Source organism: Streptomyces sp. NPDC015661, assembly GCF_043077765.1.
In the GTDB taxonomy this organism is placed as follows: domain Bacteria; phylum Actinomycetota; class Actinomycetes; order Streptomycetales; family Streptomycetaceae; genus Streptomyces.
In genome coordinates this window covers 8441-65720 of record NZ_JBIBST010000023.1, presented here as the reverse complement: position 1 = coordinate 65720, position 57280 = coordinate 8441, and the positions used below count along the sequence as shown (strand labels likewise).

The 57280-nt window shown below is 72.5% G+C and carries 49 protein-coding genes and 1 pseudogene; 29 read left to right on the top strand and 21 right to left on the bottom strand.

Annotated elements, in window-relative coordinates:
- Positions 1-4: 4 nt before the first annotated feature.
- The gene (locus tag ACF07V_RS37995) at positions 5-2857 is read right to left on the bottom strand and encodes a glycoside hydrolase family 3 C-terminal domain-containing protein (RefSeq protein WP_392160636.1); all 2853 of its coding nucleotides are present in this window, start codon (positions 2855-2857) and stop codon (positions 5-7) included.
- Between the two features lie 248 nt (positions 2858-3105).
- On the opposite strand from ACF07V_RS37995, the gene ACF07V_RS37990 reads away from it, so the two are divergent.
- From ACF07V_RS37990 to ACF07V_RS37965, 6 genes are all read left to right on the top strand, one after another.
- Positions 3106-4785 (top strand): ABC transporter substrate-binding protein, encoded by a 1680-nt coding sequence (locus ACF07V_RS37990; protein WP_392160627.1) that lies wholly within the window; start codon positions 3106-3108, stop codon positions 4783-4785.
- Positions 4782-5729: an ABC transporter permease gene (locus ACF07V_RS37985; RefSeq protein ID WP_392160625.1), complete on the top strand. Its 948-nt coding sequence runs from the start codon at positions 4782-4784 to the stop codon at positions 5727-5729. The genes ACF07V_RS37990 and ACF07V_RS37985 overlap by 4 nt, the downstream gene beginning before the upstream one ends.
- The gene (locus ACF07V_RS37980) at positions 5726-6697 is read left to right on the top strand and encodes a carbohydrate ABC transporter permease (protein WP_392160623.1); all 972 of its coding nucleotides are present in this window, start codon (positions 5726-5728) and stop codon (positions 6695-6697) included. The genes ACF07V_RS37985 and ACF07V_RS37980 overlap by 4 nt, the downstream gene beginning before the upstream one ends.
- On the top strand, positions 6694-7788 hold the full coding sequence (locus ACF07V_RS37975) for a LacI family DNA-binding transcriptional regulator (protein WP_392160621.1): 1095 nt from the start codon (positions 6694-6696) through the stop codon (positions 7786-7788). Before ACF07V_RS37980 ends, ACF07V_RS37975 begins: the two co-directional genes overlap by 4 nt.
- Positions 7789-7814: 26 nt before the next feature.
- Positions 7815-9800, top strand: coding sequence for a beta-galactosidase (locus tag ACF07V_RS37970; protein ID WP_392160619.1), 1986 nt, complete (start codon positions 7815-7817; stop codon positions 9798-9800).
- A gap of 368 nt (positions 9801-10168) precedes the next feature.
- Positions 10169-11662, top strand: coding sequence for a glycoside hydrolase family 43 protein (locus tag ACF07V_RS37965; RefSeq protein WP_392160617.1), 1494 nt, complete (start codon positions 10169-10171; stop codon positions 11660-11662).
- 80 nt (positions 11663-11742) lie between these two features.
- On the opposite strand, the gene ACF07V_RS37960 is transcribed toward ACF07V_RS37965, so the two are convergent.
- The 3 genes from ACF07V_RS37960 to ACF07V_RS37950 form a co-directional block, all read right to left on the bottom strand.
- A complete protein-coding gene (locus ACF07V_RS37960; protein ID WP_392160634.1) occupies positions 11743-12726 on the bottom strand; it encodes a LacI family DNA-binding transcriptional regulator in 984 nt (327 codons plus the stop codon).
- A 142-nt stretch (positions 12727-12868) separates the two neighbouring features.
- A complete protein-coding gene (locus tag ACF07V_RS37955) occupies positions 12869-13357 on the bottom strand; it encodes a universal stress protein (protein WP_392160616.1) in 489 nt (162 codons plus the stop codon).
- Positions 13358-13360: 3 nt separating this feature from the next.
- The gene (locus tag ACF07V_RS37950; RefSeq protein ID WP_392160632.1) at positions 13361-14620 is read right to left on the bottom strand and encodes an SLC13 family permease; all 1260 of its coding nucleotides are present in this window, start codon (positions 14618-14620) and stop codon (positions 13361-13363) included.
- A 246-nt stretch (positions 14621-14866) separates the two neighbouring features.
- Between ACF07V_RS37950 and ACF07V_RS37945 the strand changes: the two genes are divergently transcribed.
- Positions 14867-17329, top strand: a complete 2463-nt coding sequence (locus ACF07V_RS37945) for a glycoside hydrolase family 9 protein (protein ID WP_392160614.1) — start codon at positions 14867-14869, stop codon at positions 17327-17329.
- A gap of 60 nt (positions 17330-17389) precedes the next feature.
- Here the strand turns inward: ACF07V_RS37945 and ACF07V_RS37940 are convergent, their stop codons facing one another.
- Both ACF07V_RS37940 and ACF07V_RS37935 read right to left on the bottom strand, forming a co-directional pair.
- Entirely contained in the window at positions 17390-17665 is a 276-nt protein-coding gene (locus ACF07V_RS37940) for a hypothetical protein (RefSeq protein ID WP_392160630.1), read from the bottom strand.
- Between the two features lie 59 nt (positions 17666-17724).
- Entirely contained in the window at positions 17725-18540 is an 816-nt protein-coding gene (locus tag ACF07V_RS37935) for a phytanoyl-CoA dioxygenase family protein (protein WP_392160612.1), read from the bottom strand.
- A 92-nt stretch (positions 18541-18632) separates the two neighbouring features.
- On the opposite strand from ACF07V_RS37935, the gene ACF07V_RS37930 reads away from it, so the two are divergent.
- From ACF07V_RS37930 to ACF07V_RS37900, 7 genes are all read left to right on the top strand, one after another.
- Positions 18633-19454: a helix-turn-helix domain-containing protein gene (locus ACF07V_RS37930; RefSeq protein ID WP_392160628.1), complete on the top strand. Its 822-nt coding sequence runs from the start codon at positions 18633-18635 to the stop codon at positions 19452-19454.
- Positions 19455-19470: 16 nt separating this feature from the next.
- Entirely contained in the window at positions 19471-20055 is a 585-nt protein-coding gene (locus ACF07V_RS37925; protein WP_392160610.1) for a hypothetical protein, read from the top strand.
- 23 nt (positions 20056-20078) lie between these two features.
- Positions 20079-20909: a DUF5995 family protein gene (locus tag ACF07V_RS37920; RefSeq protein ID WP_392160609.1), complete on the top strand. Its 831-nt coding sequence runs from the start codon at positions 20079-20081 to the stop codon at positions 20907-20909.
- 370 nt (positions 20910-21279) lie between these two features.
- Entirely contained in the window at positions 21280-22452 is a 1173-nt protein-coding gene (locus ACF07V_RS37915; protein ID WP_392160608.1) for an agmatine/peptidylarginine deiminase, read from the top strand.
- A gap of 21 nt (positions 22453-22473) precedes the next feature.
- Positions 22474-23058: a DUF4436 family protein gene (locus tag ACF07V_RS37910; RefSeq protein ID WP_392160606.1), complete on the top strand. Its 585-nt coding sequence runs from the start codon at positions 22474-22476 to the stop codon at positions 23056-23058.
- 159 nt (positions 23059-23217) lie between these two features.
- Positions 23218-23562: an ArsR/SmtB family transcription factor gene (locus ACF07V_RS37905; RefSeq protein ID WP_392160604.1), complete on the top strand. Its 345-nt coding sequence runs from the start codon at positions 23218-23220 to the stop codon at positions 23560-23562.
- A 101-nt stretch (positions 23563-23663) separates the two neighbouring features.
- Complete coding sequence (locus ACF07V_RS37900; RefSeq protein WP_392160602.1) at positions 23664-25016, top strand: MFS transporter; 1353 nt, start codon at positions 23664-23666, stop codon at positions 25014-25016.
- Positions 25017-25066: 50 nt separating this feature from the next.
- On the opposite strand, the gene ACF07V_RS37895 is transcribed toward ACF07V_RS37900, so the two are convergent.
- Positions 25067-25846 carry a methyltransferase domain-containing protein gene (locus ACF07V_RS37895; RefSeq protein ID WP_392160600.1) on the bottom strand — a complete coding sequence of 260 codons (780 nt, stop codon included), beginning with the start codon at positions 25844-25846 and terminating at the stop codon, positions 25067-25069.
- A 646-nt stretch (positions 25847-26492) separates the two neighbouring features.
- Between ACF07V_RS37895 and ACF07V_RS37890 the strand changes: the two genes are divergently transcribed.
- A complete protein-coding gene (locus ACF07V_RS37890) occupies positions 26493-27221 on the top strand; it encodes a DUF1775 domain-containing protein (protein WP_392160598.1) in 729 nt (242 codons plus the stop codon).
- Between the two features lie 239 nt (positions 27222-27460).
- Positions 27461-27937, top strand: a complete 477-nt coding sequence (locus ACF07V_RS37885) for a RidA family protein (RefSeq protein ID WP_392160596.1) — start codon at positions 27461-27463, stop codon at positions 27935-27937.
- Between the two features lie 39 nt (positions 27938-27976).
- Here ACF07V_RS37885 and ACF07V_RS37880 read toward each other — a convergent pair whose 3' ends face one another.
- The 5 genes from ACF07V_RS37880 to ACF07V_RS37860 all read right to left on the bottom strand — a co-directional run bounded on the left by ACF07V_RS37880 (position 27977) and on the right by ACF07V_RS37860 (position 34448).
- On the bottom strand, positions 27977-28816 hold the full coding sequence (locus tag ACF07V_RS37880) for a PhzF family phenazine biosynthesis protein (protein ID WP_392160594.1): 840 nt from the start codon (positions 28814-28816) through the stop codon (positions 27977-27979).
- A 99-nt stretch (positions 28817-28915) separates the two neighbouring features.
- Positions 28916-29746, bottom strand: coding sequence for a proline hydroxylase (locus ACF07V_RS37875; RefSeq protein WP_392160592.1), 831 nt, complete (start codon positions 29744-29746; stop codon positions 28916-28918).
- Between the two features lie 46 nt (positions 29747-29792).
- Positions 29793-29984: a hypothetical protein gene (locus tag ACF07V_RS37870; RefSeq protein WP_392160590.1), complete on the bottom strand. Its 192-nt coding sequence runs from the start codon at positions 29982-29984 to the stop codon at positions 29793-29795.
- A 119-nt stretch (positions 29985-30103) separates the two neighbouring features.
- Complete coding sequence (locus ACF07V_RS37865) at positions 30104-33148, bottom strand: alpha/beta fold hydrolase (RefSeq protein ID WP_392160588.1); 3045 nt, start codon at positions 33146-33148, stop codon at positions 30104-30106.
- A gap of 211 nt (positions 33149-33359) precedes the next feature.
- On the bottom strand, positions 33360-34448 hold the full coding sequence (locus tag ACF07V_RS37860) for a LacI family DNA-binding transcriptional regulator (protein ID WP_392160586.1): 1089 nt from the start codon (positions 34446-34448) through the stop codon (positions 33360-33362).
- Positions 34449-34541: 93 nt separating this feature from the next.
- Here ACF07V_RS37860 and ACF07V_RS37855 point away from each other — a divergent pair, with 93 nt between their 5' ends.
- From ACF07V_RS37855 to ACF07V_RS37835, 5 genes are all read left to right on the top strand, one after another.
- Positions 34542-35447: an ABC transporter substrate-binding protein gene (locus ACF07V_RS37855; protein ID WP_392160584.1), complete on the top strand. Its 906-nt coding sequence runs from the start codon at positions 34542-34544 to the stop codon at positions 35445-35447.
- Positions 35447-36556 (top strand): amino acid ABC transporter permease, encoded by a 1110-nt coding sequence (locus ACF07V_RS37850; protein ID WP_392160582.1) that lies wholly within the window; start codon positions 35447-35449, stop codon positions 36554-36556. The genes ACF07V_RS37855 and ACF07V_RS37850 overlap by 1 nt, the downstream gene beginning before the upstream one ends.
- A gap of 5 nt (positions 36557-36561) precedes the next feature.
- Positions 36562-37305 carry an amino acid ABC transporter ATP-binding protein gene (locus ACF07V_RS37845; RefSeq protein WP_392160580.1) on the top strand — a complete coding sequence of 248 codons (744 nt, stop codon included), beginning with the start codon at positions 36562-36564 and terminating at the stop codon, positions 37303-37305.
- 26 nt (positions 37306-37331) lie between these two features.
- Entirely contained in the window at positions 37332-38081 is a 750-nt protein-coding gene (locus ACF07V_RS37840; protein WP_392160578.1) for a type 1 glutamine amidotransferase, read from the top strand.
- Between the two features lie 325 nt (positions 38082-38406).
- Positions 38407-38778: a hypothetical protein gene (locus tag ACF07V_RS37835; RefSeq protein ID WP_392160576.1), complete on the top strand. Its 372-nt coding sequence runs from the start codon at positions 38407-38409 to the stop codon at positions 38776-38778.
- Positions 38779-38788: 10 nt separating this feature from the next.
- On the opposite strand, the gene ACF07V_RS37830 is transcribed toward ACF07V_RS37835, so the two are convergent.
- Together ACF07V_RS37830 and ACF07V_RS37825 are read right to left on the bottom strand one after the other, a co-directional pair.
- Positions 38789-40960, bottom strand: a complete 2172-nt coding sequence (locus ACF07V_RS37830) for a CHAT domain-containing protein (protein ID WP_392160574.1) — start codon at positions 40958-40960, stop codon at positions 38789-38791.
- A 98-nt stretch (positions 40961-41058) separates the two neighbouring features.
- Entirely contained in the window at positions 41059-41340 is a 282-nt protein-coding gene (locus ACF07V_RS37825) for a hypothetical protein (protein ID WP_392160572.1), read from the bottom strand.
- A 243-nt stretch (positions 41341-41583) separates the two neighbouring features.
- On the opposite strand from ACF07V_RS37825, the gene ACF07V_RS37820 reads away from it, so the two are divergent.
- Positions 41584-42561, top strand: coding sequence for an acetylxylan esterase (locus ACF07V_RS37820; protein ID WP_392160570.1), 978 nt, complete (start codon positions 41584-41586; stop codon positions 42559-42561).
- A gap of 123 nt (positions 42562-42684) precedes the next feature.
- On the opposite strand, the gene ACF07V_RS37815 is transcribed toward ACF07V_RS37820, so the two are convergent.
- The gene (locus ACF07V_RS37815) at positions 42685-43857 is read right to left on the bottom strand and encodes a cytochrome P450 (protein ID WP_392160568.1); all 1173 of its coding nucleotides are present in this window, start codon (positions 43855-43857) and stop codon (positions 42685-42687) included.
- A 396-nt stretch (positions 43858-44253) separates the two neighbouring features.
- Here ACF07V_RS37815 and ACF07V_RS37810 point away from each other — a divergent pair, with 396 nt between their 5' ends.
- On the top strand, positions 44254-45339 hold the full coding sequence (locus ACF07V_RS37810) for a cytochrome P450 (RefSeq protein WP_392160566.1): 1086 nt from the start codon (positions 44254-44256) through the stop codon (positions 45337-45339).
- A gap of 11 nt (positions 45340-45350) precedes the next feature.
- Positions 45351-46127: a class I SAM-dependent methyltransferase gene (locus tag ACF07V_RS37805; RefSeq protein ID WP_392160564.1), complete on the top strand. Its 777-nt coding sequence runs from the start codon at positions 45351-45353 to the stop codon at positions 46125-46127.
- Positions 46128-46177: 50 nt separating this feature from the next.
- Here the strand turns inward: ACF07V_RS37805 and opcA are convergent, their stop codons facing one another.
- On the bottom strand, positions 46178-47089 hold the full coding sequence (gene opcA, locus ACF07V_RS37800; protein ID WP_392160563.1) for a glucose-6-phosphate dehydrogenase assembly protein OpcA: 912 nt from the start codon (positions 47087-47089) through the stop codon (positions 46178-46180).
- Between the two features lie 82 nt (positions 47090-47171).
- Positions 47172-47711 (bottom strand): DoxX family protein, encoded by a 540-nt coding sequence (locus ACF07V_RS37795; protein WP_392160561.1) that lies wholly within the window; start codon positions 47709-47711, stop codon positions 47172-47174.
- A gap of 171 nt (positions 47712-47882) precedes the next feature.
- Between ACF07V_RS37795 and ACF07V_RS37790 the strand changes: the two genes are divergently transcribed.
- From ACF07V_RS37790 to ACF07V_RS37780, 3 genes are all read left to right on the top strand, one after another.
- Positions 47883-49259, top strand: a complete 1377-nt coding sequence (locus ACF07V_RS37790; protein WP_392160559.1) for a dipeptidase — start codon at positions 47883-47885, stop codon at positions 49257-49259.
- Positions 49260-49297: 38 nt separating this feature from the next.
- Positions 49298-49912 carry an HdeD family acid-resistance protein gene (locus ACF07V_RS37785; protein WP_392160557.1) on the top strand — a complete coding sequence of 205 codons (615 nt, stop codon included), beginning with the start codon at positions 49298-49300 and terminating at the stop codon, positions 49910-49912.
- Between the two features lie 156 nt (positions 49913-50068).
- Positions 50069-50491: a DUF350 domain-containing protein gene (locus ACF07V_RS37780; protein ID WP_383860019.1), complete on the top strand. Its 423-nt coding sequence runs from the start codon at positions 50069-50071 to the stop codon at positions 50489-50491.
- 10 nt (positions 50492-50501) lie between these two features.
- On the opposite strand, the gene ACF07V_RS37775 is transcribed toward ACF07V_RS37780, so the two are convergent.
- Positions 50502-50954, bottom strand: coding sequence for a hypothetical protein (locus tag ACF07V_RS37775; protein WP_392160556.1), 453 nt, complete (start codon positions 50952-50954; stop codon positions 50502-50504).
- A gap of 26 nt (positions 50955-50980) precedes the next feature.
- The gene (locus tag ACF07V_RS37770; RefSeq protein WP_392160554.1) at positions 50981-52417 is read right to left on the bottom strand and encodes a WGR domain-containing protein; all 1437 of its coding nucleotides are present in this window, start codon (positions 52415-52417) and stop codon (positions 50981-50983) included.
- Between the two features lie 176 nt (positions 52418-52593).
- On the opposite strand from ACF07V_RS37770, the gene ACF07V_RS37765 reads away from it, so the two are divergent.
- Entirely contained in the window at positions 52594-53685 is a 1092-nt protein-coding gene (locus tag ACF07V_RS37765) for an SPFH domain-containing protein (RefSeq protein WP_392160552.1), read from the top strand.
- A gap of 8 nt (positions 53686-53693) precedes the next feature.
- Positions 53694-54626, top strand: coding sequence for a M23 family metallopeptidase (locus ACF07V_RS37760; protein WP_392160551.1), 933 nt, complete (start codon positions 53694-53696; stop codon positions 54624-54626).
- Between the two features lie 173 nt (positions 54627-54799).
- Here ACF07V_RS37760 and ACF07V_RS37755 read toward each other — a convergent pair.
- A pseudogene (locus tag ACF07V_RS37755) lies at positions 54800-55471 on the bottom strand (ABC transporter ATP-binding protein); the annotation flags it as partial.
- Between the two features lie 42 nt (positions 55472-55513).
- Positions 55514-56998, bottom strand: coding sequence for an ABC transporter permease (locus tag ACF07V_RS37750; RefSeq protein WP_392160549.1), 1485 nt, complete (start codon positions 56996-56998; stop codon positions 55514-55516).
- Positions 56999-57280 lie beyond the last annotated feature (282 nt).

The window sequence follows — 57280 nt, the reverse complement described above, 5'->3', positions numbered from 1 at the left end:
GGTCTCAGTCGGTCCTGGCGGACGTCCCGAGGCGGAAGGCGACGAGACGGAAGTCCCCGTGCAGCGTCAGCCGTAGGTCATGGACTCCGGCCGGCGGAGTGGCGAGCTCGGCCGCGATCGTCGTCCACGTGTGGCGGTGGCCGGTGACCGGCACTCCGATCTCCGCGAGGAGCAGCTCACCGGCGTGCAGTTCGAGCCGCGCCTCCTGGGGCCCCTCGTCCTCGCGTGCGGCCTCGACCTCCACGCGTACGGCTCCGGAGAGGTCGACGTCGCGGAAGAGGAGCGTCGCCGGCCGCGCCGGGTCGGCCGGTGTCACGGCGTCGCCGCTGGTGCGGGTGGCGTCGACGAGGGTGAGGTCCGCGTGGTCGTCGAAGTCGACGGTCAGGGTTCGACGTCCGACGACCACGCGGGGTGCGGGGGCCGCCCCGGTCACGGTGAGCGGTGCGGTGAGGAGCTGGTCCTCTGCGGAGCGGGCGACGGTGATCTCGTACGTTCCGGGGTCGACGGTGAAGGCACGGGTGGCGACGTCCCAGTGGGCGAGCTGTTCGGCCGGCAGCCGGAAGGTCAGCTCCTGGCTCTCCCCCGGTTCCAGGCGGACCTTGCGGAAGTCGGCGAGGCGCCGCCGGGGGGCCTCGTAGCGGGCGTCGAGGGCCCGGACGTACAGCTGCACGACCTCGCTGCCGGGCCGGGCGCCGCTGTTGGCCAGTGTCACCGAGATGTCGACCGTGCCGTCCTGGGCGATCGACCGCCGCGACAGGCGCAGGTCGCGGTGGACGAATTCGGTGTAGGAGAGCCCGTGGCCGAAGGGGTAGAGGGGCACCGACCGGTGGTACTGGTAGGTCCAGCCGGCCTTGATGATGTCGTAGTCGAGAGGGTCGGGCAGGGGGTCGTCTCCCCGGTACCAGGTCTGCGGCAGCCGGCCGGCGGGCTCGGCCTCCCCCAGCAGCACGGCGGCCAGCGCGTGGCCGGTCTCCTGCCCGCCATGGGACGTCCACACCACGGCGGGCAGGTGCTCGTCGGCCCAGTCGACGGCGTACGGGTAGCTGCTCATCACGACCAGCGCCGTCTCCGGGCGCACGGCCGCGACGGTGCGCAGCAGCTCCTCCTGCGCCTCGGGCAGTTCGATGCCCGCCCGGTCCTCGGTCTCCCGGCCGTTGATCATCGGATGGTTGCCGAGGACGACGACCGCCGCGTCGGCGGCTTCGGCGGCGGCCCGTGCCTCGGCCGCGCCGTCGCGCAGCAGCTCCCGCCGCCAGCGTTCGGCGGCGTCCGGGTTCTCGGCGGTGACGGTCACCCGGCCGTCCGTCGGGTCGACGGCGGCGTACCGTCCGGTGAGTACGGAGCGCAGGCGTATGTCACCGTCTCCCGCCTGCTCCAGGCGGAAGGTCTCGTGGATCTCCCAGCTCTTGAGGACGTCCTGGTCCGCCGCCAGTGCGGCGTCGTCCTTGAGGCTCAGGTAGCGGCGGGTGTCGGCGGCGCGCAGCGTCACGACGCCGCGGCCCCAGTCGACGACGTCGAACGAGGTCTTGCAGAGGAGTTCGCCTGTGGTGCGGGAGCGCAGGGCGATCCGGTCGGAGCCGTCGGCATGGACCACCTCGCCGCCGTGGGCGCCGAGCTCCGCGGCGAGTCCGGCGGCGACGGTGACCTGGTACGGCAGGGTGCCGCTGTACCAGTCCTCGCACAGCATGTCGGCGAGCGGGCCGATGACGGCGATCCGGGGTGCGTGGTCCGGGTCGAGCGGCAGCAGGCCTTCGTTCTTGAGCAGGACGACCGACTCGGTCGCGGCGTGCCAGGCGAGGGCGCGGTGCTCGGGACAGTCGATCACCTCGGGGCCGATTCCGGCGTACGGGTCGAGTTCCGGGTCGAACTCTCCGAGCCGGAAGCGGAGTTCGAGCTGGCGGCGTACCGCGCGGTTCACGTCGGTCTCGTCGATGAGGCCGCGCTCCAGGGCCTCGCGGAGTCGACCGACGGGCGTCGCGCTGTCCTCGCCGTGGTCGGTGAAGCTGTCGATGCCGGCCTTGAGCGCGGCCGCGTGGGACTCGGCGTGGTCGTCGAAGTAGCGCTCCGGGTCGACCAGGTTGGACGGCGCCTCGGCGTCGCTCACCACGAACAGCTCGTGTCCGGTGGGCTCCGCCCAGCGGCGCAGTTCGTCGTTGATGAGCGGGGTCACATGGCAGGGACGGCCGTTGACCAGGTTGTACGCGGCCATGGCGCCGGTCGCGACTCCCGCGGCGACGACGGGGCGGAAGGCCGCCAGGTCGTACTCGTGCAGGACGCGCGGGCGTACCCCCGAGGAGGTCGTGCAGCGGTCGTCCTCGTTGTTGTAGGCGAGGAAGTGCTTGAGCACCGGGGCCGCGCGCAGATACGTCGGGTGGTCGCCGGACAGGCCGCGGCAGAAGGCCTCGCCGAGTCGGGCGGTGTGCGCCGGGTCCTCGGAGTAGCCCTCCTCGTTGCGCCCCCAGCGCGGGTCGCGCAGCAGGTTCAGTACGGGGGCCCAGGCCTGGAGGCTGTTGGGGGCGCGGTCGGGGGCGATCACCGGCGCGCGGTGGCGGTGGAAGGCGCGCAGTTCGAGCGAGACCGCCTCGCCGACCCGGCGCACCAGGTCCTCGTCCCAGGTGGCGCCGAGGCCCACGGCCTGCGGGAAGACCGTGGCCTCCCCCAGCCAGGAGACGCCGTGCAGGGCCTCGCTTCCGGTACGGAAGGAGTCGACGCCGAGGCGCGGGACGGCCGGCGCGTACTGGTGGAGCATCGCGAGCCGCTCGTCGAGCGTGAGCCGTTCGAGCAGGTCGTCGACGCGCTGGGGCAGTGGGAGCGCGGGATCGCGGAAGGGCGGCAGTTCGGCCGCGGAGGCGGACAGGGAACTCACGTGGACAACCCCTTGGCAGCTTGGGCGGTGTGGCGTTCGTCGAAGCGCTTCGACAGTGCCATCGACCTGCAGGGCTGTCAATGAAGCCGTCAAGAGAAACTTTCGCAGCGTCAAGGGGGTTGTTTCGCGCGAAACTTGTCCGTTACTTTCACCGCCAGCCAGGCAAGCGCTTCGACTGCCAAGGCAAGCGCTTCGACGCTGCGACGCTTCGATGCTTCGACGAGAAGGGTTCCTCCCGCATGAGAACCGAGTTGAACCGCAGGACCTTCGTGAACGCCGCCGCCTCGATCGCGGGGACCGCCGCGCTGGCGCCGCTGCTGAGCGCCTGCGGCGGAGGCGGCGACCACAAGAGCGGCGCGAACACCGCGCAGGGTCTCAAGGCGGCGCTGCCGGCCCATGTGCCCAGCACCTCCGTCAAGCCGGACATCCCGTCCGTGGCCGGCGGGCCCGACGCCGCGACCGACCCGGGCTTCCTCTCCTACCCGTCCTCCCCCGCCACGACCGTTTCCGGCGTCCCCGGCAAGGGCGGCTCGTACACGGCGGTCACACCCCTGTGGGGCACCGTCCCGCCGGCCGGCAACTCCTTCTACCAGGCCATGAACAAGGCCCTGGGCGTCGAGCTCACGATGAAGCCGGCGGACGGGAACAACTACCACACCATCGTCCCGACCATGACCGTCGCCCAGAAGCTGCCGGACTGGATCCAGCTGCCCACCTGGTGGAACGCGAACTTCAACGTCGGCGCGCTGGCCGGGACCCAGCTCGCGGACCTCACCCCCCACCTGTCCGGCGACAAGATCAAGAAGTACCCCAACCTGGCAGCCATACCCTCGGGCGCCTGGCAGACCGGTGTGTGGGGCGACAAGCTGTACGGCATCCCCTGCTTCTCCACCAGCTTCGCCATCCCCGGCGTGACCTTCTTCCGCCGGGACATCCTCGAATCGCGCGGCATCACCGCCGGCCAGGTGAAGTCCGCCGACGACCTGATGAGCCTCGGCAAGGAGCTGACCGACGCCAAGCGGGGGGTGTGGGCCTTCGACGACCTGTGGACCTTCCTGTACACCTCCTGGGGCGGGCCCCTGAAGTGGCGGGTCGACAACGGAAAGCTGGTCCACCTGTTCGAGACCCAGGAGTTCCTGGAGGCGCTCGACTGGCACCACCGCCTGGCCAAGTCCGGCTACATGCACCCGGACGCGCTCGCGGGAGACGTCGCCAACGGCAACACCCGCTTCTACAGCGGAAAGGTACTGATCCAGGGCGGCGGCACGAGCGGCTTCAACATGGCCGACCACCAGGCAGGCACCGCAGCCGACAAGAACTACCGGCGCGGCGCCTTCGACATCTTCGCCGCCGACGGCAGGAGCAAGCCCGTCGTCTACATGGGCGGCTCCACCTCCATGATGAGCTACCTCAACGCCCGTCTGAAGCCGGCCCAGATCGAGGAGCTGCTCTCGGTCGCGAACTACCTGGCCGCCCCCTTCGGCAGCGCCGAGTACACGATGGCCAACTTCGGCGTCGAAGGCGTCCACCACACCCGCGTGAACGGCGAGCCGACCTACACGGACGACGGCAAGAAGTTCGTCCAGACGCAGACCTTCCCGTTCCTCTCCGCCCCGTCAGCCGTCATCAGCAGCCCGGGCGACGCGGAGGTCACCAAGTACGCCGCGGCCTGGCAGGCCGCCAACGTCAAGGCCCTCACCAAGCCGCTCTTCTGGGGCATGAACTACACCATGCCCCAGCCCATCGCCACCGCCGAGGCCGCACAGGCGGTGGCGGACATCATCAAGGACTGCTACCACGGGAAGAAGAAGGTCTCCGACGTGCAGGCCGCGGTCTCGGCCTGGAAGTCCGGCAGCGGCGACCGGCTCAAGCAGTGGATGACCGAGAACGTCCTCGAGAAGTACGGCACGGGCCAGTGAGCACCGCGCGGGCGGAGCGTCCGGCGGGACCGGTGCGGTCGAACTGGCGGATCAGACTGCGGCGCGACCGGTCGCTGCTCCTGATGACCGCGCCCGCGGTCGTCCTGCTCCTCGTGTTCGGCTACGTCCCGCTGTTCGGCGTGGTCACCGCCTTCCAGGAGTACGACCCGCTGGTCGGGGTCATGCAGAGCCAGTGGGTCGGCCTCGACCAGTTCGACCGGCTCCTCGGCGACCCGTTGTTCTGGGACGCGATGCAGAACACCGTGTACCTGAGCTTCGTCCAGCTGATCCTCTTCTTCCCGGTGCCGATCGCGCTCGCCCTGATGCTCAACTCGGTGCTCAGCGAGCGGCTGCGCAACTTCGTCCAGTCCGTCGTCTACCTGCCGCACTTCTTCTCGTGGGTGCTCGCCCTCACGATCTTCCAGCAGATGCTGGGCGGCGCGGGCGCGCTCAACCACTTCCTGCGGCAGCACGACATCGGCACCTGGGACATCATGTCCGACCCGGACACCTTCGCCCTGCTCGTCACCTCCCAGGCGATCTGGAAGGAGGCCGGCTGGGGGATCATCGTCTTCCTCGCGGCCCTCAGCGCGATCAACAGCGAGCTGTACGAGGCGGCGGCCGCGGACGGTGCGGGGCGCATGCGGCGGATGTGGCACATCACGCTGCCGGGCCTGCGCGGAGTCATCGTGCTGATGCTGGTGCTGCGCCTGGGCAACGCGCTGTCGGTCGGCTTCGAACAGTTCCTCATCCAGCGCGAGGCGGTCGGCCGCGACGCCGCGGACGTGCTGGACACCTTCTCCTTCTACTACGGCATCGCCACCGGCGACTACAGCTACGGCGCGGCGGCGGGCCTCTTCAAGAGCGTGCTCTCACTGCTGCTCATCTGGGGCGCCAACCGGCTGGCGCACGCCTTCGGCGAGGACGGGTTGTACCGGAAATGACCGAGACGCTCACGATCAGGTCCAGCGGCCGCACACGCGGCGACGCGAAGGTCTCCCGCGGCAGGGCCCGAAGCACCCGCCCGGCGTGGGAGGAGCCGCCGACCGCCGTCGGCCGGGCGGCCAAGGGGCTCACCCTCGGGGGGACGCTCGCCGTCGTCCTGGTGCCCCTGTGGATCGTCGTCCTGACCAGCTTCTCCACCCCCGGGGCGATCAACCGGGCCGGCGGCCTGGTGATCTGGCCGGACGGCCTGACCACGGTGGCGTACCGCCAGATGCTGGAGGACTCGACCGTCCTCACCGCGCTCCTGGTGAGTCTCGGCATCACGGTGGTCGGCACGGCGGTGTCCATGGTCGTCTCGATCCTGTGCGCCTACGGACTGTCGCGGCCGCGGTCACTGGGACACCGCTTCGTCCTGGTCCTGCTGATCATCACCATGTTCGTCAACGGCGGCCTCATCCCGACGTTCCTGGTGGTCACCGGACTGGGCGGCTACGGCGCGTGGTGGGCGCTGATCCTGCCGGGCGCGGTCTCCGTCTTCAACATCCTCGTCCTGCGCGCGTTCTACTCCGAGACCTCGGGCGAACTGATCGACGCGGCACGGATGGACGGTGCGGGCGAGTGGCGCATCCTGTGGTCCATCGTCCTGCCCACCTCCCGTGCGGTGACGGCGGTGATCGCCCTCTTCTACGGCGTCGGGTACTGGAACTCCTTCTTCAACGTCATGCTCTACATGCCCACGGACAGTGAGAAGTGGCCCCTCCAGTACGTCCTGCTCACCTACGTCAACCGGGCCACCGGGATGCCCGGCTCCTTCAACGGAGGCTTCGGCAACGTGGCGACGCAGACCGCGCCGCTGTCGCTGCAGATGGCCGTCGTCGTCCTCACGCTCGTCCCCCTGCTGCTCGTGTACCCGTTCGTGCAGAAGCACCTGCGCACCGGCGTGCTCACCGGCGCGATCAAGGGATGAGCCGCGCGACCGCCCCCGGTGCCGGAGCCGGCACCGGGACAAGGAGAGCGGGGCTCGTGACACTCTCCGACGTGGCCCGTCACGCCGGCGTCTCGCCGAGCACGGTCAGTTACGCGCTCAGCGGCAAGCGTCCCGTCTCCGACGAGACGAGGAACCGCATCGAGCGGGCCGTCGCGACGCTCGGCTACCACCCCCACGCGGGTGCCCGGGCCCTCGCCGGCAGGCGCTCGCACATCATCGCCCTGATGGTGCCGCTGGACACCGACGTGTACGTGCCGACGATGACGGAGATCGCCATCGCGGTCACCGTGCGGGCCCGCGAGCACGGCTACGACGTCCTCCTGCTCACCCATGACGAAGGCCCCGAGGGCGTGCGGCGGGTGGCCGCCAGCGGACTCGCCGACGGCGTGATCCTCATGGACGTCCGACTGGACGACGACCGCGTCGCCGTCCTGCGCGCCCAGGGCACACCGGCCGCGCTCATCGGCCTGCCCGACGACCCGGCCGGAGTCTCCTGCGTCGACGTCGACTTCGCCCTCGCGGGCGCGCTCTGCGCGGACCACCTGGCCGACCTCGGCCACCGCGACGTCGCCTTCGTCGGCTACGGCAGCGGCGTCTACCGGCGGCACGCCGGCTATGCCGAGCGCACCCTGAGCGGCTTCCGCGCCCGTGCCGAACAGCGCGGCCTGCGCTTCCTGCACCGGCCGTGCGAGGGCACGTACGAGAGCACGGCGGGCACCCTGTCCCGCGTCCTCGCCGACCGTCCGGACACGACCGGGTTCGTGGTGCAGAACGAGGGCGCGATCGGCCCGCTCCTCAGCCTGCTCCGTGCCGGCGGGCGGATCGTGCCGGAGGACGCCTCCGTCGTCGCCATCTGCACCGAGCCGCTCGCGGAGCAGCACTCTCCCCGGCTCACCTCCGTCACCGGTCCGAAGCGGGAGCTCGGACAGGCGGCCGTCGACCAGGTCATGGCCAGGATCACCGCGGTCGCCGAGGGCGAGGAGCCCGAGGACGAACTGCGCGTGATGCCCCCGGAACTGGTGATCCGCGAAAGCACCGCACCGGCCCCGCGCCGCAGCCCCCGTACCTGACGACAGCCCAGAGGAGGGTTCCGCGCATGACGACACGCCGGCTCACCGACCGCCTCGGCGGCCTCGCCTTCGGCGGGGACTACAACCCCGAGCAGTGGGACGAGGAGGTCTGGAAGGAGGACGACGAGCTGATGCGCCGGGCGCGGGTCAACCTGGCCACCGTCGGCGTCTTCTCCTGGGCCCTGATGGAGCCCGAGGAGGGCCGCTACGACTTCGCCTGGCTCGACGCGCACCTCGACCGCCTGCACGCGGGCGGCGTCGCCGTCGACCTCGCGACCCCGACCGCCTCTCCGCCGCCCTGGTTCACGCTGGCCCACCCCGACGCCCTGCCGGTCTCCCCCGACGGCACCCGGCTGACCCACGGCAGCCGGGACACCTACTGTCTCGCCGCGCCCGCGTACCGCCGGGCCGCCCGCCGCATCGCGTCCGCGCTCGCCGAACGGTACGGCGACCACCCGGCCCTTGCCCTGTGGCACGTGCACAACGAGTACGCGACGCTCTGCTGGTGCAAGCACACCGCGGCCGCCTTCCGGGTCTGGCTGCGCGCCCGCCACGGCTCCCTCGACGCCCTCAACGAGGCCTGGGGCACCACGTTCTGGAGCCAGCGGTACACGTCGTGGGAGCAGATCCTGCCGCCCCGCGCCACCCAGTGGCACCAGAACCCCGGCCAGGCCGTGGACTTCCGGCGCTTCTGGTCGGACGAGACCCTCGCCGCCTACCGCGAGCAGCGCGACGCGATCCGCGCCCACAGCGACCGCCCGGTGACGACCAACCTCATGCTGCCCGGGTACCAGAACCTGGACCTGTGGGCCTTCGGCCGCGAGGTCGACCTGGTCGCCGTCGACCACTACCCCACCGCTCCCGGGGTGGGCGCCGCCGCCGACACCGCCTTCGGAGCCGACCGGGCCCGCTCCTTCGGGGGCGGCGCCCCCTGGCTGCTGATGGAGCAGGGCACGAACACCGTGTACGCCGGCGACCGCGTCCTCGCCAAGGAACCGGGCGACATCCGCCGCCACAGCCTCGGCCACATCGCCCGCGGCGCGGACGGCACGCTGTTCTTCCAGTGGCGCCAGTCCCGGGCGGGCTCCGAGCAGTGGCACTCGGCGATGGTCCCGCACGCGGGGCCGGACAGCCGTACGTTCCGCGAGGTCACGGCCGTCGGGGAGGAGGTCGCCCGCCTCGGGGAACTGGCCGGATCCACCGTCCGGGCCGAGGTCGCCGTCCTGCACGACTCCGATGCCTGGTGGGCGCTGGAGGTCGACGGACTGCCGTCGGCCGGACTCGACTACCACTCCGCGCTGCGCCGCGCCCACCGGGCGCTGTGGGACGCCGGCGTCACGGTCGACTTCGCCCACCCCGAGCACGAGCTGAGCCGCTATCGGCTCGTCGTCGCCCCGGCCCTCCTCCTGCTCTCCGACGCGGGCGCGGCGAACCTGAGCCGCTACGTCGCCGACGGCGGCACGCTGCTCGTCCAGCCGTTCAGCGGCGCCGTCGACGAGCACCTCCACGCCCGGCTCGGCGGCTATCCGGCCGCGCCGCTCCGGGAGGCGCTGGGCATCCGGATCGAGGAGTACCGCCCACTGCGCCGCGACGAGGAGACCGTCCTCTCCGACGGCTCGCGCGCCACCGAGTGGAGCGAGTCCCTGCGTACGGAGGGCGCCGAGGCCCTCGTCACGTACACCGGAGGCATGCTCGGCGGCCGGCCCGCGCTCACCCGCCACGGGTTCGGCGCCGGGCAGGGCTGGTACCTCTCCACGCGGCTCGACGACACCGGTTACGCGGCCCTGGTCACCCGCCTCCTCGCGGACGCCGGCGTGGCGCCGGACCTGCCCGGCCTCCCGTCCGGCGTCGAAGCCGTCACCCGCCACGCCCCCGGCGGCCGCCGCTGGCACATCCTGATCAATCACCGGGCCGACGTCGTGCCCCTCCCGGAGCCGGCCCACGACCTGCTGACGGACGGCCTCCTGCACGAACTGCCGCCCGGCGGCTGCGCGGTCGTCCGCCCCGGCTGACACCGGTCGCCGAGGGAGGAGACCACCGTGCCCGACGAACCACGGTTGATCCACGGGGGCCATCAGGCCCTCGCGGTGGACATCGCCGTCGACCAGGACGGCACCGCCCGGCTGACGCGCCTCGGCGCGCCCGGCTCCGACCCGCGTGCGGAAGCGCCGCTGCCGCTCGTGGTGGTGATGGTCGCGGCCACGGCCGCCACTGGTCCGCGCCGAGGTGCTGTACCCCTCCGGCGGGCGGTCCACGTCCACCTGGCGGGCGGACACGGCCGAACTCGCCCTGAGCCTGCCCACGGCTCCGTCGGCGGTCCTGCTCCGCCTCGTCCACAGCCCCGTCCCGAACATCCAGATCCCCGAACGGAACTGTCCCCATGTCAGACGGCACCGTCAGCAACCCCGTGATCCCCGGCTTCCACCCGGACCCCAGCATCTGCCGCGTCGGCGACGACTACTACGTCGTCTGCTCCAGCTTCGAGTACTTCCCCGGCATTCCGGTCTTCCACAGCCGGGACCTGGTGCACTGGGCCCAGATCGGCAACGCCCTGGACCGGCCGGGCCAGCTGCGCCTGTACCCCGACACCGCGTCGTCGGGTGGGATCTACGCGCCGACGCTGCGCCACCACGACGGCCGCTTCTGGCTGATCGTCACGAACGTGGCCGAGGGAGAGGGCAACCTGCTCTTCACCGCCACCGACCCCGCCGGGCCCTGGTCCGACCCGGTCAGACTCCCCGGAGTACCCGGCATCGACCCGGATCTCAGCTGGGACGAGGACGGCACCTGCTGGTGCACCGTCGCGGGCGTCTCGCAGATCCGTCTCGACCCGTACACCGGCGAGACGTCCGGCGAGCCGCGGCAGCTGTGGTCCGGCACCGGCGGCGCGGCCCCCGAGGCGCCGCACCTCTACCGGATCGGCGACTACTGGTACCTGATGATCGCCGAAGGCGGCACCGAGCGCGGCCACGGCGTGTCCGTCGCCCGCGGCCGGACGCCCGCCGGCCCCTTCGAGCCGTGCCCGGCCAACCCCGTCCTCACCCACCGGAGCACCGATCACCCCATCCAGAACACCGGCCACGCGGATCTCGTCCAGGGCCCCGACGGCTCGTGGTGGATGGTGCTGCTCGGCGTGCGGCCGCGCGGCGGGACCCCCGGCTGGCACGTACTCGGACGCGAGACCTTCCTCGCCCCGGTGGAATGGGTGGACGGCTGGCCGGTCGTCGGCGAGCTCACCATCCGTATGCCCGCGCCGGCCTGGCCGCTCCACCCCGTCCCCGACGTGCCGGTCCGGGACGACTTCGACCAGGCCGAACTGCAGCCCTGCTGGGTGTCGCTGCGCGAGCGCCCCGCGCGGCTGTGCACGACGAAGGAACGGCCGGACTGGCTGACGCTCCACGCCGCCGGCGACTCCCTCGACGAGCCCGACGTGGTGTTCGTCGGCCGCCGCCAGCAGCACCTGTCCTGCGGGGCACGCACACGGGTCGATCCCGCGGAGGGACGCGGCGGCCTGGCCGTCCGCCTGGACGAACGGCACCACTACGAGATCGAGGCGGCTGCCGGAGAGGTGAAGGTGTTCGCCCGCGTCGGCCCGCTCCGTACGGAGGTGGCGTCCCGTCCGGTGGCCGCCGGACCGGTGGTTCTCGGCGTGGAGGTCGCCCCGCACCCGCCGGCGGACGCCCGGACGGGACCCGACCTCCTCTCCTTCGGGGTCGAGGAGCCGGACGGAACGTTCACCGTGCTCGGCACGCTCGACGGGCGCTATCTGTCGACCGAGGTCGCCGGCGGCTTCACGGGCCGGGTCATCGGCATGTACGCCGCGGCCGGCACCGTCCACTTCGACTGGTTCGACTACGAGCCTCGACCGGCCTGATGACCGCGGCTCGGGCCGCGGCCCTCGGCGGCCTGACGACCGGGGTCAGGAGGGGGCCTTCGGCGACGTGACGACCGGGGTCAGGGGGCGGCCTTCGGCGGAGCCGTGCTCCCCCGGACGGTGAGGGTGGTCGCGATCTCCAGTCCCACCTGAGGAACCTCCTCGCCCCGGCCGAGCGCCAGGGCGAGCTCGGTGGCGGCCGACGCCATCTCGGCGAGCGGCTGATGGACCGTGGTCAGCGGGGGATCCACCCACGCCACGGTCGGCACGTCGTCGAAGCCCACCACGCTGAGGTCGTCGGGGATGCCCAGCCCCAGCTCGCGCGCGGCCTGGTAGACCCCGAGGGCCTGCATGTCGTTCGCGGTGAACACGGCGGTGGGGCGATCGGGGCGGGACAGCAGCTCACGCGCCGCGGCGTAGCCGTGCTCGCGCGTGAGCTGGGTCTTGACCACCAGCTCCGGTTCCATGGGCAGGCCGACCTCGGCGAGGGCGGAGACGTAACCGGAGAGCCGGGCGAGACAGAAGGAATGATCCGGCCCGCTGATCATGGCGATGCGCCGGTGCCCCAGGTCGAGCAGGTGCCGGGTGGCGGCCTGACCGCCGCGCCAGTTCGTGGCGCCCACGAACGGCACGCCGTCGGGCAGTTCGTCGACGGGGTCGAAGACGACGAACGGAATGCCCTTCGCCGTCAGCTGCTCGCGCTCCGCCTCGGACAGCTGCGCCACCGACAGCACGCACTGGGGGCGCCGCTCCACGGTGTCGTCGAAGGTCCTGCCCACCGGTTCACGGAGTCCGAACTCCGAGACCAGCACCCCGACGCGGTTCCTGCGGGCCACGCGCTCCACACCGCGGATGATCTCCACGGCCCACATGCTCTCCAGCTCGCGGAACACGAGCTCGACGAGGTTGCTGCGGCTCTTGGGAGGCTTGCGGTACCCGTACTGGTGGATCAGCCCCTCGACACGGGCACGGGTCTCGTCCGAGACCCCGGTCCGGCCGTTGAGCACCTTCGACACCGTGGGCACCGAGACGCCCGCGGACTCGGCGATGAACGCGATCGTCACCGACACGGGACCGCCGCCGCGCTCCCCCGCGCCCTCCGCCGCAGGCTCTCCCGCTCGCTCGTCCGCCACGGTTCCCCTCCCCTCCCTGCTGCCGGCCGCCATTCTGGCATCTCCTGATCGCGACCGGTGCGTCATACAACGTTCAATCAGTCGGCGGCGGGGGCGGCATCGTGCCCAGTCCGGGTGCGGGTTCCGGCCAGACCAACAGGACGGGGCAGGGCGCGTGGTCGACGACGAACCGGGCGGCCGGACCGAGACTCCGCGGACCGAGGTGCGAACGGTCCCCGTCGCGGGCGAGGACGAGCAGATCGGCGTCCTCGGTGGCGGCGACGACCTCACGTTCGACGCGCCCGGTCCGCTCGACCGGGGTGCTGGGGCGACCCAGTCGCTCGGCGGCGGACCGCAGGAGCGCTTCGGCCGATGCCGCGGCGAGGCCTTCCACCCGGGTGCCGGGGTCGCGTTCCGGGTGGCCCCGCCCGAGCAGTCCGGCGAACGCACCGTGCGCCGCGCCCGGGACGTCGGCCGGTGTGACGTGCAGCAGGACGACCTCCGTACCCGCCGGCGCATGGGCGCGGGCGGCGTCCACACAGGCGGGCCAGGTGCCCTCCACGATCCAGACGACCACGGCCATGGGTCAGCCTCCTCCGATCACGGTCAGCGAGCCCCACAGCGCGATCACCGCGGCGCCGAGGCTCGCCGGGACGGTGTACACACCGAGCCGGGTGAACTCCCTCAGTTCGACCTCGGCGTCGTGGGAGTGCACGATGCGCCGCCACAGCAGGGTGGCGAGCGAGCCGGCGTAGGTGAGGTTGGGCCCGATGTTCACCCCCAGCAGCACCGCGAGGACCGCACCGGGTCCCGACGGCGCGGTCAGCGGCAGCAGTACCAGCACCGCGGGCAGGTTGTTGATCAGGTTCGCCAGGAGCGCGGCGAGCCCGGCGAGGCCGAGCAGCACCGGCAGGGAGTCACCCGCCGGGATCAGGTGGCCCAGCGCCTCGTCCAGCCCGTTGTCCACCACTGCCCTGACCACGATCCCCAGGGAGAGGACGAAGGCGAGGAACGGCACCGACGCCGACCGGAGCAGTGCGCCGGAGGTCGTGCGGCGCTGGACCAGGGCGCGTACCGCCAGCACCAGTGCTCCCGCACACGCCGCCCACGCCGGGTCGACGCCGGCCACGGAGGACAGCGCGAACCCCACCAGGGTGCAGCCCACGGTCACCAGCGCGAACAGCGGCAGCCGCGGCGTCTCGGTGGTGGGCGCGGCCTGCGCCCCGGCGTCCAGGTCGGTGGCGAAGAAGCTGCGGAAGACCGCGTACTCGACGGCGATCGCGGCCAGCCACGGCAACGCCATCAGCGCGGCGAACCGCGTGAAGGTCAGCCCGCTGACCGTGAACGCCAGCAGGTTGGTCAGGTTCGAGACCGGCAGCAACAGGGAGGCGGTGTTGGACAGGTGCGTGCACGCGTACACATGCGGTTTGGGGCGCACGCCGAGCCGCGCGGCGGTGGCGAACACCACGGGGGTGAGCAGCACCACCGTGGCGTCCAGGCTCAGTACGGCGGTGATCGCCGAGGCCGCCAGGAACACCTGCTTGAGCAGCCGTCGTGGCCGGCCCTCCGATGTGCGGGCCATCCACGCACCACAGGCACGGAACAGCCCGTCGTCGTCGCAGAGCTGGGCCAGGACCAGGATGGCCGCCAGGAAGCCGATCACCGGGCCGAGCCGTTCGGCCTCGTCGAGCGCGTCGTCCAGGGGAACCGCTCCCGTGACGATCGCCAGAGCCGCCGCCGGAACGGCGACGACGGCCTCGGACCAGCCGAAGGGCCGGATGACCGCGCAGGCCAGTACCAGTGCGAGCAGGACCGCGGACAGCGCTTCGGCGAGCGGGGTGTTCAGACGCGCATCCTTCCCCGTACGAAGTCGGACATCCCCCAGGGAGTCCGGCAGACCGTATCCCAGCCCCCTGGGCCGGATCCGGCCGACACGCCACCGTGCCCCTGGGGCCAGGATCAACGACCCACTCCGCCACGCATCTTGACGGGACACCTACAACACTGGCTTGATGAAGCGTGGGAGCGCTCCCAAATCACCGTCCCCCCTCCTGGAAGGCCCCCACCCTTGCCTCCTTCCGTCTTCTGCGGCGTGTCACGCCGCGCGGCCGCCGTGCTCGGCGGCCTCGCCCTGGCCGCCGGAACCCTGACCACCACCGCGTTCGCAGCGGACTCCGCCCGCACGGAGAGCGGGGCCGCCCTCGCGGCGCCCGTCGACTTCCCCGTCCGGGTCAACCAGCTCGGCTACCTCCCCGACGGCCCGAAGCGGGCCACCGTGATCAACTCCGCGACCACACCGCTCACCTGGCAGCTGCGCGACGCGTCCGGCACGCAGGTCGCCTCGGGCACCACCACCGTGCACGGCGCCGACCAGGCGTCCGGCCAAACGACGCACCTGGTCGACTTCGGCGGCTACACCGGCACCGGCACGGGGTTCACCCTGGTGGTCGGCGGTCAGACCGGCCACCCGTTCGACATCTCCGCGTCGCTGTACGACGGGCTGCGCGCCGACAGCATGTCGTTCTTCTACCAGCAGCGCAGTGGCATCGCGATCGACGCGGCCCTGGCGGGCAGCGCGTACGCCCGCCCCGCCGGGCACCTCGGCGTGGCGCCGAACAAGGGGGACACCAGCGTGCCCTGCCAGGCCGGGGTGTGCGACTACCGGACGGACGTCCGCGGCGGCTGGTACGACGCCGGTGACCAGGGCAAGTACGTCGTCAACGGCGGCATCGCGACCTGGCAGGTCGTCAACTCCTTCGAACGGGCCCGCCGCTCCGGCGGCGAGGCCGCGCTCGGCGACTCGACGTTGCGGGTGCCCGAGCGCGGCAACGGAATGCCTGACGTGCTGGACGAGGCGCGCTGGGAGTTGGAGTTCCTGCTGCGGATGCAGGTCCCCGAAGGCCGGCCGTCGGCCGGGATGGCCTTTCACAAGATCCATGACGCCGAATGGACCGCTCTGCCGACCCGCCCCGAACTCGACGACAAAAAGCGCGAGTTGCACGGCCCATCAACGGCGGCCACCCTGAACCTGGCGGCGACGGCGGCCCAGTGCGCCCGGGTGTACGCGCCGTACGACGCCGCCTTCGCCACCCGCTGCCTGGACGCGGCGCGGCGCGCCTGGACTGCCGCCCGGGCACATCCCGACGTGCTCGCCCCGGCGACGGACAACACCGGCGGCGGCGCGTACGAGGACGCCGACGTCTCGGACGAGTTCTACTGGGCCGCGGCCGAACTGCTCGCCACCACCGGCGAGGCGCAGTACCGGGACGCCGTGACCTCCTCCCCGCACCACGCGAAGCCCGCCGACGGCTTCTGGTGGGGCGGTACGGCGACCCTCGGCCGGATCACCCTCGCCACCGTCCCCGGCGTGGCCCTGCCCGCCGACGACGTGACCCGGATACGCGGCCTGCTGACCGCCGCCGCCGACGGCCACCTCTCCACCATGGCCGGCCAGGGGTACGGGGTGCCGATCGCCGCCACGGGCTACGTGTGGGGGTCCAACAGCGCCGTGGCGAACAACGCGATGGTGCTGGCCGTCGCGTACGAGCTCACCGGAGCACAGCGTTACCGGGCGGGCGCACTGGAGTCGCTGGACTACCTGCTCGGCCGCAACGCCCTGGACCGCTCGTACGTCACCGGCTACGGCGAGCGCGCCTCCGAGAACCAGCACCACCGCTCCTGGGCGCACCAGAACGACGCTTCGCTGCCGCACCCGCCGCCGGGCTCGTTCGCCGGGGGGCCGAACGCGGGGCTCGAGGACCCGGTGGCGAAGGAGCGGCTGACCGGTTGCGCCCCGGCGGCGTGCTACGTGGACGACATCGGCTCGTACTCCACGAACGAGGTGGCGATCAACTGGAACTCGTCGCTGGCCTGGCTGGCGGCCTTCGCCGCCGAGCGGCGCGCCGCCCCGGCGGTGCCCGCGGTGCAGGTGGCGCCCGCCGCGGTGAGCGTCCCGGAGGGCGGCTCGGCCTCGGTCGGGGTGCGGCTGTCGGCGGCGCCCGCGCAGAGTGTCACGGTGACGGTGGCCCGGTCGTCGGGCGACGAGGACCTGTCCGCCACGGCGGGTGCCACGCTGGTGTTCACACCCGCCGACTGGGCTACGGCGCAGCAGGTCGCGGTGTCCGCCGCGCAGGACGCGGACGCGGCGGCGGGCAGCGCGACGTTCGGCGTCGGCGGGACCGGGGTGCGGGCGGCGACCTTCACGGCGACCGAGGCGGACGACGACGCGGCGCCGCCGGCGGCGTCCTGTGCGGTGACGTACCGGGTGGACAGCTCGTGGGCCAACGGCTTCACGGCGACGGTCACCGTGAAGAACACCGGAGCCTCGGCGGTCTCCGGCTGGACGCTCGGGTGGACCTTCGCGGGTGACCAGAGGATCAGTGGCGCCTGGAACGCGACGGTGAGCCAGTCGGGCAGCGCGGTGACCGCAAGGGACGCCGGGTGGAACGGCACCCTGGCGCCCGGCGGCAGCGCCGATTTCGGGTTCCAGGCGACGTACTCGGGTGCGAACGCGGCACCGACGCGGTTCACGCTGAACGGCGGGGTCTGCTCCTGAGCGTCGTCGGCGCCGGGGCCAGGAGCCGCGGGCGGTGTCCGCGGCTCCTCACCCCGGTGCTCAGCGGTGCCCCACCTCGACGATCCGCTCGAAGAAGAACTCGTGCTTGAGGAAGGAGACGTCGTACTCGTGACCCGGGTACGGCGGGATCAGCTGGGAGGCCTGGAACAGCCGCCAGCCGTCCCGGAGCGCGGCCACCCCCGACTCGTACGGCGGCTCGTCGCTGTCACCCGTGGTGGGCGAGGTGCGGCCGGTGCCGTCGTAGCGCGACCAGCCGACGACGTACGCGTCCAGCGCCGAGCTCGCCAGATAGAGCACGAGCACCTGCTGCCGCAGCAGCGGGCCGGTGGTGGTCTCCTGGCCGTCCGTCGGCGCGGAAAGGATCGCTTCGGTCGTCATGCCACCGTCTCCTTGGGGCGGTTGGAGACCCTGGTCACCCAGTGGTCGAGGTCGTAGCCGTCGTCGCCGGTCAGCTCACGCCAGAGCAGGATGCGGTTGTACCGCTCCAGGCGGCCGGTCGCCATCTCGTACCAGGGCAGCATCGCGTCCAGCTCCGCGGTCACCTGCGGGTCGTCGAGATCCGAGGTGTCCCACAGGCGCTGCTGACGCACCCGCGGATTGAAGCGGATCTTGAACATGTAGCGGAGGATGTCGCTGTCGTTGCGCCGGCCGCCGTGCCAGATGCCGTGGTGCAGAAACACCACGGTGCCGGCGGGGCAGACCAACCGGTCCTGACCGCGCAGGTTCTGGTAGCGACCGGTGTCCGACTCGTTGATCCGCCGCAGATGGCTGCCGGGCACGCTGAGCGTTCCGCCCATCTCCAGCGTCACGGCCTGCGGGTAGTACATCAGCTGGACGTCGAAGGCGTCCGGCCGGACATCGATGATGGCGTCGCCGTGCAGCGGCTGCGCGTCGCCGCCGTGGGGCTCCCGGGTGTGCACGAAGTGGTGGTCCACCCACGGTTCCGGGCCGACGAGGCTGTGCAGGGCCCCGGCCACCTGAGGCAGTTCCAGAAGCCTGCGGACGAAGGAGTCCTTCGGGTACGCCTCGGTGAGCGGTGTCCCGTACGGCACGGGCGGTACGTCGTCCGCCAGTACGGCAAGGCCCTCGGCGTTCATCTCCTCCGGCACCACCCCGTCGAGCCGCAGTGACCCGCGCGCCACGAAGCGCGCCATCTGCACCGAGTTCAGCAGTCCTTCTCTGTTCTCCATGACGGCCACGCTAGGTCCGGCCCGCCGACCGCCGCGTGGGCCACGTTCACTCTCTACTGGTCGATTCTCACCCTGTGGTAGAACACCTGACCATGCAGACGGTCCTCGCCCCTCTCGACGGGCCCCCCGCGCTCGCCGCCGTCGGCATCGGCGTCCATGGACCCGCCGGGCACGTGGACGTGTTCTCGCTGCCGGACCTGTGGCAGCTCCATCTGTACGGCTACGAGGCGGACTTGACGGTCGACGGTACCGCGCACGCGATCCTCCCGGGGCGCGTCAGCCTCGTCCCGCCCGGATGCGAGGTGCGCTACCGCTACCGGGGCCGGTCCGAACACCTCTACGTCCACCTCCGCCTGAGCTCGGCGGGCACGCCCCACAGCATCCCCGTCATCCAGGACGCGGGCGCCGAGCTCGGTCCGCTCACCTCACAGTTGCGGCAGGCACTGGACGCCTGGCCGAACACCCCTGCCCGGGCCGCCGCCGAGGTGTGGGCCGCCCTGTGGCGGATCGCCCAGCTCCCTTCGCCGCGGGAGCAGAACACGCGGGCCATCCATCCGACGGTGGCGGCCGCGACGGCGCTGATCGAGACGCGGCTGGCGGAGTTCCTGACGGTGCCGGAGATCGCGAAGGCCGTCGGCGTCTCCCACAACCACCTGACCCGGCTCTTCCGCGCCGCCACCGGGAAGACCGTCGTCGCCTACATCCGGGCCCGCCGGATGGAACGCGCCCGCCATTTCCTGCGAGCCACCACCCTCTCCATCCCCGCCGTCGCCGCCTCGGTCGGCATTCCCGACCTCCAGGCGTTCAACAAGGCCTGCCGCCGGGAGCTCGGCGCGTCACCGCGCGGCATCCGCACCAGGAACGGACCCACGTCCCCGGCCGGGCGGCCCCGAACCGACAATCACAGAGTGTGATGCCATACTGCGCATTGTGACCATGGAGCCCGAGGGCATCCCTCGACACCGCACGAACGCGCCCCATCACGTCTCTTACTTCGACATCGGGACCGGCACCTGGCAGGGGACGGCCGCCTTCCGCGTCACCTCCTGGCGTCGTCTCATGCGCAGCCGCATCGGGTGGACGAACAAGCTGCTCGTGACCGCCATGCACACCATCGAGCTGCTCACCGGTGCGCCACGCCAGGACTCGAACATCGTGGCGAAGCCGGACGAGGGCGAGTTCGGTCGGGCCGACAACGTGGTCAGGATCTCCAAGTTCGGCGTGACCCTGTACCTCTTGGAAGAGCAGTACGTACTGGCGAGCAACGGCACCGGAGTCACGGTGAACGGGCACGAGAGGCTCGGCCCCGTTCCGGGCCTGCGCACGCGGACCTTCACCCACTCCGCGGAGGTTCGCGACGAGGGAATGGCCGCGACCTACCGCATGCCGCTGCTCGGAACGCCGTGGACCGGGAACCATCAGGTCGCACCCGACCGCCGGAGCATCTTCGCGGAATTGCCGTGCGACTGGGGCAGGGCGACCGAGGACACCCGCCGAGTCGGCGCGCCGGCCTAGCGGGCGGCAGGAACACACTCCCGATGACCACCGAGTACACGCTCCCCGCGGAAAGGGTCACCCGGGTCGCCGAACTGCTCGCCGACCGGGTCAGGCAGTACGACGCCGCACACGACCGCCGGGCGGCGTTCGCCTACACCTACCACCGCCTCACGACGACGCTCGCCACCGGCCTGGACACCGGCAGCCCCGTCTTCGACGACCCGCCGTGGGTCGCCGAACTGTGCGAGACGCTCGCATCGGCCTACTTCAGCGCGATGGACAGCATCGACGCATGGCTGGCAGGACGACCCGATGGCTCGACGGACGAGGTTCAGCCCCGTGACCTGCCGGACTCCATCCCTCCACCATGGCGAGATGTCTTCGCCGCGTCGAGCGTCCGGCGCTCCTACCTGCTGGAAGACGTGCTCTTCTCCATGATGGCGCACATGTCGTACGACCTGCCGGAGGCGTTGCGGCGCATGGCGACGTCCACGGACGACCGCAGCCACATCGCGGACTTCCACCGCATGAACGACGTGCTGGCGTCCTGCATCGACAGGGTCCAGGACGATCTCGCGTCCCGGTACATCCGCGGGATCAGCTCTTTGGACAGGCTGTTCACCCGGAGCGACGAACTGTTGACCAATTACGGGATCCGGGTCGCACGGGGCTTGGCCTGGTTCAACTGCGACAGACTCCTGGACCCGGACGCGGCCGAGGAAGCGTCGCGGTCGATCGGCAGGAGCACCGCCGCGCTCATCTCCGAGATCCGCTCCCCCGGCGACCGGAAGCTGCGCGCCGGCTTGTGGATCCTGCGCAGGCTGATTCCCGACCGCCGCCACTGGCCCGCACCGGGTACACCCCTCGTGTAGAAGCCGAAGGCTGTACCCGAGCACGGTTCAGGGCTCGGCATTCGCAGCCCGGTCGTGGGGCCTCCCGGCGGCTGCCGCCACGGCGGCGACAGGCCGCCGGGGTCGCCTCAGACCGCGGGCCCTCCTCCCGGACCGTCCGGCGCGGCCGAGCGAGCCGCGCGCCGCCGGACCGAGCGGTAAATTGACTGAATCTTCAGTCAATGCCAGAGTGGCGACACGAAGGCGGTGCCCACCTCTGCGGTGCAGGTGATTCGCAGGGCGGCCCGTGCACCCTGTTCAGGCGCACGGGCCACGTGATCCACGCTCCTCGCCTTCCGCGCTCCCCCACCGCCGGATCCCTGATCCCGTCCCCTCACGATCGGAGACCCCCATGTCCGACGTCCCCCCTTCCCGCCGTTCGGCTCTGCGTGTTCTCGCCGGATTCGGCGCGCTCGCCCTCGGCGCCTCGGCATGCGGCCCCAACAACCCCGACCAGGCCGGACCCGCCACCACCGGTCCCGCCGCCACCGGCCGGGCGGCGGAGCCGGGCAAGGAGTTGCGGATGCCCGCCGAGTGGGAGAGCCACGCCCGCACCTTCATGTCGTGGCCCGCGCTGGAGTCCGTCTGGGGGGACGACCTCCCCTATGTACGGCAGGACATCGCACGGGTCGCACGGGCCATCTCGGAGTACGAGTACGTCGTCATGATGGCCCGGCCGGACCAGCGGGGCGCCGCACAGAAGGCCTGTGGCTCCGGGGTCGAGGTCATCGACCTCCCCGTCGACGACCTGTGGGCCCGCGACATCGTCCCGGTGTTCGTCGAGGAGGACGGCAAGGTCACCGGAGTCGACTTCAACTTCAACGGCTGGGGCAACAAGCAGACGCACAACAACGACTCCCAGGTCGGCCGGCGCCTGCTGCGGAAGTACGGGATCCCGCGCGTCCAGGCACCGCTCGTCGCCGAGGGCGGCTCCTTCGAGACGGACGGCGAGGGGACTCTCCTGATCACCGAGAGCTCGATCGTCAACGACAACCGGAACCCGGGCACGTCCCGCGCCCAGATCGAGGCGGAGCTCAAGGAGCTCCTGGGCATGGAGAAGGTGATCTGGCTGAAGGGCGTACGCGGCGAGGACATCACCGACGCCCACGTCGACAGTCTCGTACGGTTCACGGCCCCCGGCGTGATCCTCCTGGACCGGGCCTTCCCGGGGATGCCCGCCGACTCCTGGTCGCGCTCTTCGGACCAGGCCGAGTCCGTACTGAGCGAGGCGACCGACGCCCGGGGCCGCCCGTTCGAGATCGTCGACCTCCCGCAGCCCGACCCCGACCTGATCACCGGCTACACCGACGACTTCCTGTCGACCTACGCCAACTTCTACATCGGCAACGACGCGCTCTACATGCCGAAGTTCGGCGACCGGAAGGCCGATGACCGGGCGCGCGGCATCCTGCAGGAGCACTTTCCCAAGCGGGAGATCGTGCAGCTGAACATCGACACCATCGCCACCGGAGGCGGCGGCATCCACTGCGCCACCCACGACCAGCCCGGCAAGCCGGTCGAGTAACCACGATTCGCAGGAGCCTCCATGTCTTCCCTCCGACGCCAGAAGCCGGGCCGGGGGCGGGTCCTTCCGGCCGTGCTCGCCTGCTGCCTGGTCGTGGCCGCCATCACCCTCGGCACATGGCTCCAGTTCGGCGAACGCCAGGCCCTGGACAGGGTGGACAGCGCGGGCGGTTCGGATCCCGACCGGGTGGACATCGAGGCCTCCGTCCAGCCCGTCGACGCCCTCTACTCGGCCACGGTGGACGCCTCGGGGATCAACGGGGCTGCCGTCTTCGACGTCGGCCTTGCGCGCTCCTCGAGCGTGCTCGTCTTCGCGGTCTTCATGATGGCCGCGACGTGGGCGCTCGCCGTCTCGGTCGTCATCGGAGCGTGGTACCTGGTGACACGCCGCAAGGGGCTCACCTGGCCGGCCCCCGGCTGGATGGCGGCCACGCTCTTCGCCCTGGCGGCCTTCCGCAACGCCGCCCCCGGAACACCGCCCATCGGCTGCCTCCTCGACTGCCTCGCCTTCCTCTGGGCCGAGGCCGTCATCGCCTGCTGTCTCCTCACGGTGGTCGTCTCGGGCTTCAAAACGGAGCGCCACCCGACATCCGCCGCCCCGCTGTAGATGCCGAACCGGCGGCTCATCCCCTCAGGGGCGTGCTGCCGCTCCGGAGCGGCAGCACGCCACGCACGGTGAGCCCCCCACCCGCCCGGGTCCCCGTCGACCGCCAGGGGCGTCATTCGCGAGGAGTGCGCCTACGATCTGTTCATGCCTTCACGCGACATGCCCTCAGCTGCAATCCCTGCGCACGAGCGCACCCCGGGCCCTCGCGAGCTGGTAGCGGCGGCGGGCGTCTTCGCGCTGCTCGCCGACGCCACGCGGCTGCACCTGGTGTGGCTCCTCGCGCGCGAGGAGTCGGACGTGAGCGCCCTCGCCGATGCCGTGGGCGCGGCCCGGCCGGCCGTCAGTCAGCATCTGGCCAAGCTCCGCCTCGGGGGGCTCGTCGAGTCCCGCAAGGAGGGGCGGCGGGTGGTCTACTCACTGCCGGACGGGCATCTGAAACGCCTGGTCGTGGAGGCGATCAGTCATGCCGACCACCAGGTGAGCGGCGAGCCGTGGCATGACTGAGAGCCGACCGCCCCAGCCCTCCCCATAAATCAATAGGTGCGCAATCATGCACACGTCGGTTACGGTGGAATCCTTCCCGTCGCCGACCGAGGGCGTGCCTCATGCTGTCCGTGCTGCGCAACCGCCCCTACCGACACCTCTTCACCGCACAGGCCGTCGCCCTCGTCGGCACGGGCCTCGCGACCGTGGCCCTGAGCCTGCTCGCGTACGACATCGCCGGCGGGAACGCCTCGGCGGTGCTCGGCACGGCGCTGGCCATCAAGATGGTCGCGTACGTGGGGATCGCACCGCTGATCAGCGCGTTCGCCGACCGGATACCCCGGCGGGCACTGCTGGTCACGATGGACCTGACCCGGGCGGGCGTCGCGCTCGCACTTCCCTTCGTCACCCAGGTGTGGCAGGTCTACGTCCTGATCTTCCTGCTCCAGGCCGCGTCCGCCGTCTTCACGCCGACCTTCCAGGCGACCGTTCCCGAGGTCCTGCCCGACGAGGACGACTACACCCACGCACTGTCGCTCTCCCGGCTCGCCTACGACCTGGAGAGCCTGTTCAGCCCCGTACTGGCCGCGGCCCTGCTGTCGGTGATCTCGTACAACTGGCTCTTCACCGGCACCGCCGTCGGCTTCGCCGCCTCGGGCGCCCTGGTGGTCTCGGTCCTGCTGCCGAAGCCGCGGCCGGTCGAGCGCACCGGCGGGGTGTACGCGAAGGCGGCCTTCGGCACGAAGCTCTTCCTCGCGACCCCGCGCCTGAGGGCGCTGCTCGCCCTCGACTTCGTGGTCTCCGCCGTCGGCGCGATGGTCCTCGTCAACACGGTCGTCCTCGTACGCGACACCCTCGGCCGCTCGGCGGGCGACGTGTCCCTCGCCCTCGGCGCGTACGGGGCCGGGTCCATGGTCGTCGCGCTGCTGCTGCCCCGCGTGGTGGGACGCCTGGGCGACCGGACGCTGATGCTGCCCGCCGCCTTCGTCGTGACCGCCGCCCTCGGGCTCTTCGCCACCGGGCTCGGCACGGGCACGCTGTCCTGGCCGGCGCTGCTGGTCGCGTGGCTGGTGATCGGGGCCGCGACCTCGGCGATCCTCACCCCGGGCGGACGGCTGCTGCGCCGCTCGGCGGCGGCGCCGGACCTCCCCGCGGCCTTCGCCGCGCAGTTCTCCCTCACCCACGCCTGCTGGCTGGTGACCTACCCGCTGGCGGGCTGGCTCGCCGCACGGGCAGGGCTCGCCGTCGCGGCCGCCGTCCTCACCGCGCTCGCCCTGGCCGCCGCCATGACGGCCGTACGGCTCTGGCCGCGCCGGGACCCCGCCGAACTGGAGCACGTCCACCCCGAGCTGGAGACCGGGCACCCGCACCTCGCGGGCGTCGCGGGACACAGCCACAGTCACGACTTCCACATCGACGCACTCCACCGGCGGTGGCCCGAGACGGCGGACGCGGGCGCGCGGCGGGCCGCCTGAGGACGCGGCGCGTCCGGCCCGGGCCGGGCCGGACACGTCACATCCGCTCCCTACACCGCTCCGTCCCTCTTCCTGAAGACGAGCACCTCGGTGGAGGCGACACCCATGGGGGCCACGAAACCCGCCTCCAGGTCGCAGCCGAGGGTCCCGAAGAGGTCCACGCAGGTCCGGCGGGGCATGGCGGCCGGGTAGGAGTCGTGGCCGGGGCCGCCCTGGGTCGCCCAGACGCGCATCGCGGCCGGGTCCAGGCAGGTCTCGGTCATGACGTCGAAGACGATCCGGCCGCCGGGTCGCGTCACCCGTGCCATCTCGAAGAAGTAGCGGGCGGCACCGAGGAAGGTCACGGTGTTGAAGACCTTGTGCGCCTGCACGAGGTCGACGCTGCCGTCGGGGGTCGGGCCGAGACTGGATCCCGCGGTCGGCAGGGCGACCACTCCGAAGGTGTCCACGAGGTGGTCGGCCCAGGGCTTCGCGGTCTCGTAGATCTCGTAGCGGCCGGGCGAGCACTCCTGCAGCGTCTTCTCCAGGTACCGTCCGGACCCGGGGCCGATCTCCAGCACCGTCTTCGGGTCGGCCGCGAAGACCTTCAGCTCGCGCAGTCGGTCGATGGTGGACCGGGTGGCGCCGGGCGTGCCGTTCATGACGTCGTCGATGTAGTCACCGACCGACATGCCGGCCGCGCGGGCGGCCCGCATCGTCGCCTCGAAGGGGATGAAGTCGTCCACCCCGCCCCGGTTGTTGGTGCTCCGCACGATGTCGAATCCGGTGCGTGCCAGGAGCCGCTTGACCCCCGCCTTCACCGCCGACATTCCGCGCTCCGCTGTGCTCATCGGTTGTTCCCCCTCTGGTCGTGAGCTCGCTCCGGTCGTGAGCTCGCTCCGGTCGTGCGATCGGTGGTGCAGACCCGCGGCGTGGGAAGAGATCGGTCACCCACCACGCGGGCCGCCGGTTCACACACACCGTGTCCACGATGTGCTGGTGCCTAACTGTCCGACATCTGTTCCCCTCCCTGCCCCGACGGGTCGAGCCGCTCAGCGCATCGTGGCCGCCGACGGCGTGGGAAAGGCGTAAGCGTCCTTCACTCCGGGACCTGCCTACGGAGACGAGGGGTGCAGCGCAGATCCTTCCACGGTTTCCGGACCGGATTGATGTCGATGGCATGCCCGTTGGCGTGTGGGGTGGCCTTCACCGCCCGATGCCGGGGCCCTTTGTCCCCGTCGCCTCGCGTGCCTCATCATGGGGCGGCCATGTCGTGGAGCGCCGGTACCGAGGCCCCGCGCCGTCCCGGTCGCGGACCGGTGGGCGGCGCCCGGCACCGTACCCTCCGCGCCGGGCTGTTCAGCGCGATCGGAACGGGGCCGGCGGTCATCGGCCACCACCTCGCGTCCGGTCACCCCGCCACGTGGCCGACCGCGTCGGCGGGGGCAGGGCTGCTGTTCCTTCTGCCCGCATCCCGCGCACACCCAGGAGCCACTCATGTCCCGCATCCGCAGGGGCCGTCCCACCCTCGTCGCCGCAGCCGCGCTCACCGCGTCGGTCGCGCTCGCGACTCCCGCCTCGGCCCACGTCGAGGTGGAGGCCGAGGGCGCCCGTGCCCTGGCCCAGAACGTCCAACTCTCCTTCACCGCCGAGTCCGAGTCGCCCTCGGCCGGGATCACCAAGCTGGAGGTGATCCTCCCCGCGGGCGTCGCGCCGGCGGACATCACCTTCAAGGAGGGCCCGAAGGGCTGGAAGTTCACCACGACCGACCGCGGCTACGTGGTGGCCGGGCCCGCCGTGAAGGCCGGCGAGGACGCCGCGTACGCGGTCGTCGTCCGCCGGCTCCCGAAGGCCGGGTCCCTGGCCTTCAAGACCCTCCAGTCGTACAGCGACGGCCGCATCGACCGCTGGATCGAGCTGGAGCAGTCCCACGGCGCCGGCCACGGCAACTCCGCACCGGTCCTGGAACTCGCGCCCGCCGCCCCCGGGGCGACCGCCGTCCCGGCCACGACCACGCCTCCCGCGACCCCGGACCCGACGACCGCCGCCCCGACCACGGCGGCGCCGACCACGAGCGCCGCCGGCACCACGACGGATGACAAGGCCGCCGAGAAGGAGGACTCGTCCCCGAACCTGGGCCTGATGCTCGGCGGCCTCGCGGTCCTCGTCGCGGCGGCGGCCGGCGCCTGGTGGTGGAACCGCCGCAAGGGCGACGCGTCCTCCTGACCGACACCCCGCCCGTCCGGTCCACCGGCCCCGCCGGCGGACCGGACGGGTCCCGCCCCGCGCTCCCCGAAGCCAGTGGCGCGGCGCCCCGCTGCTTCAGCATGTCCCGCATCAGCGCGATCTCACAGACCACTCCGCTCTAGCAGAACCGTGCCCCTCCCGTCGTCACAACCGGCGAGGTGCTCCCCCGGGAGAGGCCCGGTGGGACGATGGGTCGTCACCACCCACCAGGAGGGGCCATGGGCAAGGACATCCGCGGGCGGCTCGCCGAGCTCGGTCTGAAGCTGCCGGAGGCGAGCGCCCCCAAGGGGGCCTACGTGCCCGCCGTGCGCAGCGGCGCTCTGGTCTTCGTGGCGGGTCAGATCCCGCTGACCGGCGGGGAGTTGACGGCGACCGGACGCGTCGGCGCGGAGGTGTCGCCGGAGCTGGCGAGGGAGTTGAGCCGGCAGTGCGCGCTGGCCGCGCTGGCGGCCGCCGACACGGTGACGCCGCTGGAGGCGGTGGCGGGTGTGGTGAAGGTGGTCGGATACGTGTCCTCCGCCCCCGGTTTCCTGGGGCAGCCGACGGTGGTCGACGGGGCGAGCGAACTGCTCCTCGACGTGTTCGGCGACGCCGGGCAACACGCGCGCAGTGTGGTCGGCATGGCCGTGCTGCCGCTGGACGCACCCGTGGAGATCGAGATCGTGCTGGAGGTCGCCGAGGACGCCGCCCCCTGATCCTGGGCGGACGCCCTCGCTCCGGCTCCCGCAGCCGGCTCAGCCGATGGGCACCGCGGCGCCCGTCACCTCGATGCCGCTCGACGGATCCGCGGGGACGCCCACCGTGAGGTGGCTCGGACGCCCCATGTCCACGCCCTGGTGGACGGTCAGGACAGCAGGCGGGTCGACGAGGCCGAGGGCGCGCAGATAGCCGCCGAGCGCCGCGGCGGCCGCGCCGGTCGCGGGATCCTCGACGACTCCGCCGGGCGGGAAGGGGTTGCGGGCATGGAAGACGGTGTCCGACTCACGGTGGACGAGGGCGATGGTGACCCAGTCGCGGCGGGCCATGAGGGCCCCCAGCGCCGCCATGTCGTAGTCGAGGTCACCGAGACGGTCGCGGCTGGCGGCGGCGATCACGGGATGCCAGGCGCCGGCATAGGCGGCCCGGGGCGGGAGCGCCGGGTCGAGGTCGGACGCGGACCAGCCGAGGGCGGCCAGGAGCTCGGCCATGTCCGCGTCGTCGATCTCCTCGTTGCGCGGTGCGACGCTGACGAGCGTGGCCGCGACGGAGCCGTCCGGGCGGGTCGAGGTGGTCACCGGGACCGGCCCGGCCTTGGTGTGCAGCAGCAGCTCGCCGACGCCGTGCCGGTGCGCGTGGGCGACGGCGGTGGCGATGGTCGCGTGGCCGCAGAACGGGACCTCGGTCTGCGGGCTGAAGTAGCGGATGTCGAGCGCCCCGTCGGCGCGCGGGACGGCGAACGCCGTCTCCGAGTAGCCGACCTCCGCCGCGGTGGCGGCCATCGTCGCCTCGTCGATGCCCGCGGCGTCCAGCACCACACCCGCCGGGTTCCCGCCGAGCGGGTCGGTGCTGAAGGCCACGTAACGCAGGATGTCCATCGCCCGAACGTATCCGCCCGATCATGGAACCGTCAAAACTCTTGCAGCCGACGGGATGTGACGACCGTCATGGAGAAACAGGCGGTCGCCCGGGGGTGTTCAGGCCCAGGTGAGCAGTTGTCCTGAGGCCGCGACGCCCACCGCGAATCCCAGTGCGATTCTGCGGGCTCCCCGGCTCGGGCGCACCGCGTGGAAGTAGCGGGGGTCGATGAGCAGTGCCTCGCCGACCGTCGGGGTGATGGCCAGCGACTCGGCGTCCCGCACCACCGCTTCGTCGTACCCGTACGAGGCGGGCAGCCGGTACGCCTCGTCCTCGGGCTGCCAGCGGTGCCGCCACAGGACCGTCTCGCCGCCCGAAGGGGGCACGCTGAGATAGAGGTTGAACGCGAACTGGCCGATCAGGGGCACGTCGAGCAGATCGTGCTCGTACTCGCGCAGCGAGTCGTCGAAGTGCACCCGGAAACCCTGGTTCGGCTCCCTGGCCACCCCGGCACCGAGCTCCCGTCCGCCTCTCCGGCCGACCGCCACACCGCCCGGCCAGTGGGTGCCGAGCCGCTCGCGGCAGAGGGCGAAGGGGTCGAAGGAGAGGCCGAGGCCCTGCCATGCCTCGTGATGGCGCGCCAGCGCCTGCCAGTAGCTGTCGGCGACGCCGCCGTCGGCCATGTGGTCGCTGATGCCGACCCCGAACCGCATCACGCGCGGCTGGACGCGGGCGCTGCCGTACGAGTCGAAGGCCCGTTCCTCCAGGGCCGCGAGCACCTCCGCGCACCGCTCGGCGGACAGGAAGCCGGGCACCCGGACGGCCGCGTACCGGCCGGCGGCGAGGCCGGTGAGCAGCTCGCGGGTGAAGGCGGGCGCGGTGGCGGCACGGAAGAACGGATCGTGCGACGCGGTGTACGGCAGGTCCTGCGTGAAGTTCCCTGTGGTCATTCGTCGGCCCCCCGACATTCTGAAAGACAACGGAAAACGACGGCGCCTATCCGGGATGCGCTCCGTCGGTGGTGCGGAACGCGGTCTTCGCGTCGAGTTCGAGTGCCTGACGTCCGGTTTCCAGGGCTTCCATCGCGACCTGCCGGCCGAACTCGGCCTGCATCTCCTCCAGCTCGCTCCCCGGTGCACCCCACGTCAGGGCCTGGTCGTCGTAGGAGTCGGCGGGGCGAGAAGTCATCGGCGGACCTCCGAACGTTTCGGCAAGGGACGCGTCACACAGGGTGAGGCACCGTCAGGCTACGCGCAAGCCCGCCGGGCCCGATGGGGATTCCCGACGTTCGCCGGAGCCCGGAGGTTTCAGGTCGGCATCTCCCGCAGCCGGTCGAGCAGCGCCCTGGCCTGCAGCGACAAGGGGTGATCCGAAGTCACCACGCGGCCGAGGTCGTGCACCAGCGCGCGCAGCGTGTTCACCGCTTCGGGGGTACGCCCGCGCATCCCCAGGAGCACCAGGACGTGCGTGTAGCGCAGCCGCATCACGAGGTTGGAGTCCGGGGACTGGGAGGCGTCTCCCAAGGCCCCCTCGATGACCTCCTCGGCCTCCGCCGCGCGATCCTGGGCGAGCAGCGCGTGTGTCAACGTCTCGCGGACCCGGAGGGTTTCGGGAGTGGCGGGCGGCCAGTGGTTGCGGCGGCTGATGGCGAGGATCTGCCGCGCCTCCGCCTCGGCCTCCCTGTGCGTGCCGAGGGCCAGCATCGTGCGGGCCAGGGTGTGGCGGACCACGAGGGTGTCGTAGTGCTCGGGCCCGCGGACCTGGTTCTCCGCCTCGACGATGGAGCGCAGCAGGACCTCGGCCTCGCCCTCGCGTCCCGCCTGCTCGTTGATCGCGCGGGCCAGTTTGTGCCGGCTGGCGAGGGTGTCGGCGTCGTTCTCGCCCAGGATCGCGGTCCGCGCGTCCACGACCAGGGTGAGCACCTCCTCGGCCCGGCCGAGCTGCTCCCGGTCGAGGTGGATGCGGCCCTGTTCGTGGCGCAGGCCCAGGATCTCGCGGTCGTCGTGGTGGAACCCGTACGAGGAGCATCGCTCGATCAGCGGAAGCACCAGGGCGTACGCCGGACTGAGCAGTCCGGCGGCGATGAGGTAGCGGGCGGTCAGCCGGGCGAGTTCGAGCGCCTCGGTGCGTACGGTGCGGTCGTTCAGTTTGAGGTCGCCGAGCAGGCAGGTGCGCGAGACCTCCAGGGCGTGCGGGGAGAGCGCGGCCCACAGGGGCCAGTTGGCGGGGTGGTCGGGGTTCCTCAGACGCGTGGCCGCCAGCAGCACGCGCAGGGCCAGGCCGTAGTGGTCGGCGGGCCGCTTCCGGACCTCCTCGTCCTCGCGCAGGACGCCGTGGACGACGGGGTGCAGGGTGAGCAGACCCGCCAGGTCGTGGTCGGCGACGTCCTCGCGCTCGTAGGCGTCCACCAGGCCGAGTTCTTCGAGGCCCTTCAGCGCCTGGCTCAGCGAGCCGGCGGTGCCGGGGAAGAGCGGGGATTCGGCGAACGCGGGGCCGGCGAGCAGGAGGCGGTACGGGATGGGGGCGACGCTCAGGCACGCGAACACCTTGAGCAGGGTCGGGGCCTGGGGAAGTCCGTGCTGCGTGAGCAGGTCCATGCCGATGCCGCAGACCTTCTCCACGATCTCCCTGCCCAGGAGTTCGCCGAGCTGGGGCCCGTCCTGGCCCGTGGCGGTGTCGTCTCCCGGCTCGACCACGCGGCGGAAGGTCTCGAAGTCCCTGATGTCGCTGTCCAGGCGGATCCGGCTCTCGTGGACGGCCTTGATCACGTCAGCGGCCTGGCGGAGGGCCAGTGGCAGCCCGCCCAGTTGCCGCGACAGCCGGCGCGCGTCCTCGTTGGTGCCGCCGAGGCCGCCGGTCCGTTCGAGCAGCATGGAGGCGCCGTCGTTCTCGTCCAGCGGCAGGACCTGATGGATGCGGCTCGCGTCGCCCCAGGCGTTGCGGCTGCGCACCCGGCTGGTGACGAGCACGGTCCCCTTGGCGTTCTTCGGCGTGCGCAGCCAGCCGGTACCCCGGGAGACCGGTCCGTCGGGCGGGCCGAGCCGTTCCGGGTCGTCGGCGTTGTCGAAGATCAGCAGCCACGGGTCGGGGCATGCGTCGAGGAGGGTCCAGACCAGGTCCATGGCCGTGCCGACGAGCCAGGCCCGCTCGACGGTGATCGACGGGGCGCCCAGATCGCGGGCGATCATCCGCATCCGCAGGCTGAGCTCGGGCGTCGACACCCACCAGACCCGGTATCCGGCCCGCCGGGCCCGGTCGGCGGCCTCCAGGGCGATCCGGCTCTTCCCGGAACCGCCGAGCCCGGCCACCACGTGCACATGCCGACGCGCCTCCTCGGAGAGCAGCTGGGCGACCAGGCCCAGCCGGTCCTTGCCCTTCAGCTGCCCGTCCGCGAGCTGCCCGAACGGCGGCGGTGGAAAGCCGGCGAGGTCCGGGGACGGCGGTGTCGGGGGGATCGCGAGGGCGGGCAGGGGGTGCTGGGCGCCCTGCGTCCCGGGCTCCGCAACGGTTCCGTCGACCGGGAGGGGCCCGGTCCCGGTGCCGGAATCGATGCCGGAGCCGGGGAGGTCCCGCGCAGCGGCGCCCGGGTCACGGGGACGCTGCTGGGCGGCCCGCGCTTCCCGCGCCCGTTCCTCCCGCGCCTCCTGGGCCACCTTGAGGAGGGCGCGCTGGACGGCCTGGTACGCGGAGGCCTTGCGGTCCGCGGGCTGGACGATGCTGAAGTGGTCGGCGGTGACCACCCCGCCCCTGGGAAAGACGCCCCGGGCCACGATCGGCGGCACGACGTCGTCGGCGGTCCCCCCGTAGGCCAGCACCGGGATGGGGCACTCCTGATCGGAGTACTCGCGGGCGTGCACCACCGAACTGAGCACGGTCCGCTGGGCCTCGGTCACCGCCCGGTCGAACGGCCGCAGCTGCCGCTCCTGCGGATTGCGCCACAGCGGGAGGGCCTTGCGGACGGTGAGGAAGAACCCGGACCCGGTGTTGGGGCAGGCGAACATGGTGAAGTGCTTGATCCGCGCGAGCTCGCGGCCCTCCCCGTTCCACAGCTTCCGTGCCAGGAACCGCTGCACGACCAGCCCGCCCTGGCTGTGGGTGACCAGCACGATCCGTTCGGCGTCGGCCAGCTCGGTCTCCAGGAACGTGCCCAGCTGGTCGGCCACGTCGTCGGTCTCGGCGACCCTGCGGTCGGGCCGCAGCCGGACGAACGGGGAGTCGTACTGGAAGGGGTGGACGCTCACCCAGCCGGCGAGTTCCGGGTCGTCCGCGAGGAGCGTCTCGAAGGCCTGCCAGACCTTCGCGGAGGAGAACAGCCCGTGGACCAGCACGAGGTGGACGCGCGTGGACGCCATCGCGAACCTCCGCAATCAGAAAGGATGCTGAAAGAGAGTCAGTTCGATCGCAGACGAATCAGTTGTCGTGTCAATGATGCACGAGAGGCGACTGGAAGGGCCATAACGAGACAGCCTCACCTGTTCGGCGGACCGGGGGAGCTTCTCCGTCCGGAGCGGGCGCACGGGCACGGGCCGCCCTCCCTCGGACGGCACACGGCACACGTGCCGCTCAGCCCCGCTGCGTCGACTCCCCCGGGACGAGCCGGGACGGCACCGTGACCGGTTCGGGTTCGGCGCCCGTCAGGCGGTCGATGAGGGCCGCCGCACAGACCGCGCCCACCCGCCGGGGGTCGAGACTGAGGGTGGTGAGGGCCGGCCGGGTGCCCGGTTCGGCGTCGTCCATGACGGTGACCATGAGGTCCCCGGGGATCGAGAGGCCCAGCTCCTGGGCCGCGGCCAACACCGCTTCGCCGTAGGTGCGGTTGAGGGCGTGGACGGCGTCGGGGCGGGTCGCGAGGAGGCGGCGCGCGGCGTCGCGGGCGGGCTCGCCGGGGGCGGTGCGCTCGACGGCGGCCGGGAGGTGCCGGGCGGTGCACCACTCCGCGTAGGTCTGCTCGCTGTCGAGGGTGAACGAGTCGAGCTCGGATCCGCTGAGCAGCCCGATCCGCCGGGCGCCCGCGTCGTGCAGATGGTCCATCACCAGTCCGATGCCGGTGACGATGTCGCTCTGGACGTACGGGAGTTCGGCGTGCGCCGGGTCGATCGGGCGGCCGTCCGTGACGACGGCGAGGCCACGGCGCAGCGCCTCGTCGATGACGGGGTCGTCGGCGATGGGGTCGACGACGATCAGGCCGTCCATCGGGATGCGGGTCCACAGGTCCGTACCCGGGCCGACGGGCACGACGACCAGGGCGTAGTCGCGGTCGACGGCCTCGACCATGGCACCGGCGGTGAAGGCCGCGTAGTAGGGCCGGTAGGTGCGCTCCCAGGGCTCGGAGCTCTGGTGTCCGGCCGCGAGGCCGATCACTCCCGTACGGCCGGAGAGCAGGACCTGGGCGGCGGGGTTGGGGCGGTAGCCGAGCTCCTCGGCGACCTGCCGGACCCGCTCACGGGTACGGGTGCTGACCTGGCCCTTGCCGTTGAGGGCGTGCGAGACCGTGGTGATGGAAAGGCCGGCCGCCCGGGCCACGTCCTTGATGCCGACGGTGCGCCCGCCTTCGGCACCGCGCCCCGCTCCGGCCGCCCGGCCGGTGTCCTTGCGCCCGCCCATCGCCGGGTCCTCCTCACCCTTGACTCCCAAAACCTTTTGGGTCAGCATACTCGGCATTCCGCCACCCAAAAGGTTTTGGGAATCTCATCTCCTCCCCCTCCCCCCCTGTTCTTCCTCCCTTCTCCGACCCCGGGAGCCCCCGTGCGCCGTCCCCTTCCCGCCCTTCTCCGGTCCCCCGCCCGCGCCGCCGCCCTGCTCGCTGCCGCCGCCCTCACCCTCACCGCCTGTTCCTCCGGCCCCGGCGGTGACGCCACCAGCGCCGACACCAAGGCGCAGGGCAACCGCTACGGCGACTGCACGGTCAGCGGCAAGCGCGGCGAGCTGAAGCTGAAGACCGTCACCCCCGGCGCCCTCACCGTCGCCGGCGACCTGCCCTCCGCCGGGTGGTGGAACGGCAACACCGTCGCCGACATCAAGAGCGGCTTCGAGTACTGCCTCGCCGCCGAGATCGCCCACCGCGCCGGTCTCGACACCCTCACCATCCGCAACGTCTCCTTCGACGCGATGGTCGCCGGCAAGGCGCAGGGCTACGACCTCGCGCTCGCCGAGGTGTCCATCACCGACGCACGGCGCAAGGTGGTCGACTTCTCCACCCCGTACTTCGACTCCGACATCGGCGTCCTCGCCAAGCCGGGCTCCGTCACCTCCGCGAACATCCGCGGGCTGCGCCTCGGCGTCAAGCAGGCCACCTCCGGCGCGGCCTTCGTCAAGGACGAACTCAAGCCCGAGAAGCCGGTGTCCGTGTTCCCCGGCGACCCCGAGATGCTCGCCGCGCTCCAGTCCGGTCGCATCGACGCCGCCCTGACCGACACCGCGATCCTGCTCGGGCAGGCGGCGAAGTCGAAGGGCGCGTTCTCCGTCGTCGGCCAGTACGCGACCGGCGAGTCGTACGGCGCGATCCTGCCCAAGAACGGCCCCGACACCGCCGCCCTCGACGGCCTCCTCGCCACCCTGAAGCGTGACGGCACGCTCGACCGCCTCTCCCGCGAGCACCTCGCGAAGGCGTTCGGCGGCGACCCGGCCACCATCCCCGTCTGGAGCCTGTGATGAGCGCCGCCACCACCACCGCCAAGCCCTCCGTCACCGCTCCCCCGCCCTCCGTCCGGCTCCCCCGCGCCCTGCCGCCGGCCGCGCTCGCCGTCGCCGTGCTCGTGTGCCTGGGCGCGGCCTGGACCGCCGCGGTCCTGTGGCAGGCCGCACCCCCCGACGGCGCCTGGTCCTGGACCCTGCGCGCCGTGGCCGTCGCCGGCGGGCTCGGCGCGCTGGCGGTGCTGAAGCCGGCCGGCCAGGCGGTACGGGCCGCCGGACGGGCCCGCAAGGCGGCCGCCGACCGCGCGCGGCTCGCCGAGGCACGCGCGGAGGCGGCCGACGCCCGCGAGTCGGCCTGGGTCACGGTGGGGGCGTCGGCAGCGGTGCTCCTGCTGACCTCGCTCACGCTCTTCCTCCTCGCCAACGACCACGCCGTCCAGGCCACGTTCTTCAGCCCCGACGCGATCGCGTCGAGCGCCGCCGACGTCGCCCGCGCCTTCGGCACCAACGTGTTCATCGCCGTGGCCGCCGAGGTCCTGGTCCTCGTCTGGGGTCTGCTGCTCGCCGTCGCCAAGCTGGCCCCCGGCCGTGCCGGGCGCCCGCTGCGGCTCCTTGCCACCGCGTACATCGACGTCTTCCGCGCCGTGCCGAGCATCGTCGTCATCTATCTCATCGGCTTCGGCCTGCCGCTCGCCGAGATCCCCGGGCTGAGCGCGCTCACCCCCACCTGGGCGGCGATCCTCGCGCTCACGCTCACCTACGGCGCGTACGTCGCCGAGGTGTACCGGTCCGGCATCGACTCCATCCACTGGAGCCAGACCGCGGCCGCCCGCTCGCTCGGCCTGTCCCACTCCCGCACGCTGCGGCACGTCGTCGTCCCGCAGGCGGTGCGCCGGGTGGTGCCACCGCTGCTCAACGACTTCATCGGGCTGCAGAAGGACACCGCCCTCGTCACCGTCATCGGCACCATCGACGCCTTCAACCAGGCGCGGATCTACGCCTCCAACGACTTCAACCTCTCCTCCGTGACCGTCGTGGCCGCGCTCTTCGTCGTGATCACGATCCCGCAGACCCGGCTCGCCGACCGGCTGCTCGCCCGGTCCGGCACGGCTTCGAAGGGCGACTGAGAACCATGGCATTCCTCGAGATCGACGGCATACGGAAGTCCTACGGCGCCCACGAGGTCCTGCGGGGCCTGGATCTGACGGTCGACCAGCACCAGGTGGTCACCCTCATCGGGGCCTCCGGCTGCGGCAAGTCCACGCTGCTGCGCTGCGTCAACGCCCTGGAGACCATCGACGCCGGGCGGATCGTCCTCGACGGGGACCCGGTCTCCGGGCGCGGCGTCGACGTGGACCGGCTGCGCCGGGACGTCGGCATCGTCTTCCAGCACTACAACCTCTTCCCGCACATGGACGTCCTCCACAACATCACCCTCGCGCCCACCGTCCTCGGCGTCCTGGGCGAGGAGGAGGCCGAGGAGCGGGCGATGGAGCTGCTGCGCCGGATCGGCCTCGCCGACAAGGCGAAGGCGCTGCCCGACCGTCTGTCGGGCGGACAGCAGCAGCGCGTCGCGATCGTCCGGGCGCTCGCGATGCGGCCGCGGCTGCTGCTCCTGGACGAGATCACCTCGGCGCTCGACCCCGAGCTGGTCGCCGAGGTCCTGAACATCGTGCGCGACCTCGCCGAGGACGGCATGACGATGCTCCTCGCCACCCACGAGATGGGCTTCGCGAAGGAGGTGGCCCACCGGGTGTGCTTCCTCCACCAGGGCACCGTGCTCGAACAGGGCCCACCGGAACAGATTTTCGGCGACCCTCGGGAGGAACGCACCAAGGCGTTCCTGCGACGCATCGTGGAGGCGGGACGACTGTGACGCACCTGTCCGCACACCCTGTTCTGGTGGTCCAGCACGAGGCCGACACCGGCCCCGGCCTGGTCGGCGAGCGGCTCCGCGAGGCGGGGCTGGATCTGCGGGTCCACCACCCGTGGCGAGGCGAGGAGTTGCCCGCCGACCTGTCCGGCTGGGCGGGCCTGCTCGTCCTCGGCGGCGCGCCCAACTGCGAGGACGACACGGCCGCGCCCTGGCTGCCGCGCGTCAGGGAGCTGATACGGGAGGCCGTCGACGCCCGCCTCCCGGTCCTGGGCATCTGCCTCGGCGGCCAGATCCTGGCGCATGCCCTCGGCGGCCGGGTCGTCCGGCGCCCGCAGGGCCCCGAGGTCGGGGCCGTACCGCTGCGCCGGCTGCCCGCCGCCGACGCCGATCCGGTGCTGGGCGCGGTGCCCGAGGGGGCGCTCGCGGCCCAGTGGCACTGGGACGAGGCCGAGACGCTGCCCGCCGGCGCGGTGCCGCTGCTGACCGGGGACGACTGCCCCTACCAGGCCTTCCGGGTCGGGCCCCGGGCGTGGGGCGTGCAGTTCCACCCGGAGGTCCTCGCGGACGCGATCGCCGACTGGGCGGCTTCGGACGGGCCGGCCGTACGGGCGGCCGGCGGCGACCCGGACGGCGCCGTCACCTCCGTACGGGAGGCGGAACCCGGGCTGCGCGCGGTCTGGGGCGCGATGGCCGGGGCGTGGGGCGCCGTCGTACAGGAGGCGGCGGAGTCGGCCGGCGCCCGCGTCCCGGCGCCCGCGCCGGGCGCGCGCCACTGAGAGTGCGCCCGGGGCCTGTCTCCTCGAAAGGCTTCGGGCGCCCATCCTGGTGACAGGCCGGGGCCGAGCTCGTCCGGGGGCCGGTAGGCCGGGGGCCGAGCTCGTCCGGCGGGTCCCGCCAGGGCGAGCAGCTGGGTACTTCCACACGATGGCCCCCGAGGGCTCGGCGGTGATCGGCCCACCGCCGGCCTCGGACCGGAGCGCATGGCCGGTTCGGGGCGGCCTGCCCCTTTCGGGTCGGCCCGGATCTCGGGCGGGGCCGCTGTGGTGGGCGGCGCGCCGGTAGCTTGATCCGCGCACGTACCGGCGAATCGAGGAGTCACACATGCAGATTTCGGCGCTCAGCCTCTGGGGAGCCGGGGCCTTCGGCGCGGTCATCGGGTGGATCGCCTACCGGACGCTGCGGCGCGCCGCCGGCGGGTCGCGGATCGCCGATCTCGTCACCGTCATCGCGGCGTTGGGCGGCGGCGCGGTCGTCAACAACCAGTTCGCGGAGCCGGATCTCTTCGCCGCCTACGGCCTCGGCCTGTTCGCCGGGTTCTTCGGCTACTTCGTGGCCGGTCTCCTCGTCGACCGTTCCGAGGCCAGGGCGAAGGCGCGGCCCCGGGCCGAGGTGCCCGCGCAGGCGGAGTCCCCCGAAGCCGGTGCCGGCTCGTCCGCGTCCACCCCGACGTCCACGTGGATGGGCGAGGAGTGACCGGCGCCGCTCAGGCGGTGGCGCGCAGGCGGAGTGCGGCGGAGCAGTACGCCGTGTAGGCGAGGCCCAGGACGTTGCCCTTGCGCAGCAGCCGCATCCGTACGCCGTGCAGCGCGGGGCCGACCTCCTGCCCGGCGAGCAGCGCCTCCCAGAAGAGTTCGGCGAACTCGCCGGCGAGCGCCTGGTCCACGGTGATCTCGGTGCCGATGACTCCGGAGGCGTGGAGTTCGGTGAACGCGTCGACGAAGCCGAGCCAGGAGGCGGGGTCGCGGTCGGCGGTGTGACAGCCGTTGAGGAAGACCAGGGGCGCGAGTTCGTCCCAGCGGTCCCAGCCCTCGTCCACCGCCCAGGCCTTGAGGTCCTGCGGGAGGATCCGGTCCGTGTGGCCGATCTCCAGGACCGTGGCGCTGGAGAACTCGTTGTCGGCGGCGCGTGGCCTGCGTCCGTGCCCGTAGAAGTACACGCAGTCGCCGGGGTCGCCGACGAGCGCGTCGCGCAGCGCGTCGCGGCGGTCGTACACGTCCACCTGCCGGAACCCGGCGCGCAGCACGGTGAGATGACGGTCCGCCAGTCGTTCGTCGAGGCGGTTGCCGCGGGCCACGGTGAGGACGGGGGCGGTGCCCGTGCGGCCCGCGGTGAGCCGCAGGCGGTGTCCGCGCGGGACGGACGGCGGATGCTCGATGTAGTGGCGGTAGCCCCAGAAGCCGTACGGGCAGAGCGTGTTCAGGCCGTGCCGTCCTTCGGCCGGGCAGGAGCGGGCCGTGGCGTCGCGCTGCACCTGTCTCCAGCCGGGGCCGCAGGGCGTCAGCGGCGTCCCGCTCTCGACGGGGATGTCGTACAGGAGGCCCCAGGGGAAGACGAGGTACTGGTGTTCCTCGCGGCAGATCTGGATCTGGGCGGGTTCCCGCAGGACGCGCATCAGCGCCGCCCGCTCCCTGCGGCCCCGCGCGATCATCTGGAAGAAGGACCAGCCGAGGCGCGCCAGCTTCGTCATGTCGTGGAGCAGGGCCTCGGGCGATTTGCCGTTGTCGGGGTCGAGCGCGTTCTCCAGCCGGCGGTTCTCCCCCTCCCCCGTCCGTACGGCGTGACAGTCGAGGAGGGCCGCGCGCGCCTTCTCCAGGACGTCACGCACCTGGTGGTCGCCGAGCCAGAAGGTGGCCACGGGACCGTGCTGCGAGGTGACGTCGACCGTCATCGTGCCGTCGGCGGCGCGGCCCACCCGTACGCCCGCGGTCCGCACGGGCAGTTCGGCGAGGTCCGTGAACCCGGGCGTGAGGGTGTGGTCGACGACCGCCGTCGTCGCGCCGCCCGCGCCCTCCCCGGCGGCGACCACGGCCGTCAGGGACGCCGACTGGAGCTGGTTGCCGCGGTACGAGACGTACACCCGCATCCGCGCCGGGCCCGGCTCCTCCGGCGCGAGGAACGCGATGTGCAGGTGCCGTCCCCGGTGCCCGGGCGCGCACACGTGCGGTAAGCCGGGTGCGCAGGGGCAGACCCAGCTCCGGCCCGTCCGCGGCAGGAAGAGCGGGTACACGGCGCCCGTCGGGAAGGAGAGGTCCTCGCTGATGACGGTCACCTCCAGCCAGTCGCCGCGGCCCGCGTCGTCCGTGTGGGGGAGCGGCTCCTCGGGGAAGGGCGGGGCCTGCCCGGCGAGGAGGCTCTGCGAGGACAGCTCGCCGATGTCCACCCGGAGTTCGTACCGTCCTCCGGAGGCGAGGGCGCGGTCGGCGGGGACGGTCTCCCGGGAGAGCGGCCACACGACGGCCAGGTTGAGGAACCGTTCCACCCGGCGCGTCTCGGGCTTCGGCTTACGGATGCCCGTGTCACGGATGCCCGTGCGGTGGACGTCCGTCAGGTCGACGGCGTTCCCGTGGACGACTCCCCTCGCGTCCCCTGGCTGCGGGGCCGTGCCGGGCCGGCCGCGCCGCCCGTCCAGGAACCTGAGCCGGAACTGGAAGCGGGCCCATGTGTCGTTCGCGCCGCGGCACTCGATCAGGATCTCCTGGTGCCTGAGCCTGAAGGTGCCCCGGTCGATGTCCTGCTCGGCGAGCAGTGCCTCCCAGCGCTCCCGTGCGTCGTCGGACAGTTCCGGCCGGTGCCACAGGTCGGAGGCCCGCAGAGCGCGCAGTTCCTCCTCCAGCTCCCAGCGCGGGGGCCGCGCGTACGCCTCGTCGTGCGGCACAGGGGTCGCCTCCATCGTTCCGGACCGGCCGATGGGGTCATTCTGGATCCCCCACGGAGGCGGGGAACAACGGGCCCCCGCCTCCTGGGCCCGTCGTCTCAGGCGCTGTTGGCGTCCAGGAGGCGGCAGGTGCGGTCGCTGGCGCCGCTGAGGGAGAGGGGGACGCCGAGGCCCGCGCACATCCGGTGGGCCCGGGCGAGGGCGCTGAGGGTGGCGGGGCTGGGATCGGCGGCCGGGACGGCGATGACGACCCGGTCGGGCCGGTGCTCCTGGACGAGCGCCTGGATCTGGAGGGCGGCCGCGGCGCGGTTCGTGACGTCCAGGTCCCGGTGGAGCGTCACGTGCAGGGCGTCGTGATGTACGGCGTGGCTGATGAGCAAGGCGTCCCTCCGCACAGGAGACGAGGAAGGCCCACAGCGGGACGTCGGTGTGGGCGGTTCGTCCGAGGATGTCACGACTGGCGGCCCGGTGGTGTTCTCGTGGCGTTCACCGCGCGAAGTGTCTGCGCGGGCGGACCCGGGGGTTCACGTATATGAATCACTGGGGGTCAGGTTCTAGGGTGAGGAGGACCGGGGCGACCGGTCGAGATTTCGAACGACCTCCTCACTCACCAGGCGGTTCGCATGACTCAGTTCGACCTGCCCGTCGACCGGCTCCGCACGTACCGCAGCACGTCCGTGGAGCCCGAGGACTTCGACGCCTTCTGGACGGAGACCCTCGACGAGGCCCGCGCGCACGAGCTGGACGCACGCTTCGAGCCCGTGGCGACGGGGCTGGCCACGGTGGACGTCTTCGACGTGACCTTCGCGGGGTTCGGCGGGCACCCGGTCAAGGGGTGGCTCGTCCTGCCGGCCGGCACGTCCGAACCCCTGCCCGTCGTGGTGGAGTTCCTCGGGTACGGCGGCGGGCGGGGCCTTCCGCACACGCATCTGCTCTGGGCCTCGGCCGGGTTGGCGCACTTCGTGATGGACACGCGCGGGCAGGGCAGCGGCTGGGCCACCGGCGACACCCCGGACCCGGCGGGCAGCGCGCCCTCGTTCCCGGGCTTCATGACGCGGGGCGTCGAGGACCCGTACGCCTACTACTACCGGCGGGTCTTCACGGACGCGGTGCGCGCCGTCGAGGCGGCCCGCTCGCATCCCCTGGTGGACGCGGGGCGTACGGCGGTGACGGGCGTGAGCCAGGGCGGCGGCATCACCCTGGCCGTGGCGGGTCTCGTGCGGAACCTGGTGGCGGTGGTCCCGGACGTGCCGTTCCTGTGCGACTTCCCGCGCGCGACGACGATCACGGACCGCACGCCGTACCGCGAGATCGGCAACTACCTGAAGACGCATCGCGGCCGGGTGGAGCGGGTCCGGGAGACGCTCGCGTACTTCGACGGGGTCCACTTCGCGGCCCGCGCCACGGCCCCGGCCCTGTTCTCGACGGCCCTGGAGGACGAGACGTGCCCGCCGTCGACGGTGTTCGCGGCCTTCAACGCGTACGCCGGGGAGGAGAAGGCGATCGAGGTGTACGACTTCAACGACCACGAGGGCGGCGGCGCGTTCCAGCAGGCGGCGCAGCTCCGCTGGCTGCCGGGGAAGCTCCGCCGGGGCGCCTGATGTGGGCCGGAGCCCGAGCCGCGCAGCGGGCTCGGGCTCCGGCGGGGTGCACGTGAGCCGTACACCGGCGTGCTGCCCGCCTCCCGGACGGGCGTCACGCTCGCTGGTTTCAGTGCCAGTACTTCATGGTCGAACCTCCTCCCCCGCTCGTGGGCGCAGGGTGACCTCGAAGCGGTCGAGACCGCGGAGGGTCAGATTGCGCCGGTGGTCCGGTTCCGCGACCGCCCGTGCGTCCGGGTAGTCCCTGGCCAGGGCCCCGAGGACCGATCCGGCGAGCCGGATCGCCATGGACGCGCCCAGACAGGCATGGGCCCCGCGTCCGAACCCGAGGTGCGGGTTCGGGGCGCGGTCGAGTCGCAGCTCTGTGGGGTGGTCGAACCGCAGCGGGTCGTGATGGGCCGCGCCCAGGAAGAGCGTGACCGGATCACCCGCCTTGAGGGTGACGCCACCCAGTTCGGTGTCGGTGACGCAGACCCGGGCGTCCGCCTGGACGGGTGCGTCGTACCGGATGAGTTCGTCCACGGCCGTGGCCGGGCTCGCACGGAACGCGGCGAGCGCGCCGGGGGTGGTGAGGAGGGCGGCCGCGGCGTTGCCGAGGAGGCGTGAGGCGGATTCGTAGCCGGCGTGGAGGACGGCGCGCAGACTGTTCCGAAGAACCGTTTCTTCCACGCCGCTGTCCGCCGCGTGCTCGGCGACGTACGCGATGAGCCCTTCCTTGGGCGGATCCGCGAGCCAGCCGCCGGCGTACTCCGCGAGACGGGCGCGGGCGGCGACGGCCGGTTCGTGCTTCTCGGGCCAGAGCCCGGCGTCCATGCCGTCGACGACGGTACGGGACATGGGCACGAACCAGTCGAGTTCGGGCGCGGGGACGCCGAGGAAGGCGGTGACGAAGCGGAGGGCGACCGGCTCGGCGAGCTCTCCGACGAGGTCGAAGGAGGGTCGGCCGGCCAGCTCGGCGAGCAGCTCCGCGATCCCGTGCTCCAGGCCCTCGTGCAGGGCCTTGCGGTCCTGGGCGCGGAAGCCGTCGAGCAATAAGTGCCGGATGGCCGTGTGCTCCGGCGGATCGAGGGTCTGGACGCTCAGCAGCGGCGCGGGGATGTCCTCGCCGGCGCGGCGCCAGTCGGAGGCGAAACGGTTGCTGTCGGTGAGCACCGCGAGGCAGTCGGCGTGGCGGGTCAGGACCCAGGAGCCGAGCAGTTCGTGCCAGAAGACCGGCGTGGTCTCCCGCAGGCGTGCGTAGGCCGGGTAGGGGTTCCGCAGGATCGACGGACGGGCCAGATCCAGAATCGGGTCCACGGCTGCCGCTTGCTCCACGAAACGTCTCCCCCTGCGCATCGGGCCTGGTTGAGGCCTTGGCTGCTTCCGAGTTGAGCGTACGAGACGCCGGATCACCGGGTGGGTGGAACGCCTCGTTGGTGCTTCACCGGCGGTTCGCCGGTCCTTCCCCGTACATCATCCGAGCCGAGCGCCGGTGACGCTACCACGCAACTGGGGTGGCTGGTATGACTACCTGCCTCAGATCTTTCACAAAGCTTCGGGGAGTTACGGAAGATGACCGGCCAAGACCAGACAATCGTTCACGATGTCCCGGTAAACGTTGCTCAACAGCCCAACCCCTACCCGCTTTTCGAACGCATCCGGGAGCACGGCGTCGTCCAGCGCGTCCGGCTGAATCCCACCCTTGAAGTCTGGATGGTCACCGGCTACGACGAGGCGGTGGCCGCGCTCACCGACCCGCGCCTCAGCAGCAGCCCCGTCGGGGTCAACGGGCTCGAGGAGGAGATGGCCCACCAGGAGCGCACCAACGTGCTGATGGCCAGCATGCTGGTGGCCAACGGCGAGGACCACACCCGGCTGCGCAACCTCGTCTCGAAGGCCTTCACCTTCCGCCGCGTGGAGGCGCTCGCGCCCCGCGTCCAGGCGCACACCGACGCCTTCCTCGACGCGATCGCCCCGCGCGGATCGGCCGATCTGGTCTCCGAGTTCGCCCTGCCGCTGCCGATGGCCGTGCTCAGCGAACTCATCGGCATCCCGGCCGAGGGGCAGCCGGACTTCGCCCGTCTCGCGGTCGGCCTCATCATGCCGCCCAACACCCCGGAGCGGCTCGCGAAGGGAGCCCGGGCGCGCGCCGAACTCACCGAGTTCTTCGAGCCGTTGATCGCCGCGCGCAAGGCGGACCCGAAGGACGATCTGCTGAGCGCGCTCTGCGCCGCGCAGGCCGAGGAGAAGATCAGCGACCGCGAGCTGACGGCCATGGCCATCCTGCTCACGCTCGCCGGTCACGAGACGACGGCGAGCCTCATCGCGAACGGCGTCCACGCCCTGCTGCGCCACCCCGAGCAGTTCGCCGCGCTGCGCGACGACCCCTCGCTGCTGCCCGGCGCGATCGAGGAACTCCTGCGCTACGAGGGGCCCGTGAGCCGGGGCGTCGCGCGCTTCACCGTCGACGCGTACGAGATCGGCGGGGTCACGGTGCCGCCCGGCGAGATGATCATCATCGGGCTCGCGGCCGCCAACCGCGACCCGGCGCGCTACGACCGTCCCGACATCCTCGACGTGGCCCGCCGCGAGGTGCCGCAACAGCTCGCTTTCGGCCATGGTGTGCACTTCTGCCTGGGTGCCCCGCTGGCCCGCGCGGAGGCCAGGATCGCGATCGGCACCCTGCTGCGACGCTTCCCCGACCTGCGGCTGGCCGACCCGGACGCGGACCTGAGCCGGCGCGAGGGCATCCTGCGCGGCATGGCGACGCTGCCCGTGACCTTCACCCCGCAGGCGTGAGGAGCAGGACGGTGACCGCTGCTTCTCCGGCCCGCCCGGCGGCGGAGTTCGACGAGATCGCCCCGGAGTACGACGAGTCGCGCGGCGGTACGGAACGGGCGGCGGGCTTCGCGCGCATGCTCGCGCCGCTGCTCGACCCGGCGCGCCCGGTGCTCGACATCGGCGTGGGCACGGGCATCGTCGCGGCCGAACTGACCGCGCTCGGGCACACGGTGCACGGTCTTGACCTCTCGCCGGGGATGCTCGCACGGGCGAAGGCCCGGCTCGGCGCGCGGGTCGCGGTGGCCGACGCCTGCCGGCTGCCGGTGCGGAGCGGGTCGGTGGACCAGGCGGTCTCGACCTGGCTGCTGCACGCGGGACCGGACAACCGGGCCGTCCTGGCCGAGGTCGGACGGATCCTGCGGCCGGGCGGGCGCTATCTGGTGATCCCGGCGGGCGGGACGCGCCCGACCGACGACATCGGCGCCCTCGTCGGGGAGTTGGAGGACCTTCTCGATCCGGAGGGCAGCCGCCGCGACGGCCCGGAGTGGCTGGCCCCGATCGCCGCGGCACACGGCCTCGTCTACGAGGGGACGGCGTCGGAGCGCCCCACGTCGTTCGAGGTGTCACCGCGGGCGATGGCCGCATCGCTGACGCGCGGTCTGTTCACCGGCGCCTGGGCGGTGGGCGGAGAGGCCACCCGTCTGGTCGACGAGACCCGGTCCCGCCTGCTCGCCCTGCCCGATCCGGACCTCCCCCGGGTCAGGGAGGCGGCGGACGTCGTCCTGGTCTTCAGCCGCCAGGCCTGACGCCGCCGACCGTACCGGGCCCGCCCGACGACCCGTGCGGGCCGGCCCGGTCAGGCGCGGCCACGCAGGGCGGCCGCGTAGGCCTCGTCGGGGTCGAGGCGGCGGAGTTCCTCGGCGATCAGCTCCGCGGTGGTCCGGACCTTCAGGGCGAGGACCCTGCCGGGCTGGCCGGGGATGGCGAGCCGCGCGACCGGACCCTCGGGCCGGTCGATGCGGATCTCGCCGCCGGCGGTGCCCATGCGGACGGCCGTGACGACGGGGCCGTCGGTGACGACCCGGTCGACGGACACTCCGAGCCGGACCTCGAACCAGCGGGCCAGCAGTTCGGCGCTGGGGTTCTCCGCCTCGCTCTCGACGGCGGCGGAGGTGACGGTGAGCGGCGCCTGGTCGAGGGCGGCGGCCAGCATCGAGCGCCACGGGGTGAGCCGGGTCCAGGCGAGATCGGTGTCGCCGGGGGCGTACGAGACGGCCCGGCGCTCCAGAGCGGCGAGCGGGTCCTCGACCGCGTACATGTCGGTGATCCTGCGCTGCGCGAGCGAGCCCAGCGGGTCCTGGGAGGGCACCTCGGGGGCGTCGACCGGCCACCAGACCACGACGGGCGCGTCGGGCAGCAGCAGCGGCAGGACCACGGAGTCGGCGCGGTCACCGACTTCGCCGTACAGCCGGAGCAGGACCGTCTCGCCCGAGCCGGCGTCGGTGCCGAGCCGGACCTCGGCGTCGAGGCGGGTCTCGTGCCGCTCGCGGGGGGTGCGGGCGTGGCGCTTGATGACGACGAGGGTGCGGGAAGGGTGTTCCCGGGAGGCCTCGTTGGCCGCCTTGACGGAGTCGTAGGCGTTCTCCTCGTCGGTGACGACGATCAGGGTGAGCACGGCTCCGACGGCGGGGGTGCCGACGGCCCTGCGCCCCTGCAGGATCGCCTTGTTGATCTTGCTGGAGTCGGTGTCCGTCAGATCGATCTTCATGTGCGGCGCCCGTCCCTTCCTCTGCGGCGAGCCTAACCCTCCCGCGCGGCGGACGCGTGCGGGTCCCCCGGAGAGCTGCCTGCTAGGCGGCTTCCGGGTCGGGATCCTGGTCGGGGGACGTCTGGTCCGCGGCGCGGCGGCCGACGACGGCCGCGGCGGCGATCGCCGTGCCGAGGAAGGCGGTGGCCACCACCCAGGGGCGGTCGAGGACGTGCCCGGTGGCGTGGTCCAGGGAGTACCGTCCGGCGCCGGTGAGGCCGATCGCGGCGGCGGTGAAGCCGAGGAAGGCCGGGTACTCGTAGCCGCCGGCCATGGCGAAGAAGCCGGCGGGTGCGTGGACGGCGACGGCGCCCGCCATGGCCCCCGCCGCGGCGGCGCCGGCGGCCGGGGTGGCGAGCCCGAGGGCGAGGAGGACTCCGCCGCCCGCCTCGCCGAGGCCGGCGGCGATCGCGCTCTCGCGGCCCGGGTGGAAGCCCATGGCCTCCATCGCCTTGGTGGTGCCCTCGATACCACCGCCCCCGAACCAGCCGAGGAGCTTCTGCGTGCCGTGCGCGGCGAGCACGGCGCCGGTTCCGACCCTCAGCACAAGCAGCCCGAGGTCGCGTCGGTTGGGGTGGGCCATGGGGTTCTCCAGGTGCGGGAGGCGGACACGTACGCCGTCCACTGTGGTCCCGACGGCTCCCGGGCGCCCTCCGAACCCCACCCTCGCTGGGCCACTTGAGTCACCTTTTGCGGCGATTGCCCACTGTTGCTTGACTGAGGGGGCTTTCGTCCCCGAGGGAAGTGGGTACGCATGTCCGCCGAGTCCACCGAGACCGCAGCCCTGCGGGAGAGGGTCCGGGCGCTGATGCCCCGGGCGAAGGAGGACCTCACCGCACTGGTGGCGATGCGCTCGGTCGCCGACCCGCGCCAGTTCCCTCCCGAGGAGTGCGCGAAGACCGCGGACTTCCTCGTGCGGGCCTTCACGGAGGCCGGGCTGCGCGACATGCGCCGGGTGACGACCCCGGACGGCACGGACGCCGTCGTGGGCCACGCGCCGGGCCCCGAAGGGGCGCCGACGGTGCTGCTCTACTGCCACTACGACGTGCAGCCGCCCCTCGACGACGACGCCTGGCGGACCCCGCCCTTCGAGCTGACCGAGCGCGACGGGCGCTGGTACGGGCGCGGAGCCGCGGACTGCAAGGGCAACATCGCCATGCACCTGACGGCGCTGCGCGCGCTCGGCGGACCGGAGGGCCGGGGCTTCCCGGTGAACATCAAGTTCGTGGCGGAGGGTTCGGAGGAGCAGGGCACGGGCGGCCTGGAGCAGCTGGTGCCGCTGCAGCCCGAACTGTTCGCCGCCGACACCCTGTTGGTCTGCGACACCGGCAACTTCGCGCTCGGTCTGCCGACCACCACCACCTCGCTGCGCGGGCTCACCAATGTCGTCGTGACGGTCTCCACGCTCAAGGGCGAGATGCACTCCGGGATGTTCGGCGGCCCGGCGCCCGACGCGCTGGCCGCGCTCGTCCGGATCCTCGACAGCCTCCGCGACGAGCACGGCAACACGGCGATCAAGGGGCTGGCCGGCGACGGCGCCTGGGACGGGGTGGACTACCCGGTCGAACAGTTCCGTACCGATGCGGGCGTCCTCGACGGGGTGTCCCTCGTCGGTACGGGCTCGGTCGCCGACGAGCTGTGGGCCCGGCCCGCCGTCACCGTCCTCGGCATCGACTGCCCGCCGGTGGTGGGTTCCTCGGCCGCGATCCAGGCGAAGGTACGGGCCAGGGTCAGCCTGCGGGTGCCGCCGGGGATCAACGCGGACGACGCCCGGCGCGCCCTCACCGACCATCTGGCCTCGGCCGCCCCGTGGGGCGCCCGGGTGGAGGTGGAGCCGGAGAGCGCGGGCCAGCCCTTCAAGGCGCGTACCGACGGACCCGCCTACCGGGCTCTGGGGGCGGCGCTCCGCGAGGCGTACGGGAAGGACATGGTCCAGTCGGGGCAGGGCGGCTCGATCCCCCTGTGCAACGTGCTCGCGGCGCAGTTCCCGGAGGCGGAGATCGCCCTGATCGGCGTCGAGGAGCCGGGCTGTCTCATCCACGCGCCGAACGAGAGCGTGGACCCCTCCGAGATCGAGCACATGGCGCTGGCCGAGGCACTCTTCCTGAACTCCTACGCCACTCCCCGCTGACGCGCCTCCCCCCGCAACGAAAGGACCGGTGCCGTCCCATGACACAGACTCACGACAGTCCGTACGGCCGTGACGCCCGAGGGGACGCGCCACCCGGGCCCCTGGGACTCCTCGCGGGCTTCGCCTGGCAGGCCCTGCTCGTCGCCGGGCTCGTCTCACTGATCCTCGGCGTCATGGTGCTGTCCTGGCCCGAGGCCACCCTGCGGGTGGTGGGCGTGCTCTTCGGTCTGTACCTGCTGATCAGCGGCGTGATGCAACTGGTCGCCGCCTTCGGCACGCACGCCACCACGGCACTGCGGGTCATGGCCTTCATCAGCGGCGCGCTGTCGATCCTGCTCGGCCTGTTCTGCTTCCGGGGTGCGACGCAGTCGACCCTGCTGCTCGCCCTGTGGATCGGGATCGGCTGGCTCTTCCGCGGCATCACCCAGACCGTGGCGGCCTCCTCCGACCCCGCCATGCCGGCGCGCGGCTGGCAGATCTTCCTCGGCATCGTCAGCGCGCTCGCCGGGATCGTGCTGATCGTGTCGCCGCTGGAGTCGGCCAAGGTGCTCACGGTCCTCGGCGGCATCTGGCTGCTCGTCGTCGGCGCGGTCGAGATCATCACGGCCATCATGGTCCGCTCCCGCGCCAAGGACCTACCGCCGGGCGCCTAGGCCGTGTCCGGACACGGCCCAGCCGGTATGCACCTCCTCCGTCCGCCGTCCGCCCGATCTCCGGGCGGGCGGCGGGCTTCGTTCACCCGTGCGCTACATTTTGCCGGTCCTTGACCACCGATCCGCCGCGATCACCACCTTCGGAGCCGGCACTTCATGAGCGACATCGTCAACGGCCTCGGCCGGGCCGGCGCCTACGGCGCCCTCGGCGTGGTCCTGCTGATCCTCGGCATCGTGCTCGTGGACCTGCTGACCCCGGGCAAGCTCGGGCGCCAGATCTGGGAGGACCGCAACCGCAACGCCGCGATCCTGCTGAGCTCGGCGCTCCTCGGCATCGGCGGCATCGTCTTCACCTCGATCTGGACGACGTACGAGAACTTCGGCAAGGGGCTCGTCTCCACGGCCGCGTTCGGTCTGCTCGGCCTGGTCATGATGGCGGTGGCCTTCCTCGTCGTCGACCTGGTCACGCCGGGGAAGCTCGGCGCCACCCTCGTCGACCCCGAGCCGCACCCGGCGGTCTGGGTGACGGCCTCCTGCAACATCGCGGTCTCGGCGATCGTCTCCGCCTCGATCGCCTGACGGCCCCCCTTCACGGGGACATGGGCTCGACCTCCAGGAAGCGGCGGCCGCGCGGCCCCTTGTAGAGGAGCGCCTCCCAGCCGAGCCGTTCGAGCGCGGGCACGCACGCGCCCAGGGCCGCCGTCTCCTCCTGGGCGGCGCCCGCGCCCGGCGGGCCGAGCCACTCCACCCTGGTGGTGCCGGGCCGCTCCCCCGCCGTGACCCGGTAGCCGGTGGACAGCCGTGTCCCGGAAGGGTCCACGGACGAGGGCGTGATCCCGCCGGACTCCAGGGCGAGGGCCACCGCGCGGACCGGCCGGCGGCGCTCCCAGTCGGCGGGCGCGGTCCTCGGGTCGCCACCCTGGCGCAGGGTCAGCCGCCGGATCTGGAGCAGCCCGTCGACGGCCGCGCGGATCTCCCGCGACCGCTGCTCGGCCTCGGCCTCGGGCAGCGGCGGCCCGTCACCGGTGGCCGCCTCGAACACCCCCGGGCCGCTCCCCGCACCGGTCGTCACAGGAGCCGCCGGATGTCGCCGCGCACCCGGTAGAACCCGCCCGCGGCCGGGTGCAGGGCATCCACGACGTACCGCGCGCCGGGCTCCCGGATCGCCCGCGGGAACTGGACGTTCCACCCGGTGTCGTACCCCTGCGAGACGACCCGCACCCGGGTCCTGCCCCCTTCGGTCACGCACTCCACGACCACCGAGCCGGCCGGGGCGTCGCTGACGGCGGTCACCGCGGTCACGGTCGTCGCCGGCTCGTACACCGGAAGGGCCGCGGCGAGCTTGATGTCCCGCGCGACCGGGACCGTGCCCTGCTTGGCGGCCTCGATCGCCGCCTCGCTCGCGTCCACGCAGACCAGCGATCCGTCCGTGGTCACCAGGTACAGCCGCTCGTCCCGGTACTGCATGGAGAGCGCCGAACCGCCGCCCGTGCCGAGCTTCCACAGCCGGGTGCCGTCCTCCGCGAAGCAGTAGACGGACGAGGCGGAGTCGGCGGCGAAGACGAACCGGCCGCCGGGCGAGGTGGCGCAGGAGTACACCGGGCTGTCGCAGGCGTACACCGCCTCCACGCGCCCGTCCTTCTTCGCGAGCCGCTGCACCTTCTTGCGGGACGTGCCCGCGTAGACCGCGGTGTCCTCCTGCCAGCCGAAGAGCACCGCACCGTCGGTGGCCGTGTGCCACCGCTCGCCGCCGCCGTCGGGCGCGTGGGCGGCGACGCCGCGCGTGTCGCCGTAGTAGACGGCGTCGCCGTCGGCGCGGACCATCCAGGCGTGCTCGCCCCGGCCGCCGCGCGCCCACTGGTGCTCGTCCTCGTGGTCGATGACGGTGAGCCGGCCGGAGCGGTCGGCGACGTGCAGGACGCCCTCGTGGATGTCGAGCCAGAAGATGTCGACGTCGGTGGCGATGTCGTACGCGGCGAACGGCAGCTTGGACGAGAGGTCGTACACCTTGCCGTCGTCGCAGCCCGCGTAGATCCAGAAGTCGTCGGCGACCAGGCACTTGACGCCGTCCGGCAGGCTGAACCGGGCCTGCACCTCGCCGGCGCGGTCGAGCGTGAAGACGTCCCCCGCCTGGTTGCCCACCCAGCAGCGCTCCTCGTCGACGTGGATGCCGAAGGCGGCCGAGCCGGTGCGGAAACGCCAGAGGACGGGGGCGACTGCGCGCGCCGTGGAGGGTGCGGAGGTGACCTCGCGGCGCGTCACGGCGCGCGCGGCGCGCTGTCCCCGGACGGCGGGGGCATAGCCCTTGCGGACCTTCTCGCCGATCTTCTTCGCCGCGGCGGCCTGGGCCTTCGCCGCCGTCGGGAACGTGGAGCGCTGGGTCTGGCCGTCCGAGCCGATCCGGCCGTAACGGACCGACACCGCGAGGTCCTGGACGGTCACTTCGTAGAACTTGTGGGCACCGCCGCCGTCCTGCGACAGCTCCAGATAGGTCGTCGTCGTCATGGTGAAAACGGTAGGGGCGACCACTGACAACGGCCCTCGGTGAAGTTGTGGCCAAGGGACCAAAGACCCGGGCATTCGGGACTTTCGTCGCGGCATTCCGGACATTCACCCCTGTGATCATGGTGCGTGAAGATCATCCGACGAGCCGTCACCTCAGCTGCGGCCGGAAGGGCCTCATGACCGAGCCACAGAAGCGGCCCCTGCCCGTCCGCACCCGCCGGCACACGGACGGCATACCGATGAACGATCTCTTCCGGTCGGACCCGACCCGGCCCACCCAGACCCTTCCGAGGCCGGAAGGAACGAAGGACCGGACGGCTCGACGAACGGCGGAGCGACCGGCCGAGACGCCCGCCCCGTCGGTGACGCTCCCCCGCCGGCCCCCGCCCGCCGAGCCCGACCTGACGGAGCGTCCTGGCCCCGCCGTCCCCGGCTGGGTCGCCGTCCTCACCGGCCTCACCGCGCTCACGGGCGCGGCGGCGGCACTCTGGCGCGCCCGCCCGCTGCGCACCGCCGAGCTGCCCCCGTGGCAGTGGGCCGCGCTCGCCGCCTGCGTCGTGGTCGCCGTCGTCTCCTTCGGCGGGCTGACCCGCGGCCGTACGGGCTCCGCCTGGGTCCTCTCGCTCTTCGGCCGCTACCGGGGCAGCGTCCGGCGCACCGGCCTCGTCTGGATCAGCCCTTTCGTGCTGCGCCGCCGGATCGACGTACGGCTGCGGCACTGGCGCAGCGAACCCATCGCCGTCGTCGACGCGGAGGGTTCGGCGCTGCGCGTGGTGGTCCTGGTCGTGTGGTCGGTGCGGGACACGGCCCGCGCGCTGCTCGCGGTCGACGACCATCTCGGCTATCTGCGCGAGCAGGTGGAGGCGGCGGCCGCGCGCGTGCTCTCGCAGCTGCCCGCCGACGCCTTCCGGGGCGACGCGCCGACCCTGCGGGACGCCGAGGCGGTCGGCGACGCGCTGACCCGGATGCTCGCGGCCGAGTGCCGGCCGGTCGGCATCGCCGTCTTCTCCGCCCAGCCGACCCGCATCGAGTACGCCCCCGAGGTCGCCGCCGCCATGCGCCGGCGTCAGATCGCCGTCCTGGACGCCAAGCACCGGGACTCGGTCGTGACCGGCGTCATCGACGCCGTCGACGAGACCGTCACGCGGCTGACCGCACGGGGGCTCGTCGAGCTGGACGACTTCGAACGCCAGGCCCTCGTCAAGGACTTGACCGTGGCCTTCTACACCCGGACCGGCGGCCCGGCCGACCCGAACCACCAGGAGTGAGGAGCAACGTGAACGACGACACCCCCGACCCCGAGTTCGACGTCCCCGCCTTCACGGACGAGATACCCCGCCGGGACTGCGCGTGCGCGGGCTGCGCCGAGGCCGCCCGGGCGGGCAGGGCGCCGGGCGGGCAGCGGGCCCTGCACGGCGTGCGCCGCGCGGTCGTCGCGACCGTGGGCGTGGTCGCCCTGACCGGCGCGGGCACGGGAACGGCCGCTGCCGAACCCGCCCCGGCGCACGCGGGCTGGGACGGCTCCACGTACTGGTTCCGGAACGCGGCGGGCGAGTGGCGCTGGACCACCCACTACGCCACGTACCAGCAGCGCGCCAAGGCCTCGGGCGGCGGTCGGTCGACGGCGGCCGGCGGCGGCCGCACCGGTGAGCCGGTCTTCCACGGCCGGCAGGGCTGGGACGCCCGGTGCGGCGTCTACTGGTACCCGTCACGCGGCCACTGGTACTGGACCGGTCACGCGTCGAAGTACGAGCAGCGGACGGGCCGCCCCGCGCGGCCGTCCGCCCCTTCCTCGCCGTCCTCGCGGGGCTGGACGACGCCGGTCTCCTCGTACGTCTTCACGGGGTACTACGGGCAGTCGGGTTCCTGGTCGAAGGGCTACCACACGGGGCAGGACTTCGCGGTGCCGTCCGGGACGACGGTCCGCGCGGTGGGTCCCGGCCGGGTGGTGAGCGCCGGGTACGGACGCTCGTACGGCCACGAGGTGGTGATCCGTCATCCGGACGGCCGCTACACCCAGTACGCCCACCTCTCCCGGATCGACGTGTCGCCCGGACAGAGCGTGTCGGGCGGGCAGCGGATCGCCCGGTCGGGGGCGACCGGGCGGGTGACGGGTCCGCACCTGCACTTCGAGGTGCGGACCACGCCGTACTTCGGCTCGGACATCAACCCGCTGGCCTACCTGCGCGGCCACGGCGTGTCCGTGTAGGACGCCGGTCAGGCCTCGACGGGGTCCGTCGTCGTGCGCCGGTCAGCCTCGACGCGGTCCGTCGTCGTGCGCCGGTCAGCCTCGACGCGGTCCGTCGTCGTGCGCCGGTCAGCCTCGACGCGGTCCGTCGTCGTCCGCCGGTCAGCCTCGACGCGGTCCGTCGTCGTCCGCCGGTTCTCCCTGATCGTGATCCGGCCCTTCCGGATCGTGGCCAGACGGGGGGCCCGGCGGGCGACGGCGCTGTCGTGGGTGACCATCACGAAGGTCAGCTTGTGCTCGTCGCAGAGCCCTTCGAGCAGGTCCACGATCTCGTCGCGCATCGACTCGTCCAGGTTGCCCGTGGGTTCGTCGGCGAGGAGCACCTTCGGGCGCTTGACCAGAGCGCGGGCGATGGCCACGCGCTGCTGCTGGCCGCCGGAGAGCTCGGACGGCAGGTGGCCGAGGCGCTCGCCGAGGCCGACCGACTCCAGTGCCTCGGCGGCCCTGGTGCGCCGCTCGGCGGCCTTGACGCCGAGCGGGACGAGGGCGGTCTCCACGTTCTCCTGGGCGGTGAGCGTGGGGATGAGGTTGAAGCTCTGGAAGACGAAGCCGATGGTCTCGCCCCGCACGGCCGTCAGCCTCCGCTCGGAGAGCGAGGCCAGGTCGGTGCCGTCCAGCAGGACCCGGCCCGAGGTGGGGCGGTCGAGTCCGCCGAGCATCTGGAGGAGGGTCGACTTGCCGCCGCCCGTGGGACCCTGGATGACGAGCCGGTCCCCCTGGTCGAGGGTGAGGTCGATCCCGGCGAGCGCGTCGACTCTCTTCTGTCCCCGCCGGTACTGCTTGGTGACGCCGATGAGTTCGTACATGGTGGGACTCCTGTGGTCCTTGGGTGAAGTGAGGGCGGGCGGCTACTCGACGCGGCGCAGCGCGTCGGCGGGGCGGAGCCGCGAGGCGCGCCAGGCGCCGAAGGCGCCCGCGACGAGTCCGCCGCCGAGGGCGAGGACGACGGCGAGACCCACGGTGGTGACGCTGACGGGGGCGGTGAGGGCGATGTCGACGGTCTTGCCGACGGCCGTACGGGCTGCGCCGGGGCCGCCGATGACCATGCCACCGCCGCGACCGCCGAACCCGCCGCCGCTCGCGCCGAGTTCGGCGGTGAGGGTCGGGCTCGCGGCGGTGACGGCGTACGCTCCGGCGAGACCGATCGCGATGCCGAGGACGCCGCCGATGACGCCGTTGACGAGGGCCTCGCCGACGACCTGGCGGGTGACCCGGCCGCTCTTCCAGCCGAGGGCCTTGAGGGTGCCGAACTCGCGGACCCGGCGGCCGACGGCGGCGGAGGTGAGCAGCCCGGCGACGAGTACGGCGGCGAGCAGCACGGCGTACGAGAGCCACTTGCCGACGTTGGAGGCGAGGTCGGCGGCGGTGTCGAGCGAGCCGGAGACCGTCTTCGCGAGGTCGGCTGAGGTGGTGACGGTGGTGCCGGAGACGTTCTTCTGGATGGCGGTCTTGACCGCGTCGATGCGCGTCGAGTCGGTCGCCCGCACATAGACCGTGGTGATCTTGCCGGCGGATCCGGAGAGGGTCTGCGCCCGCTCGAGGGGCAGGTAGACCTGGGCGGCGGACTGTCCGCTGTCCGCGGTCGCGATGCCGATGATCTGGAACTTCACGCCCTTGACCGTCAGTTCGTCGCCGACGGAGAGGTCCTTCTCCTGCGCGTAGGCACTGTCGACGACGGCGACCTCGGCGTCGGTCTCGGTGCTCTTGAAGGTGCGGCCCGTGGAGACGGTGGAGGTGGTGAGGGGGCCGAGGTCGGGGGTGGTGACGTCGGTGCCGTAGATCGTGAAGGAGTCGACGTCGAAGGCCGCGCCGCCGCCGGTGACGGTGTCCCCGGGGCCGGAGCCGGACCCGCCGTTGCCGCCGTTCTCGCCGCCCGGACCTGCGGGCTGGGCCTGCTGGGCCTGGCCGCGCTGGATCTGACCGTGCGTGAACTCACCGTTGATCTTCAGATTGACGAGGCTGAGACCGCCCACGGCCTTGTCGACGCCCTGCTGCTTCGCGACCGTGCCGACGGTCGAGTCGGCGAGGGTCTGGAAGCCCTGGACCATCAGCCGGTCGCTGCTCTGTTCCTTGCCGTCCTCCTTGCCCTCGAACTCGAACCGGGGCCGCTGCGGCTGCGTGCCCTCCTGGGGCCGCTCCTGCGCCTTGGTCACCGTCAGGTCCGTACCGAGGCCGTAGAGGGATTCCAGGACCTTGCCCTGGGCCCGGCTCATGCCGGAGGAGACGGAGTTCACGACGATGACCAGCGCGATCCCGAGCGCGAGCCCGGAGGCGACGACGAGCGCCGCCTTTCTGCGACGGCGCAGTTCGCGCCGGAGGTAGGTGAAGAACATGGGCGCGAAGTTAGGGGCGCCGTGTGATGACGGGATAAGGCCCGCGTGAGAGCGGGATGAGAGCGGTCGGCGAGGTGACCGCCAGCCGCGCCCAGTGGGCGTCCGCCGCCGCCCCTACTGCGGCGCGTAGGTCAGGGGGTCGGCCAGGACGTCGTGGAGGACGAGGGCTGCCGCGCCGCGCGAGGCGCCAGCCGCGCCCAGTGGGCGTCCGCCGCCGCCCCTACTGCGGCGCGTAGGTCAGGGGGTCGGCCAGGACGTCGTGGAGGACGAGGGCTGCCGCGC

Coding starts and splice junctions, on each gene's coding strand:
- ACF07V_RS37930 (WP_392160628.1), top strand. CDS start 18,633: ATGCAGACGGTCCTCGCCCCTCTCGACGGGCCCCCCGCGCTCGCCGCC.
- ACF07V_RS37890 (WP_392160598.1), top strand. CDS start 26,493: ATGTCCCGCATCCGCAGGGGCCGTCCCACCCTCGTCGCCGCAGCCGCG.
- ACF07V_RS37865 (WP_392160588.1), bottom strand. CDS start 33,148: ATGGCGTCCACGCGCGTCCACCTCGTGCTGGTCCACGGGCTGTTCTCC.
- ACF07V_RS37990 (WP_392160627.1), top strand. CDS start 3,106: ATGAGAACCGAGTTGAACCGCAGGACCTTCGTGAACGCCGCCGCCTCG.
- ACF07V_RS37835 (WP_392160576.1), top strand. CDS start 38,407: ATGCAGATTTCGGCGCTCAGCCTCTGGGGAGCCGGGGCCTTCGGCGCG.
- ACF07V_RS37910 (WP_392160606.1), top strand. CDS start 22,474: ATGTCTTCCCTCCGACGCCAGAAGCCGGGCCGGGGGCGGGTCCTTCCG.
- ACF07V_RS37920 (WP_392160609.1), top strand. CDS start 20,079: ATGACCACCGAGTACACGCTCCCCGCGGAAAGGGTCACCCGGGTCGCC.
- ACF07V_RS37880 (WP_392160594.1), bottom strand. CDS start 28,816: ATGGACATCCTGCGTTACGTGGCCTTCAGCACCGACCCGCTCGGCGGG.
- ACF07V_RS37790 (WP_392160559.1), top strand. CDS start 47,883: ATGTCCGCCGAGTCCACCGAGACCGCAGCCCTGCGGGAGAGGGTCCGG.
- ACF07V_RS37860 (WP_392160586.1), bottom strand. CDS start 34,448: ATGCTGACCCAAAAGGTTTTGGGAGTCAAGGGTGAGGAGGACCCGGCG.
- ACF07V_RS37895 (WP_392160600.1), bottom strand. CDS start 25,846: ATGAGCACAGCGGAGCGCGGAATGTCGGCGGTGAAGGCGGGGGTCAAG.
- ACF07V_RS37900 (WP_392160602.1), top strand. CDS start 23,664: ATGCTGTCCGTGCTGCGCAACCGCCCCTACCGACACCTCTTCACCGCA.
- ACF07V_RS37870 (WP_392160590.1), bottom strand. CDS start 29,984: ATGACTTCTCGCCCCGCCGACTCCTACGACGACCAGGCCCTGACGTGG.
- ACF07V_RS37935 (WP_392160612.1), bottom strand. CDS start 18,540: ATGGAGAACAGAGAAGGACTGCTGAACTCGGTGCAGATGGCGCGCTTC.
- ACF07V_RS37980 (WP_392160623.1), top strand. CDS start 5,726: ATGACCGAGACGCTCACGATCAGGTCCAGCGGCCGCACACGCGGCGAC.
- ACF07V_RS37850 (WP_392160582.1), top strand. CDS start 35,447: ATGAGCGCCGCCACCACCACCGCCAAGCCCTCCGTCACCGCTCCCCCG.
- opcA (WP_392160563.1), bottom strand. CDS start 47,089: ATGAAGATCGATCTGACGGACACCGACTCCAGCAAGATCAACAAGGCG.
- ACF07V_RS37975 (WP_392160621.1), top strand. CDS start 6,694: ATGAGCCGCGCGACCGCCCCCGGTGCCGGAGCCGGCACCGGGACAAGG.
- ACF07V_RS37955 (WP_392160616.1), bottom strand. CDS start 13,357: ATGGCCGTGGTCGTCTGGATCGTGGAGGGCACCTGGCCCGCCTGTGTG.
- ACF07V_RS37780 (WP_383860019.1), top strand. CDS start 50,069: ATGAGCGACATCGTCAACGGCCTCGGCCGGGCCGGCGCCTACGGCGCC.
- ACF07V_RS37845 (WP_392160580.1), top strand. CDS start 36,562: ATGGCATTCCTCGAGATCGACGGCATACGGAAGTCCTACGGCGCCCAC.
- ACF07V_RS37885 (WP_392160596.1), top strand. CDS start 27,461: ATGGGCAAGGACATCCGCGGGCGGCTCGCCGAGCTCGGTCTGAAGCTG.
- ACF07V_RS37770 (WP_392160554.1), bottom strand. CDS start 52,417: ATGACGACGACGACCTATCTGGAGCTGTCGCAGGACGGCGGCGGTGCC.
- ACF07V_RS37965 (WP_392160617.1), top strand. CDS start 10,169: ATGTCAGACGGCACCGTCAGCAACCCCGTGATCCCCGGCTTCCACCCG.
- ACF07V_RS37785 (WP_392160557.1), top strand. CDS start 49,298: ATGACACAGACTCACGACAGTCCGTACGGCCGTGACGCCCGAGGGGAC.
- ACF07V_RS37750 (WP_392160549.1), bottom strand. CDS start 56,998: ATGTTCTTCACCTACCTCCGGCGCGAACTGCGCCGTCGCAGAAAGGCG.
- ACF07V_RS37915 (WP_392160608.1), top strand. CDS start 21,280: ATGTCCGACGTCCCCCCTTCCCGCCGTTCGGCTCTGCGTGTTCTCGCC.
- ACF07V_RS37970 (WP_392160619.1), top strand. CDS start 7,815: ATGACGACACGCCGGCTCACCGACCGCCTCGGCGGCCTCGCCTTCGGC.
- ACF07V_RS37875 (WP_392160592.1), bottom strand. CDS start 29,746: ATGACCACAGGGAACTTCACGCAGGACCTGCCGTACACCGCGTCGCAC.
- ACF07V_RS37765 (WP_392160552.1), top strand. CDS start 52,594: ATGACCGAGCCACAGAAGCGGCCCCTGCCCGTCCGCACCCGCCGGCAC.
- ACF07V_RS37810 (WP_392160566.1), top strand. CDS start 44,254: ATGGTCACCGGCTACGACGAGGCGGTGGCCGCGCTCACCGACCCGCGC.
- ACF07V_RS37795 (WP_392160561.1), bottom strand. CDS start 47,711: ATGGCCCACCCCAACCGACGCGACCTCGGGCTGCTTGTGCTGAGGGTC.
- ACF07V_RS37820 (WP_392160570.1), top strand. CDS start 41,584: ATGACTCAGTTCGACCTGCCCGTCGACCGGCTCCGCACGTACCGCAGC.
- ACF07V_RS37905 (WP_392160604.1), top strand. CDS start 23,218: ATGCCCTCAGCTGCAATCCCTGCGCACGAGCGCACCCCGGGCCCTCGC.